This window comes from Ensifer sp. ENS11 (assembly GCF_014851895.1).
Classification (GTDB): Bacteria; Pseudomonadota; Alphaproteobacteria; order Rhizobiales; family Rhizobiaceae; genus Ensifer; species Ensifer canadensis.
Window position 1 is genome coordinate 1 of sequence record NZ_JACVAN010000024.1, and the last position, 56,240, is coordinate 56,240.

At 60.6% G+C, this 56,240-nt stretch carries 54 protein-coding genes and 3 pseudogenes (1 of these 57 running past the window's edge); 23 read left to right on the plus strand and 34 right to left on the minus strand.

Translation table 11 applies throughout. The annotated features are described in order from the left end of the window. Positions 1-321 precede the first annotated feature (321 nt). Positions 322-1,611, minus strand: coding sequence for a hypothetical protein (locus IB264_RS29320; protein ID WP_192434565.1), 1,290 nt, complete (start codon positions 1,609-1,611; stop codon positions 322-324). A 247-nt stretch (positions 1,612-1,858) separates the two neighbouring features. Between IB264_RS29320 and IB264_RS29325 the strand changes: the two genes are divergently transcribed. Beyond that, positions 1,859-3,253, plus strand: a complete 1,395-nt coding sequence (locus IB264_RS29325; protein ID WP_084814933.1) for a selenium-binding family protein — start codon at positions 1,859-1,861, stop codon at positions 3,251-3,253. Positions 3,254-3,286: 33 nt separating this feature from the next. Then, positions 3,287-3,919 (plus strand): hypothetical protein, encoded by a 633-nt coding sequence (locus IB264_RS29330; protein WP_057218861.1) that lies wholly within the window; start codon positions 3,287-3,289, stop codon positions 3,917-3,919. Positions 3,920-3,965: 46 nt separating this feature from the next. Here the strand turns inward: IB264_RS29330 and IB264_RS29335 are convergent, their stop codons facing one another. The 6 genes from IB264_RS29335 to IB264_RS29360 form a co-directional block, all read right to left on the minus strand. Further along, complete coding sequence (locus IB264_RS29335; RefSeq protein ID WP_192434567.1) at positions 3,966-4,694, minus strand: glutathione S-transferase family protein; 729 nt, start codon at positions 4,692-4,694, stop codon at positions 3,966-3,968. A gap of 28 nt (positions 4,695-4,722) precedes the next feature. Beyond that, entirely contained in the window at positions 4,723-5,304 is a 582-nt protein-coding gene (locus tag IB264_RS29340; RefSeq protein ID WP_057204634.1) for a VOC family protein, read from the minus strand. 206 nt (positions 5,305-5,510) lie between these two features. Next, complete coding sequence (scpA, locus tag IB264_RS29345) at positions 5,511-7,649, minus strand: methylmalonyl-CoA mutase (RefSeq protein WP_192434568.1); 2,139 nt, start codon at positions 7,647-7,649, stop codon at positions 5,511-5,513. A 178-nt stretch (positions 7,650-7,827) separates the two neighbouring features. Beyond that, positions 7,828-9,831, minus strand: a complete 2,004-nt coding sequence (locus IB264_RS29350) for an acetyl/propionyl/methylcrotonyl-CoA carboxylase subunit alpha (protein ID WP_192434570.1) — start codon at positions 9,829-9,831, stop codon at positions 7,828-7,830. A 30-nt stretch (positions 9,832-9,861) separates the two neighbouring features. After that, complete coding sequence (locus IB264_RS29355; RefSeq protein ID WP_025429057.1) at positions 9,862-10,152, minus strand: hypothetical protein; 291 nt, start codon at positions 10,150-10,152, stop codon at positions 9,862-9,864. Between the two features lie 11 nt (positions 10,153-10,163). After that, the gene (locus IB264_RS29360; RefSeq protein WP_192434572.1) at positions 10,164-11,696 is read right to left on the minus strand and encodes an acyl-CoA carboxylase subunit beta; all 1,533 of its coding nucleotides are present in this window, start codon (positions 11,694-11,696) and stop codon (positions 10,164-10,166) included. 141 nt (positions 11,697-11,837) lie between these two features. Between IB264_RS29360 and IB264_RS29365 the strand changes: the two genes are divergently transcribed. From IB264_RS29365 to mmsB, 4 genes are all read left to right on the plus strand, one after another. Then, the gene (locus tag IB264_RS29365) at positions 11,838-13,256 is read left to right on the plus strand and encodes a short-chain fatty acyl-CoA regulator family protein (RefSeq protein ID WP_057218849.1); all 1,419 of its coding nucleotides are present in this window, start codon (positions 11,838-11,840) and stop codon (positions 13,254-13,256) included. Between the two features lie 122 nt (positions 13,257-13,378). Next, positions 13,379-14,521 (plus strand): isobutyryl-CoA dehydrogenase, encoded by a 1,143-nt coding sequence (locus IB264_RS29370; protein WP_025429054.1) that lies wholly within the window; start codon positions 13,379-13,381, stop codon positions 14,519-14,521. Between the two features lie 12 nt (positions 14,522-14,533). After that, complete coding sequence (locus IB264_RS29375; RefSeq protein WP_192434574.1) at positions 14,534-15,598, plus strand: enoyl-CoA hydratase/isomerase family protein; 1,065 nt, start codon at positions 14,534-14,536, stop codon at positions 15,596-15,598. Between the two features lie 55 nt (positions 15,599-15,653). Further along, positions 15,654-16,550 carry a 3-hydroxyisobutyrate dehydrogenase gene (gene mmsB / locus IB264_RS29380; RefSeq protein WP_192434576.1) on the plus strand — a complete coding sequence of 299 codons (897 nt, stop codon included), beginning with the start codon at positions 15,654-15,656 and terminating at the stop codon, positions 16,548-16,550. Positions 16,551-16,621: 71 nt separating this feature from the next. Here mmsB and IB264_RS29385 read toward each other — a convergent pair whose 3' ends face one another. Then, on the minus strand, positions 16,622-17,032 hold the full coding sequence (locus IB264_RS29385; protein ID WP_192434578.1) for a 4-oxalocrotonate tautomerase family protein: 411 nt from the start codon (positions 17,030-17,032) through the stop codon (positions 16,622-16,624). A 105-nt stretch (positions 17,033-17,137) separates the two neighbouring features. Between IB264_RS29385 and IB264_RS29390 the strand changes: the two genes are divergently transcribed. Continuing rightward, positions 17,138-18,001: a LysR substrate-binding domain-containing protein gene (locus IB264_RS29390; protein ID WP_192434580.1), complete on the plus strand. Its 864-nt coding sequence runs from the start codon at positions 17,138-17,140 to the stop codon at positions 17,999-18,001. A 22-nt stretch (positions 18,002-18,023) separates the two neighbouring features. Here IB264_RS29390 and IB264_RS29395 read toward each other — a convergent pair whose 3' ends face one another. Continuing rightward, positions 18,024-18,773 carry an SDR family oxidoreductase gene (locus IB264_RS29395; protein WP_192434582.1) on the minus strand — a complete coding sequence of 250 codons (750 nt, stop codon included), beginning with the start codon at positions 18,771-18,773 and terminating at the stop codon, positions 18,024-18,026. A 940-nt stretch (positions 18,774-19,713) separates the two neighbouring features. On the opposite strand from IB264_RS29395, the gene IB264_RS29400 reads away from it, so the two are divergent. From IB264_RS29400 to IB264_RS29410, 3 genes are all read left to right on the plus strand, one after another. Beyond that, positions 19,714-20,091 (plus strand): helix-turn-helix domain-containing protein, encoded by a 378-nt coding sequence (locus IB264_RS29400; protein WP_192434584.1) that lies wholly within the window; start codon positions 19,714-19,716, stop codon positions 20,089-20,091. Then, positions 20,091-21,323: a type II toxin-antitoxin system HipA family toxin gene (locus IB264_RS29405; RefSeq protein WP_057220294.1), complete on the plus strand. Its 1,233-nt coding sequence runs from the start codon at positions 20,091-20,093 to the stop codon at positions 21,321-21,323. Before IB264_RS29400 ends, IB264_RS29405 begins: the two co-directional genes overlap by 1 nt. A 481-nt stretch (positions 21,324-21,804) precedes the next feature. Beyond that, positions 21,805-22,008, plus strand: a complete 204-nt coding sequence (locus IB264_RS29410) for a hypothetical protein (RefSeq protein WP_057220293.1) — start codon at positions 21,805-21,807, stop codon at positions 22,006-22,008. Positions 22,009-22,197: 189 nt separating this feature from the next. Here the strand turns inward: IB264_RS29410 and IB264_RS29415 are convergent, their stop codons facing one another. From IB264_RS29415 to IB264_RS29445, 7 genes are all read right to left on the minus strand, one after another. Continuing rightward, positions 22,198-23,829, minus strand: coding sequence for a glycosyltransferase (locus IB264_RS29415; protein WP_192434586.1), 1,632 nt, complete (start codon positions 23,827-23,829; stop codon positions 22,198-22,200). Between the two features lie 2 nt (positions 23,830-23,831). Continuing rightward, positions 23,832-24,947 (minus strand): DegT/DnrJ/EryC1/StrS aminotransferase family protein, encoded by a 1,116-nt coding sequence (locus IB264_RS29420; protein WP_192434588.1) that lies wholly within the window; start codon positions 24,945-24,947, stop codon positions 23,832-23,834. After that, positions 24,944-25,435 (minus strand): acyltransferase, encoded by a 492-nt coding sequence (locus IB264_RS29425; protein ID WP_192434590.1) that lies wholly within the window; start codon positions 25,433-25,435, stop codon positions 24,944-24,946. Before IB264_RS29425 ends, IB264_RS29420 begins: the two co-directional genes overlap by 4 nt. Then, the gene (locus IB264_RS29430; protein WP_192434592.1) at positions 25,435-26,583 is read right to left on the minus strand and encodes a DegT/DnrJ/EryC1/StrS aminotransferase family protein; all 1,149 of its coding nucleotides are present in this window, start codon (positions 26,581-26,583) and stop codon (positions 25,435-25,437) included. Before IB264_RS29430 ends, IB264_RS29425 begins: the two co-directional genes overlap by 1 nt. Beyond that, positions 26,580-27,593, minus strand: coding sequence for an NAD-dependent epimerase/dehydratase family protein (locus IB264_RS29435; protein WP_192434594.1), 1,014 nt, complete (start codon positions 27,591-27,593; stop codon positions 26,580-26,582). Before IB264_RS29435 ends, IB264_RS29430 begins: the two co-directional genes overlap by 4 nt. A 4-nt stretch (positions 27,594-27,597) precedes the next feature. Continuing rightward, the gene (locus IB264_RS29440; RefSeq protein WP_113569806.1) at positions 27,598-28,638 is read right to left on the minus strand and encodes a Gfo/Idh/MocA family protein; all 1,041 of its coding nucleotides are present in this window, start codon (positions 28,636-28,638) and stop codon (positions 27,598-27,600) included. Between the two features lie 216 nt (positions 28,639-28,854). Then, positions 28,855-29,559, minus strand: coding sequence for an acyltransferase (locus IB264_RS29445; protein ID WP_192434596.1), 705 nt, complete (start codon positions 29,557-29,559; stop codon positions 28,855-28,857). 257 nt (positions 29,560-29,816) lie between these two features. Here IB264_RS29445 and IB264_RS29450 point away from each other — a divergent pair, with 257 nt between their 5' ends. After that, entirely contained in the window at positions 29,817-30,347 is a 531-nt protein-coding gene (locus IB264_RS29450) for a GNAT family N-acetyltransferase (RefSeq protein WP_192434598.1), read from the plus strand. 139 nt (positions 30,348-30,486) lie between these two features. Here the strand turns inward: IB264_RS29450 and IB264_RS29455 are convergent, their stop codons facing one another. The 3 genes from IB264_RS29455 to IB264_RS29465 all read right to left on the minus strand — a co-directional run bounded on the left by IB264_RS29455 (position 30,487) and on the right by IB264_RS29465 (position 32,789). Beyond that, positions 30,487-31,263 (minus strand): ABC transporter substrate-binding protein, encoded by a 777-nt coding sequence (locus IB264_RS29455; RefSeq protein ID WP_057204595.1) that lies wholly within the window; start codon positions 31,261-31,263, stop codon positions 30,487-30,489. A 130-nt stretch (positions 31,264-31,393) separates the two neighbouring features. Continuing rightward, entirely contained in the window at positions 31,394-31,789 is a 396-nt protein-coding gene (locus IB264_RS29460; protein ID WP_057204593.1) for a VOC family protein, read from the minus strand. Between the two features lie 91 nt (positions 31,790-31,880). Then, a complete protein-coding gene (locus IB264_RS29465; protein WP_192434600.1) occupies positions 31,881-32,789 on the minus strand; it encodes a DMT family transporter in 909 nt (302 codons plus the stop codon). A gap of 449 nt (positions 32,790-33,238) precedes the next feature. Between IB264_RS29465 and IB264_RS29470 the strand changes: the two genes are divergently transcribed. Then, complete coding sequence (locus IB264_RS29470) at positions 33,239-34,342, plus strand: DUF475 domain-containing protein (protein ID WP_025429030.1); 1,104 nt, start codon at positions 33,239-33,241, stop codon at positions 34,340-34,342. A 116-nt stretch (positions 34,343-34,458) separates the two neighbouring features. Next, on the plus strand, positions 34,459-34,731 hold the full coding sequence (locus IB264_RS29475) for a hypothetical protein (protein ID WP_025429029.1): 273 nt from the start codon (positions 34,459-34,461) through the stop codon (positions 34,729-34,731). Between the two features lie 202 nt (positions 34,732-34,933). Here IB264_RS29475 and IB264_RS29480 read toward each other — a convergent pair whose 3' ends face one another. The 4 genes from IB264_RS29480 to IB264_RS29495 all read right to left on the minus strand — a co-directional run bounded on the left by IB264_RS29480 (position 34,934) and on the right by IB264_RS29495 (position 38,320). Next, a complete protein-coding gene (locus IB264_RS29480; RefSeq protein WP_107028344.1) occupies positions 34,934-35,101 on the minus strand; it encodes a hypothetical protein in 168 nt (55 codons plus the stop codon). A gap of 254 nt (positions 35,102-35,355) precedes the next feature. Next, a complete protein-coding gene (locus IB264_RS29485; RefSeq protein ID WP_025429028.1) occupies positions 35,356-36,873 on the minus strand; it encodes a tripartite tricarboxylate transporter permease in 1,518 nt (505 codons plus the stop codon). Positions 36,874-36,887: 14 nt separating this feature from the next. Then, positions 36,888-37,379 carry a tripartite tricarboxylate transporter TctB family protein gene (locus IB264_RS29490; RefSeq protein ID WP_025429027.1) on the minus strand — a complete coding sequence of 164 codons (492 nt, stop codon included), beginning with the start codon at positions 37,377-37,379 and terminating at the stop codon, positions 36,888-36,890. Beyond that, the gene (locus tag IB264_RS29495) at positions 37,376-38,320 is read right to left on the minus strand and encodes a tripartite tricarboxylate transporter substrate binding protein (RefSeq protein WP_192434602.1); all 945 of its coding nucleotides are present in this window, start codon (positions 38,318-38,320) and stop codon (positions 37,376-37,378) included. The genes IB264_RS29490 and IB264_RS29495 overlap by 4 nt, the downstream gene beginning before the upstream one ends. 482 nt (positions 38,321-38,802) lie before the next feature. Here IB264_RS29495 and IB264_RS29500 point away from each other — a divergent pair, with 482 nt between their 5' ends. Together IB264_RS29500 and IB264_RS29505 are read left to right on the plus strand one after the other, a co-directional pair. Then, positions 38,803-39,048: a type II toxin-antitoxin system VapB family antitoxin gene (locus IB264_RS29500; RefSeq protein WP_025429025.1), complete on the plus strand. Its 246-nt coding sequence runs from the start codon at positions 38,803-38,805 to the stop codon at positions 39,046-39,048. Further along, positions 39,048-39,485: a type II toxin-antitoxin system VapC family toxin gene (locus IB264_RS29505; protein ID WP_192434604.1), complete on the plus strand. Its 438-nt coding sequence runs from the start codon at positions 39,048-39,050 to the stop codon at positions 39,483-39,485. The genes IB264_RS29500 and IB264_RS29505 overlap by 1 nt, the downstream gene beginning before the upstream one ends. A gap of 254 nt (positions 39,486-39,739) precedes the next feature. Here the strand turns inward: IB264_RS29505 and IB264_RS29510 are convergent, their stop codons facing one another. Beyond that, complete coding sequence (locus tag IB264_RS29510) at positions 39,740-40,537, minus strand: NAD(P)H-dependent oxidoreductase (RefSeq protein WP_192434606.1); 798 nt, start codon at positions 40,535-40,537, stop codon at positions 39,740-39,742. 94 nt (positions 40,538-40,631) lie between these two features. Between IB264_RS29510 and IB264_RS29515 the strand changes: the two genes are divergently transcribed. After that, complete coding sequence (locus tag IB264_RS29515) at positions 40,632-41,546, plus strand: LysR family transcriptional regulator (protein ID WP_192434608.1); 915 nt, start codon at positions 40,632-40,634, stop codon at positions 41,544-41,546. Positions 41,547-41,652: 106 nt separating this feature from the next. Here the strand turns inward: IB264_RS29515 and IB264_RS29520 are convergent. Continuing rightward, a pseudogene (locus IB264_RS29520) lies at positions 41,653-41,859 on the minus strand (ABC transporter substrate-binding protein); the annotation flags it as partial. Positions 41,860-42,133: 274 nt separating this feature from the next. On the opposite strand from IB264_RS29520, the gene IB264_RS29525 reads away from it, so the two are divergent. Continuing rightward, a complete protein-coding gene (locus tag IB264_RS29525) occupies positions 42,134-42,376 on the plus strand; it encodes a type II toxin-antitoxin system Phd/YefM family antitoxin (RefSeq protein ID WP_192434667.1) in 243 nt (80 codons plus the stop codon). Positions 42,377-42,803: 427 nt separating this feature from the next. Here the strand turns inward: IB264_RS29525 and IB264_RS29530 are convergent, their stop codons facing one another. Next, a complete protein-coding gene (locus IB264_RS29530) occupies positions 42,804-43,871 on the minus strand; it encodes an ABC transporter substrate-binding protein (RefSeq protein WP_192434610.1) in 1,068 nt (355 codons plus the stop codon). 78 nt (positions 43,872-43,949) lie between these two features. On the opposite strand from IB264_RS29530, the gene IB264_RS29535 reads away from it, so the two are divergent. The 3 genes from IB264_RS29535 to IB264_RS29545 all read left to right on the plus strand — a co-directional run bounded on the left by IB264_RS29535 (position 43,950) and on the right by IB264_RS29545 (position 47,022). Beyond that, complete coding sequence (locus tag IB264_RS29535; RefSeq protein WP_025429021.1) at positions 43,950-44,627, plus strand: response regulator transcription factor; 678 nt, start codon at positions 43,950-43,952, stop codon at positions 44,625-44,627. After that, positions 44,624-46,003: a sensor histidine kinase gene (locus IB264_RS29540; protein ID WP_192434612.1), complete on the plus strand. Its 1,380-nt coding sequence runs from the start codon at positions 44,624-44,626 to the stop codon at positions 46,001-46,003. Before IB264_RS29535 ends, IB264_RS29540 begins: the two co-directional genes overlap by 4 nt. Before the next feature lie 398 nt (positions 46,004-46,401). Further along, positions 46,402-47,022: an NUDIX domain-containing protein gene (locus IB264_RS29545; protein ID WP_084814938.1), complete on the plus strand. Its 621-nt coding sequence runs from the start codon at positions 46,402-46,404 to the stop codon at positions 47,020-47,022. A 368-nt stretch (positions 47,023-47,390) separates the two neighbouring features. Here IB264_RS29545 and IB264_RS29550 read toward each other — a convergent pair whose 3' ends face one another. From IB264_RS29550 to IB264_RS29565, 4 genes are all read right to left on the minus strand, one after another. Next, positions 47,391-47,699, minus strand: coding sequence for a hypothetical protein (locus tag IB264_RS29550; protein WP_192434673.1), 309 nt, complete (start codon positions 47,697-47,699; stop codon positions 47,391-47,393). Positions 47,700-48,015: 316 nt separating this feature from the next. Then, a complete protein-coding gene (locus tag IB264_RS29555) occupies positions 48,016-48,291 on the minus strand; it encodes a type II toxin-antitoxin system RelE/ParE family toxin (protein ID WP_192434614.1) in 276 nt (91 codons plus the stop codon). After that, positions 48,291-48,551 (minus strand): CopG family ribbon-helix-helix protein, encoded by a 261-nt coding sequence (locus IB264_RS29560; RefSeq protein ID WP_057218789.1) that lies wholly within the window; start codon positions 48,549-48,551, stop codon positions 48,291-48,293. Before IB264_RS29560 ends, IB264_RS29555 begins: the two co-directional genes overlap by 1 nt. Before the next feature lie 626 nt (positions 48,552-49,177). Then, positions 49,178-49,417 (minus strand): hypothetical protein, encoded by a 240-nt coding sequence (locus IB264_RS29565; RefSeq protein WP_057218786.1) that lies wholly within the window; start codon positions 49,415-49,417, stop codon positions 49,178-49,180. A 1,101-nt stretch (positions 49,418-50,518) separates the two neighbouring features. On the opposite strand from IB264_RS29565, the gene IB264_RS34875 reads away from it, so the two are divergent. Further along, positions 50,519-50,689 (plus strand): putative metallopeptidase, encoded by a 171-nt coding sequence (locus IB264_RS34875; RefSeq protein WP_244494749.1) that lies wholly within the window; start codon positions 50,519-50,521, stop codon positions 50,687-50,689. 5 nt (positions 50,690-50,694) lie between these two features. On the opposite strand, the gene IB264_RS29575 is transcribed toward IB264_RS34875, so the two are convergent. After that, the gene (locus tag IB264_RS29575) at positions 50,695-51,048 is read right to left on the minus strand and encodes a hypothetical protein (RefSeq protein WP_057218776.1); all 354 of its coding nucleotides are present in this window, start codon (positions 51,046-51,048) and stop codon (positions 50,695-50,697) included. Positions 51,049-51,210: 162 nt separating this feature from the next. Here IB264_RS29575 and IB264_RS29580 point away from each other — a divergent pair. Next, positions 51,211-51,982: pseudogene (locus IB264_RS29580) on the plus strand (anti-CBASS protein Acb1 family protein); the annotation flags it as partial. A 416-nt stretch (positions 51,983-52,398) separates the two neighbouring features. Further along, positions 52,399-52,775: pseudogene (locus IB264_RS29585) on the plus strand (DUF2213 domain-containing protein); the annotation flags it as partial. 121 nt (positions 52,776-52,896) lie between these two features. Here IB264_RS29585 and IB264_RS29590 read toward each other — a convergent pair. The 3 genes from IB264_RS29590 to IB264_RS29600 form a co-directional block, all read right to left on the minus strand. Beyond that, entirely contained in the window at positions 52,897-53,922 is a 1,026-nt protein-coding gene (locus IB264_RS29590) for an ABC transporter permease (protein WP_057204556.1), read from the minus strand. A 35-nt stretch (positions 53,923-53,957) separates the two neighbouring features. Beyond that, positions 53,958-55,499 (minus strand): sugar ABC transporter ATP-binding protein, encoded by a 1,542-nt coding sequence (locus IB264_RS29595; RefSeq protein ID WP_025429004.1) that lies wholly within the window; start codon positions 55,497-55,499, stop codon positions 53,958-53,960. Positions 55,500-55,664: 165 nt separating this feature from the next. Further along, on the minus strand, positions 55,665-56,240 hold the 3' portion of the coding sequence (locus IB264_RS29600; RefSeq protein WP_025429003.1) for a sugar ABC transporter substrate-binding protein. It continues 354 nt past the right edge of the window; the window shows 576 of its 930 coding nt (coding positions 355-930); its start codon lies beyond the right edge, outside the window; it ends in the stop codon at positions 55,665-55,667.

A 56,240-nucleotide genomic window follows, 5' to 3' on the forward strand; every position in this document is an offset into this window, starting at 1 on the left:
AACCGTCGTTCATTGACCGTGCCTCCTGCTTTCCCCAGGACGCACTCATACGAAACACGACGTCCGAGAACATCGGGCGGGAGAATTTCTATGCCTGCGACTTGAAAAGGCGAACATGAGAGTGGATAGAATCTGACGCCTGGTATCCGGGATGACGTGATCAGGTTGGGACCTACGTTCCTGCCTAATCACGCAACGCGCCCGACGGGTTCGCGTCGACGCGTCAGGCCCGCATTGGGTCGAACTTCCCCTTTGGTCGCTAGCCGAAGTTCGGACATCAGGTGCGACGATAGGATTGCACGCCCGCAGCAATTCAAAGTGTTACAGCGACCTTTGCGCGTCTGATAAGATGCGCGGCGCTTCAGGGGCCGCCGCAGGTGTTGCCTGCGAAATGGCTCGTTCGAGCATGGCTGCCAGCAGCGAGATGCGCATGGCATCGAGCAAGATGCCGCCGTCGAGATCGCTGGGACTGCCGATGAAGACGACCAGGATGCTGGATACAAACTCCCAGGTCGCGAACTCTTCGACGCCGAGCAGGCGCGTTGTTGCAAACCAGACCCATGCGCCAAGCCAACCGATCAGGCGATAGGCGACGATGAAGGTGAGCAAGGTTGCAAGCCCCGCGCCGAGTGTCAGCTTCAGGCAGGTCCAGACCGGCCCATAACGCGAGCGATAGTCGCTGACGAAGTGTTCGAGAAAATCGATGAGCCATTTGCGCCAGCTCCGTGCACTAGTCCGTGCCGGCATGGTGCGGGGACCGGCCGCGGAAAGTTCATAGCCGTTGATGATTGCGGCCATCACCAGCCAGACCATCGGCAAGAGGGCGTAGAAGAACAGGCTCTGCGCCTGTGTCAGCCAGTCGGGCTTGCGAAACTCCACGGGTATGAAATTCTCCGCGGCATAGGCAACGCCGATCAGCTGCAAGCTGATGCCCTGGCCAAGAGAGGTCAGGAGCTTGCCGGCGCCGAGCCAGGTGATGAATTCATCCTTCCAGATCGAAAGCCCGTAGAGACCGATAAAGATCCAGCTCGCGTCGGCTGCAACGATCAGCAAGCGCCAAGTTGGCGCTTCGCTCTTTTTGCTCATGCGCTTGGCGGCCCAACGTACGAACCAGCAAATAGCGATGGACAGAAGCAGGCCGCGTGAACTGAGAATGTCAAAGAAATCGGCCTTCTCGCCGAAAGCGACCTTGTCGAGTGCCAGCCGGGAATATTCACGCACCGTGTTGCCGAGGAAGCCCCACGCCGCGTAGTAGGCGAAGAACGGCAAAATCGCTGCGGCGGTTACGGCCAGCAAGCGCCGATCGTTGCTGCCGGATTTGCCTGACGAGACCGGCACGCTCTTCGTCTGCCGGAGCGATTCCAGCGCGGGCAATCCCGGACGCAGGGCTAGAAACATCAGGACGACGATGATGAGTTTGGCAAGAACGACGAGCGACAGCACCACCATACCGCCGAGCGGGTGGCGCAAACCCACTTCGACCGCGGCGCGCAGCAGCAGGTCCCGCACGATATAGCCTGCCGCCCCGATAAGGAGCAGTTGCGGCCAAAAGCGGGCAAGCAAACGTCCCATGAGGCCAATGGGACCGAGCGCATCTGCTATCGACGTCATGACCAGAACATAAGTGCACTTTGGCCAGAGCACAACCATGGCGCCCCAAACCAAGATCCCGACAGAAGATAGGGCGACAAGCGGGGCGGTAAGCCCCAGACGATGATCGACGCAATGCCCCCACAGGAAGCCGCATCTCTCCTTTTGAGAAAATGAGGCAATGCGCCGCATTTCCGACGCGTTTTTGCCGCATCACCAATGCCTGCATCAGGATCCACGCATTGGGAATTCTCCAGGGAGAATGGAAATGGCGACGTGGCGACCCGATCCTTCTTTTTATCCTTCACCACGCATGGCGGCCAAGGCTCCCAAGGAAACCTTGGCCTATGTCGCAGCCTTCGATCCTGAGCGAGCGAGGCCGGATGCAATCGCCGTGGTCGATGTCGACCCGACGTCACCGAGCTATTCGCAAATCGTTGCACAGGTCGATATGCCGAACGTTGGCGACGAGCTCCATCATTTCGGCTGGAACGCCTGCTCCTCCTGTCTTTGCCCCAATGCGCCGCACCCGCATGTCGAGCGTCGCTATCTCGTAGTCCCGGGTTTGAGATCTTCGCGGCTCCACATCATCGACACCAAGCCGGACCCGCGCAATCCGAAGATCATCCGCGTGATCGAGCCTTCCGAAATTGCCGAAAAGGCGAACTATTCGCGGTTGCACACCATCCATTGCGGCCCCGAGGGCATCTACGTCAACGCGCTCGCCGACCGCGACGGTAATGCGCCCGGCGGCATCTTCTTGCTGGATCACGAGAGTTTCGACGTGCTCGGCCAATGGGAAATGGATCGTGGACCGCAGAAGCTCGCCTATGACTTCTGGTGGCATCTCGGTCACGACACGCTGATTACCAGCGAATGGGGCACGCCGGATACCTTCGAGAACGGGCTGGTTCCGGAAGTGTTGCTCGGTTCGAAATACGGCCGCAGGCTGCACTTCTGGGATCTGCACAAGCGCAAGCACCTGCAGGAGATCGACCTCGGCGAGGAGCACCAACTCATCTTTGAACTGCGCCCGGCCCACGATCCGACCAGGGCCTACGGTTTCGTCGGCTGTGTCATCAGCATCAAGGACCTCTCGGCATCGATCTGGACCTGGTATCGCGACGGAAACCAATGGGCGGTCAAGAAGGTGATCGAGATCCCGGCAGAGCCCGCCGATCCGGATCTCCTGCCGCCCGTGCTCAAGGGCTTCGGCGCGGTCGCACCGCTCGTCACGGACATCGACCTGTCGATGGACGATCGGTTCCTCTATGTTTCCTGTTGGGGCACCGGTGACATGATCCAATATGATGTTTCCGACCCATTCGCCCCGAAGGAGACGGGCCGAGTGCGCATCGGTGGGATCGTATCACGAGCGACCCATCCGAAGGCTGCAAACGGAGCGTTGAACGGCGGGCCGCAGATGGTGGAGATCAGCCGGGACGGCAAGCGGGTCTATTTCACCAATTCGCTCTATGGCGCAATCGACCCGCAATTCTATCCCGACGGTATCGACGGGTGGATGGTCAAGCTGGATGTCAATGAGGGCGGCGGAATCGCGTTTGACGAGAATTTCTTCGTCGATTGGCCGAAAGGCCATCGCCCGCATCAGGTTCGCCTGGAAGGCGGGGACTGCTCGTCCGATTCCTATTGTTATCCGTGAGGAGGGTGCGGGCGTGCGGCCCTACCATGGCGAATGACGACCTTCTGGCCATGGCTTTCACTTGCCGGCCTCGGCGCCTTTCACGGTCTCAATCCGGCGATGGGCTGGCTCTTCGCCGTGGCGCTGGGGCTTCACCGCCAGAGCCGGCGGACCGTCTGGTTGTCCCTTGTTCCCATTGCGATTGGCCATGCGATTTCCATCGCGACCGTGTTGGTGGTGGTCATCGCATTCGGCGCAGCCCTGGATCTGGACAGCTTCAGGCTTGCCGCCGCCTCGCTCATACTTGGCCTTGCCGCCTACGGCGCCGTTTACGGACACCGCCAACGCGTCAGAGTGGGAATGCGAACCGGCATGGCCGGCCTTGCGTTCTGGTCCTTCCTGATGGCAACGAGCCACGGGGCGGGGTTGATGCTGGTGCCCGCAATGCTCAGCATCTGTCTGGCCGATCGCTCCGGCGACCTCGCAATGCCAATGGCGAGCTCACTCCCGGTCGCGCTTGCCGCCCTTGCGGTGCATAGCGGCGTCATGCTCGCAGTCATCGCGGCGGTCGCGCTCGCCGTCTTCGAGTGGCTGGGGCTTGCGGCCCTGCGCTCAGCGTGGATCAACTTCGATCGTCTCTGGACATTGGCGCTCGGCGCGACCGGCATAGCGCTTCTTGTCCAATGAACGGCCGATGCCGTCATTGCGGTTCTTCTCCCGCATCCGCTCTCACTCATTCTATTCGATCACGTTTATTTCCTGTCAGTTCCTCTTCCCTCTGGGCTCTCACGTAGTCGATATAGCCGCGAACATCGGCGGCGGGTTCGGAGTAGGCGTTGCCGAGCGATTTCTCGATCGCCGCCATATAGGTTGCCGCCCAGGCCGGCAGGGAATAGTCGATTACCGCGAGGAATTCGAGCGTCGCTGCAAGCCTCATGTCGGCAATCGACGGTTTGGTGCCACCGATGAAGGGTTTCTCGCCCATATAGAACGTGTGGAAGACTTCGAGCGGTTCGGCCAGCGCATCCGCAGCTTGCTTGCGCGCATGCTCCTTGGTGGCGGCGTCTGCATCACTATAGCCGACTTCGCCTGGATATTGTGGGAACTTGAGCACCGGATAAGTGGCGCGCGCGAGATAGGGATAGAAGGTGCCGATCAGGTAGAACATGGCGCTGTCGATCATTGCGCGCGCCTCGGGATCCTTCGGATAAAAGTCGTTGAGCCCGTGCTTGTTGCAGAGATACTGCATGATCGCGCAGCTTTCCCACAGTGCGCCCTTGGGCAAATCCGCCGTTTCGATCATCGGCGTCAGGTGCGAAGGCGCCCTCGCCAGATACTCGGCCGAGCGCGTAAGCCCATAAACGTCATGCTCGCTGAAATCGAGACCTGCGGCGCGAACGAACACGCGGGCCGTCAGGTTGTTGACGCTGGGCTTGATGACATTGAGTTTGATTGCAGACACGAGTGTTCCTCCCTTTTCGCGGGGGTGCTCAGTACGGATTCCTGGGCACCCGATCGGTTGACAATGAAGGCCGGGTCCGCTCGACCAGGGCCTCGATGGCATCGGCGAGATGCTCCTCGGCGATGGCGTATTCGCTGCGGGCGACGCGAATCCGGTGCGCTTCCATCAGCACCTCGGCATGAGTATGGCCGGCCGGCGGTTCGAACCGATAGGACGCAAGCTCGATCAACAGGCCAAGTGGGTCCTCGAAATAGATCGAATCCATAAAGCCGCGATCCTTGACGCCGCTATGGCGGATCTCCCGCTCGTTGAGACGGTCGACCGCTTGCTGGAACGTCGCGCGCGAGACGGCGAAAGCGATGTGATGCACGCAGCCGATATCCGTCGATGTCCGATCGGGATCGGGCTTGCGGGCCTCGTCGGTGAAGACGGTGATCAGGCGGCCATCGCCCGGATCGAAATAAAGATGGCTTTCCGCCGCCCTGTCGAGGTTCGGTTGCTCGAAGATGAAGGGCATGCCGAGCACGCCCTCCCAGAAGTCGATCGACGTCTGGCGGTTCGCGCCGACGAGCGTGATGTGATGGACCCCTTGCGATTGAAGTTTGCGCATTGCCGTCCTCCCGCAGATTGAACCCCGGCGGAAAAACGGTCCTTGGACAATTGTGCGCGCCGCTCGGGTTCCAGACAGCAATGTTACACCCGTTTCGACTTCGGCTCTTGCTTGTCGAACACCGGAGCGGACTGGATGGACTGCTAGTGCGCAGTCGCGCCCGTCCTTTGAAGAAGGCACCGGTGGAATCCCGGTGCGGTCAGGCTTCAAATGTTTCGCCGCTTGCCTTCGATCAGGTCGAGCACCGCGCGGGCGGCATCAAGGACGTTCGTGCCGGGGCCGAAGACGGCGGACACGCCGTTATCCATCAGATACTCGTAATCCTGCCGCGGGATGACGCCGCCGCAGATGACGATGATATCCTCGCCGCCGCGCTTTTTCAGCGCATCGGCAAGCTGCGGCATCAGGGTCTTGTGGCCGGCGGCAAGCGATGACACGCCGATGACGTTGACCTTGCTGGCAAGCGCCATGTCGGCCGCCTCTTCGGGGGTCTGGAACAGCGGGCCGGCCAGAACGTCGAAGCCGATATCGCCAAAGGCCGAAGCGATCACCTTGGCTCCCCGGTCGTGGCCATCTTGGCCGAGCTTTGCCACCATGATCTTCGGCTTGCGGCCGAGCTTGTCCGAGACCTCGCCCAGCCGTTCGGTGAGCACGGCCAGTTCGGGCTCACCCTCATAGGCCTTGCCATAGATCTTGCTGACGACCTTGGGCGTTGCGGCATGGTCGCCGAAGGCCGCGCGCATCGCGTCAGAGATCTCGCCGACGGTTGCCCGGGCACGGGCCGCCTCGACCGCGGCGGCCAACAGATTGCCGTCGCCGGTGCGGGCAAATTCGGTAATAGTGGCCAGTGTCTTTGCCACATCCTGCGAATTGCGCCGACGCTTGGTTTCCTCGATCCGGCGGATCTGGGCGGCACGCACGGCGGTATTGTCGATCTCCAGGATGTCGATCGGCTCTTCGTTGTCGAGACGGTATTTGTTGACGCCGACGATCACTTCTTCGCCCTTGTCGACCGCCGCCTGCCGGCGGGTGGCCGCCTCTTCAATCAGCCGTTTCGGCAGTCCGGCATTGACCGCCTCGGTCATGCCGCCCATCGCCTCGATCTCTTCGATCAGCGCCCAGGCTTTTTCCGCCAGCTCGTTGGTAAGGCTCTCGACGTAATAGGAGCCCGCCAGCGGATCGACGACCTTGGTGACGCCCGTCTCATGTTGCAGGATCAGCTGGGTATTGCGGGCGATGCGCGCCGAAAACTCGGTCGGCAGCGCAATCGCCTCGTCGAAGGAATTGGTGTGCAGCGACTGGGTGCCGCCAAGGGCTGCCGACATCGCCTCGAAGGCGGTGCGGATGATGTTGTTGTACGGATCCTGCTCCTGCAGCGAGACGCCCGATGTCTGGCAATGGGTGCGCAGCATCAGTGAAGACGGCTTCTTCGGCTCGAACTCCGTCATGATCCGCGTCCACAGCAGCCGTGCTGCGCGAAGCTTGGCGGCCTCCATGAAGAAGTTCATGCCGATGGCGAAGAAGAAGGAGAGGCGACCGGCGAACTCGTCGACGTTCAGACCCTTGGCAAGGGCGGCGCGCACATATTCGCGGCCATCGGCGAGCGTGAAGGCGAGCTCCTGCACCAGCGTCGCGCCGGCCTCCTGCATGTGATAGCCGGAGATCGAGATCGAGTTGAACTTCGGCATCTCCTTTGCCGTGTACTCGATGATATCGGCAACGATGCGCATCGAGGGTTCCGGAGGGTAGATATAGGTGTTGCGGACCATGAACTCCTTGAGGATGTCGTTCTGGATGGTCCCCGACAGCTTGCCGCGCGAAACGCCCTGTTCCTCGCCGGCGACGATGAAGGAGGCGAGGATCGGGATGACAGCACCGTTCATGGTCATCGATACCGACATTTCCTCCAGCGGAATGCCATCGAACAGGATCTTCATGTCCTCGACGCTGTCGATCGCCACACCCGCCTTGCCGACATCGCCCTCGACGCGCGGGTGATCGCTGTCGTAACCGCGGTGGGTGGCAAGGTCGAAGGCGACAGAAAGGCCCTTCTGGCCGGCAGCGAGGTTCTTGCGATAAAAGGCGTTCGAGGCTTCTGCCGTCGAGAATCCCGCATATTGCCGGATCGTCCAGGGCCGGCCGGCATACATCGTCGCGCGCGGGCCGCGCAGGAATGGCGCGAAGCCAGGCAATGAGCCGAGATGGCCGATGCCATCGAGATCGTCAGCGGTATAGAGCGGCTTGACCGCGATGCCTTCCGGCGTCTGCCAGGTAAGATTTTCCGGCGCCGTCTTGAGTTCGCGCTCGGCGAGGTTTTCCCAATCTTTCACGGTCTTATCGCTCATCGGTAACTCCTTGGCCCAAAGGGCACCTTTCGGACCTCATCCCAGTGCCTGTCACAGGGATCCAGTCACGCGAAGTTCTTCGCGTGAACAAATGATCTCGTGCACCGCGCACGCGGCGCTGCTGGATTCCTGCGACAAGCACAGGAATGAGGGTGAAGACGTAATTGCACAGCAACCATCATTCGAATTCCATGATCAATTCGTCGACCGCGAGGCTTGCGCCGGCGATAACGGCCACGCGCTTGACGGTGGCGCGCTTCTCGGCGCGCAAGATGTTCTCCATCTTCATCGCTTCAACAATCGCCAGCGACTGGCCCGCTTCCACGGTATCGCCGGCCTTGACCGAGACCGAGGTGATGACGCCGGGCATCGGGCAGAGCAGCATCCTGGAGGTGTCCGGCGGCAGCTTCTTCGGCATCAGTTTGGCGAGCTCGGCGACACGCGGGCTCCTGACCCGGGCAATCACGTCGATGCCGCGCCAGCGCAGCCTGATCGCCGTACCCGTCAGTTCCACCTTTACGCTCATCGGCTGATTGTCGATGTTGAAGGTGGCGAGCGTGCGGCCCGGCGTCCAGTCGCCGGCAATCGATGCGGACGTGCCGTCTTCAAAGCGGACATAGGCGCCGTCGGCCGAAGCGCCTGACGTCAACGCAAAGTCCATGTCGGCAAGATTGACCACCCAATCGTAGCCGACGATGCGACGATGATTGCCGATGGTGCCGGAAATCTGGCTGGCACGTTCCTGCAGGGTCTGGTTGATCGAGACGGCGATCGCCGCCAGCTTGCGCGCCGACGCTTCATCCGGCGTCACGCCATGGAAACCGTCGGCGAATTCCTCGGCGATATAGGCGGTCGTCAGGCGGCCGTCGCGAAAGCGCTGCTGCTGCATCACGGCGGAGAGGAACGGCAGGTTGTGACCGATGCCTTCGACCTCGAACTGGTCGAGTGCTTCCGCCATGGCCTCGACGGCCGTCAGGCGGTCCGGTCCCCAGGTGCAGAGCTTGGCGATCATCGGATCATAATACATCGAGATTTCGCCGCCCTCGAAGACGCCGGTGTCGTTGCGGATCACTGTGCCGTCGTCGTTTGCACCTTCCACAGGCGGGCGGTAGCGCGTCAGCCGGCCGATCGAGGGCAGGAAGTTGCGATAGGGATCTTCGGCGTAGAGACGGCTTTCGATCGCCCAGCCGTTGAGCTTCACGTCCGCCTGGCCGAAGGTGAGCTTTTCGCCGGCCGCAACGCGGATCATCTGCTCGACAAGATCAAGGCCGGTCACGAGTTCGGTGACTGGGTGTTCCACCTGCAGGCGGGTGTTCATCTCGAGGAAATAGAAGTTGCGATTGCCATCGACGATGAACTCGACCGTGCCGGCCGAGTGATAGCCGACGGCCTTTGACAGTGCCACCGCCTGTTCGCCCATGGCCTTGCGGGTGGCGGCATCCAGGAACGGCGAGGGGGCTTCCTCGATGACCTTCTGGTTGCGGCGCTGGATCGAGCATTCGCGCTCGCCGAGATAGAGCGTGTTGCCCTGCTTGTCGCCGAGAACCTGGATTTCGATATGGCGCGGTTCGGTCACGAATTTTTCGATGAAGATCCGGTCGTCGCCGAACGAGTTTTTCGCCTCGTTCTTGGAGGACTGGAAGCCTTCACGGGCTTCCTGGTCGTTCCAGGCGATGCGCATGCCCTTGCCACCGCCGCCGGCCGACGCCTTGATCATCACAGGATAACCGATCGATCCGGAAATTTTCACGGCCTCGTCGGCATCCGCAATCAGGCCCATGTGGCCGGGCACGGTGGAGACACCGGCCTCGGCCGCAAGCTTCTTCGAGGTGATCTTGTCGCCCATCGCCTGGATTGCGCCAACCGGCGGGCCGATGAAGGCAACGCCTTCCTTTTCGAGCGCTTCGGCAAACGCAGCATTTTCCGACAGGAAGCCGTAGCCGGGATGAACCGCATCGGCGCCGGTCTTGCGGATCGCCTCGATGATCTTGTCGATGACGATATAGGACTGCGCCGAAGGCGAGGGGCCGATATGCACGGCCTCATCGGCCATGCGCACATGCATGGCATCGCGATCGGCGTCGGAATAGACGGCGACGGTGGCGATGCCGAGTTTCTTCGCGGTTCTGATGACGCGGCAGGCGATTTCGCCACGGTTGGCGATGAGGATCTTCTTGAACATGCGTTTCTCTTTCAAATCCTTGGTGTCGCGTCAGCGTTTGAATTTGCGCCGATAGGGCAGGAGCGCGATCGATGATGCCGCAACGGCGCCGCCGAAAAGCAGCGCAAACGGCACGACGACCATGGCCGTGGCGAGGATGGGGCTGGTGGAGCGGGCGATATGGGTGCCGACCGCGCCGATATTGAGCCAGATCAGCACGCCGGCGACGGTCGCGCCGGTCGCAAGGCCATAGAGCGCGTTGACCGCCAGGTAACGCAGCATCTCGCGATGGTCGCGTCGGGCCTCTTCCGGTGTCATGATGCGTTCGCGTTCCGGCTCCATGATTGCCTCCATCACAACGGGATCGTGTCGTGCTTGCGCCAGCGGATATCGACCTGCTTGTTGCGAAGCGAGGCAAAGGCGCGGGCAATGCGGCGGCGCGAAGAGTGCGGCATGATCACTTCATCGATGAAACCACGTTCTGCGGCGACGAACGGATTGGCGAAGCGCTCTTCGTATTCCTTCGTACGCGCCGCGATCTTCTCGGCGTCGCCGAGTTCGGAGCGGTAGAGGATTTCGGTCGCGCCCTTGGCGCCCATCACCGCGATCTCGGCGGTCGGCCAGGCATAGTTGACGTCGGCGCCGATATGCTTGGAGGCCATGACGTCATAGGCGCCGCCATAGGCCTTGCGCGTGATCAGCGTCACCATCGGTACGGTTGCCTGACTGTAGGCGAAAAGCAGCTTGGCGCCATGCTTGATGACGCCGCCATATTCCTGGGCGGTGCCCGGCAGGAAGCCCGGCACGTCGACGAGGGTCAGGATCGGGATCGAGAAGGCGTCACAGAAACGGACGAACCGGGCCGCCTTGCGCGAACTATCGATATCGAGGCAGCCGGCAAGGACCATCGGCTGGTTTGCGACGACGCCGACGGTCTGGCCTTCCATGCGAATGAAGCCGGTGATGATATTGCGCGCGAAACTCTGCTGCAACTCGAAGAAATCGCCCTCGTCGGCAAGCGCAAGGATGAGTTCCTTCATATCGTAGGGTTTTGCCGCGCTGTCGGGGATGAGACTGTCCAGCCTGCGTTCCAGCCGCGACGGGTCGTCATGAAACGGCCGGACCGGCGGCTTCTCGCGATTGTTGAGCGGCAGGAAATCGAAGAGCAGGCGTACATGTTCAAGCGTCTCGATGTCGTTTTCGTAGGCCGCGTCGGCGACGGAGGATTTTTTCGTGTGCGTGCCGGCGCCGCCAAGCTCTTCGGCGGTGACGATTTCGTTGGTGACGGTCTTCACCACGTCGGGGCCGGTGACGAACATGTAGGATGAGTCACGCACCATGAAGATGAAGTCGGTCATTGCCGGCGAATAGACGGCGCCGCCAGCGCAAGGGCCCATGATCACCGAGATCTGCGGAATGACGCCCGATGCCTCGGCATTGCGGCGAAAGACCTCGGCATAACCTGCAAGTGAGGCGACGCCTTCCTGGATGCGCGCACCGCCTGAATCGTTGAGGCCGATGACCGGCGCGCCGTTCCTGACTGCCATATCCATGATCTTGCAGATCTTCTGCGCGTGGGTTTCCGACAGCGAGCCGCCGAGCACCGTGAAGTCCTGGGAGAACACATAGACCTGCCGGCCGTTGATCGTGCCCCAGCCGGTGACGACACCGTCGCCGGCCACCTTCTGGCTGTCCATGCCGAAGTCGACGCAGCGATGCGTGACATACATGTCGTATTCTTCAAAGGAATCTTCATCGAGCAGAACCTCGATGCGCTCGCGTGCCGTCAGCTTGCCTTTGCCGTGCTGGGCGTCGATACGCCGCTGGCCGCCGCCGGCTCTTGCCTCCGCCCGGCGAGCTTCGACCTGTTCAAGTATGGCGCGCATAATTCCCTCCCGGTTTTTCCGTGATTGTGCAGAGGCGTTTGTCGCTTCGCAATAGCCTCGAAGGAAGGATGGTAAAACGCCCGTTCATGTGCAAATGTGAAATAGAGAATATTGCGAAATGTAAATTGCAAAGTTGCGAACATGGCGATCGGCAAACTCTATATCGGCCGCAAGGTCAGGGAGCTTCGGGATGCAAACCGGGCGACGCAGGGGCAGTTCGCCGAGCGCATCGGCATCTCCACCAGCTACCTCAATCAGATCGAGAACAACCAGCGGCCCGTATCGGCTTCCGTTCTTCTGGCACTTGCCGAAAAGTTTCAGATCGATATCGCCGAACTTTCGACCGGGGAGGGCGACAGGCTGCTGTCTGCCCTGTCGGAAGCCTTGAGCGATCCGCTGTTCGAGACCTATTCGCCGAGCCTGCAGGAATTGAAGCTGATCACCCAGAATGCGCCGGGGCTAGCGCATGCGCTGATCAGTTGTCACCAGGCCTATCGCCGCAACAGCGAGCAACTGGCCAGCATCGACGATACCATCGGCCGCGGCGGGTCTTCGGTGGAGACGACGCCCTATGAAGAAGTTCGCGACTTCTTCCACTTCGTCGACAACTATATCCACGACATCGACGTTCTCGCCGAGCGACTTGCAGGCGAACTCGGGCTCGGTGAGGGCGACAACCATGCAGCATTGGCCGCCTATCTCGAGCAGCGCCACGGCGTGCGTGTCTTGCGGGGTGCGGCCGGCGACGAGGCGATCCGGCGCTACGATCCGCGTGCCCGTCTGTTGACGCTGAACCCCTATGCCCCGGCCGCGACACGCGATTTCCAGATTGCACTGCAGATCGCTCAGTTGCACGCCCGAGAAGAGATCGACCGGGTGGCCGGCGGCGCCGGTTTCCGCACGGAGGAAGCCTACGAGATCTGTCGAATTGGGCTGCAAAACTATTTCGCCGGTGCGCTGATCCTGCCTTACCAGGCCTTTCACAAGGCGGCGCGCGAACTCCGGCACGACGTCGAGCTGCTGGCGGCGCGTTTCGGTGCGTCGCTCGAGCAGGTCTGTCATCGGCTGTCGACGCTGCAGCGTCCGGGCCAGAAGGGCGTGCCGATCTTCTTTGCCCGCATCGATCGGGCCGGCAACATCACCAAGCGCCATAGTGCGGCCAAGCTGCAGTTTGCCCGTTTCGGTGCAGCATGTCCGCTCTGGAACGTGCATCAGGCGTTTGAGACGCCCGGCCGCATCATTCGTCAGCTCGCTGAGACGCCTGATGGTGTGCGCTACCTTTGCCTTGCAACGCAGATCACCAAGGGCGGTGGCGGCTTTCGCGCCGCACAGCCGCGTTACGCCTTGGCACTCGGTTGCGAGATCTCCTACGCCGACGCCTTCGTCTACGCCGACGACCTCGATCTCGGCAACCGCGCGGCGTTCGATCCTATTGGCATATCCTGCCGCATCTGCGAGCGCACGAAATGCGCCAGCCGCGCCGTGCCACCATTGAAGCGAAGACTGATCGTCGACCATGACTTGCGCGGCGCTCTGCCGTATCGTCTGAGTGAAAGCTAATGGACTTTTGCAGGGATCTGTTCGTTTTTGAACAGAACCTGTGAGAAGTTGCACCTGTGCCTGTACGGAATTTGGTGTAACTAGCCCCAATCGTTCAATATGCGGTCAGGGAGGACATGCATATGGATTTTCACCTGTCAGAGGAACAGGAAGCCATCCGCCAGATGGCACTCGACTTCGCTCGCGACGAATTGGCGCCTCACGCCATTGAGTGGGACCAGGAAAAGCATTTCCCGGTCGATAAGCTGCAGGCCGCAGCCGCCCTCGGCATGGCAGGCATCTATATCAGCGACGATGTCGGCGGCACCGGCCTGACACGGCTCGACGCCGCCATCATCATTGAGGCACTGGCAACCGGCTGCCCGGCGGTTGCCTCCTTCGTTTCCATTCACAACATGTGCGCCGGCATGATCGACCGCTATGGCACCGACGAGCAGCGCCATCGGTTGCTGCCGAAGTTGCTGACGATGGAGACGCTGGCGAGCTACTGCCTGACCGAGCCGGGATCCGGTTCGGATGCGGCAGCACTCAAGACCAAGGCTGTCAAGGACGGTGACAGCTACGTGCTGACCGGCCAGAAGCAGTTCATCTCCGGTGCCGGTGTGTCCGGCCTCTATGTGATCATGGCGAGAACCGGCGAGGACGGTCCGAAGGGCATCTCCACCTTCGTGGTGGAAAAGGATGCGGCCGGCCTCACCTTCGGCGCGAACGAGAAGAAGATGGGTTGGCATGTGCAGCCCACCCGCGCCGTGATGCTCGACGGGGTCCGGATCCCCGCTGAAAACCGCCTCGGTGCCGAGGGCGACGGCTTCAAGATCGCTATGGGCGGGCTTGACGGCGGCCGGCTGAACATTGCCGCAGCCTCGCTCGGCGGTGCGCAGGCCGCCTTCGACCGGGCACTCGCCTATGTCCAGGAACGTCGCGCCTTCGGCAAGGCGATCGGCGAGTTCCAGGCACTGCAGTTTCGCCTCGCCGATATGGCAACCGATCTCGAAATCGCCCGTACCTTCCTCTGGCGCGCGGCCTCGGCACTTGATGCTGGTGACCCCGAGGCGACGAAACTTTGCGCCATGGCCAAACGCTTCGTCACCGATCGCTGCTTTGCCGTCGCCAACGACGCGCTGCAGCTCCATGGCGGCTATGGTTATCTCGCCGACTACGGCGTCGAGAAGATTGTCAGGGACCTGAGAGTGCACCAGATACTCGAGGGTACCAACGAGATCATGCGGCTCATCGTGGCGCGCTCGATCTTCGGCCGGAAATAGGAAGGGCTTTTCATGGAAATGCAGGCGCCAGCACCTGAGGTCATCGTCGAACGCCAGGGCGCAATCGGCCGCATCCGGCTCAATCGCATGAAGGCGTTGAACAGCCTCAACGTTCCGATGATCCGGTTGATCGCCGAAGCGCTGACCGAGTTCGAGAGCGATCCTTCTGTCGCGGCCGTAATGGTGACGGGTGAAGGCGAGCGCGGGCTTTGCGCCGGCGGTGACATCCGCATGATCTATGAGAGCGGGCGCGAGCGGCCGGCCGAAGGCGCACAGTTCTGGCGCGAGGAGTTCATCGTCAACAGCCGGATTTCCGCTTACCCGAAGCCCTACGTTGCCATCATGGACGGCATCGTCATGGGCGGCGGTGTCGGCATCTCGGCACATGGCAGCCACCGTGTCGTCACCGAGCGCACCCGGCTTGCCATGCCGGAAACTGGCATCGGCTATTTCCCGGATGTCGGCGCCACCTGGCTGCTGCCGCACGCGCCCGGCGAATTCGGCACCTATCTCGGGCTTACCGGCCGCGACATCGGCGCCACTGATGCAATCCATGCGCGCCTTGCCGACCATTATGTGCCGACCGCCAAGCTCGACGAGCTGTTCTCGACCCTTGCCGCGCTGCCGTCTTCAGCCAGGGCCGCGGATGTCGATGCCGCAATTCAAGGGGTGGCCGAGCAGGTTCCGCCATCGCCGCTCGCGGCGCATCTCAAGGCAATCGACCGGTGTTTCGCCTTCGATACGGTCGAGGAGATCCTTGCCGCGCTCGAGGCGGAAGACAGTGACTTCGGCAGGGAAACGCTGGCGCTGCTTCGCTCGCGTTCGGCGCTGAGCATGGCACTAACGCTCGATCTCCTGCGTGCCGGACGCAAGAGCGCCTCGCTCAATGAATGTCTCGAGCGGGAATACTCGGCCACGCTCGGCATGCTCTCCAATCCCGATTTCTATGAGGGCGTACGTGCCGCCGTCATCGACAAGGACCGCAACCCGAGATGGTCGCTGGGCCTTTCCGATGTGACGGAAGAGAAGCGCGCGCAATTTACGAACCGAGATCACCTGCCATTGTTTGTCGCCTGAGGGAGCTAGTCGCTCCGGTTGGCGTCGGTCGAATTGCAATTCAGGAGGAGTGAAGATGACGAAGATCGCCTTTATCGGGCTTGGCAACATGGGCGGCCCAATGGCCGCCAATCTGGTGAAGGCCGGCCACGCGGTGACCGGCTTCGATCTGTCGGAGGCATCGCGCAACGCTGCGGCAAAGACGGGTGTTTCGGTTGCAGGTTCGATCACGCATGCGGTGCGCGAGGCGGAATGCGTCATCACCATGCTGCCGGCTGGCGCGCATGTGCTCTATGTCTGGGATGAACTGCTCGGCTTCGTCGACCCCGGCACTTTGCTGATCGATAGTTCGACCATCGACGTCGACAGCGCCCGCAAGGCGCATGCGCTTGCCGACAAGGCCGGATGCCTGTCGCTGGACGCGCCCGTTTCGGGTGGCACCGGCGGGGCCGCCGCCGGCACGCTCACCTTCATGGTCGGCGGTACGGATGATGCCTTTTCCCGCGGCAAGCCGCTGCTCGACGCCATGGGCAAGAAGATCGTTCATTGCGGTGACGTCGGTGCGGGCCAGGCGGCAAAGATCTGCAACAACATGATCCTCGGCATTTCCATGGCCGGCGTCTGCGAGGCCTTTGTGCTCGCCGAGCGCCTCGGTCTGTCGCATCAGGCATTGTTCGATGTTGCGTCGACTTCGTCCGGTCAATGCTGGTCGCTGACGACCTATTGCCCGGTACCAGGGCCGGTGCCGACATCACCTGCCAACAACGACTATAAGCCCGGTTTTGCAGCAAGCCTGATGCTGAAGGATCTGAAGCTGTCGCAGCAGGCGGCAAGCACAAGCGGCGCCTCGACGCCGATGGGCGCCCAGGCAGCGCAGCTTTATTCCATGTTCGAGAAACTCGGCCATGGTGGCGAAGACTTTTCCGCGCTCATTCATCTGCTGCGCGGCAATGAGGAAGCAAAGCCCAGCTGACCGGGTGTAACCGGTATACGGCGTCGATGCGAGCCGACGCCGTATACTTTTGGCCATCCCAGACGTGGCGGCTAAACTGCCGCTTTGAGCTGGTTGCTGATGTAGCGAAACTCCTGCGTCTTGCCTTCGAAACCATAGGCGGCAGCCGAGACTTCGTGCACGAGGATATAGCTTTCCGGATGCACGTTGCCGATCAACTGCTGAAAACCGGCGAAGACCGCTTGAAGGTAGCTTGCCATCTCCTGCTTGGTGTTGGTGCCGTCCACAACCTTGATATCAAGCCAGAAGCTGTTGGTGCCCTGTTCTGCAAGCGAGCGGCCGCCGGCGAACCAGTGAAGCGGATCGGCATAGTTGACGACGATGGCCGTAATCGTCGGATCCTTGCGCAAATGCGTGGCCGTCAACTCGCTGACGAGGGTGGCGATGCGCTGGGACAGGGCAGGGTCGGCCTTGCCGGTGACGGTGACATTGATGATAGGCATGATTGGCTCTTTCAAGTGTCGGTTGGTGTTGAAGCCAATCTCGCATTTCCATTGGTGTAATTAAATCGAATTGTTTTTGACTAATAGTTCGATTATTGTGAAGTTATGCACACGCTTGATCCTGACCTGTTGCGTACATTCTTGGCCTTTGCCGAAAGCGGCTCGCTGGCGCATGCCGCAACGGTCGTCGGTCGAACCCCTTCGGCGGTCACCGCTCAGATGCAGCGGCTGGAGGCTCTGATCGGCGAGGCGTTGCTGGCACCATCCGGGCGCGGCCGGGTGCTGACGCCAGCCGGTGAAGATGTCGTGGTCCACGCCCGCAAGATCCTCGACGCTCACCGTGACGCGTGGCTCAGCCTCAAGGGGGCACGTACCGACGGGCGCGTGTCGCTCGGCTGCACCCAGGATTTTGCCGACAGCACGTTGCCGACGCTGCTGCAACAGTTTGCGCGCGCGCATCCGCGGGTACAGCTGGATCTGCGGGTCGGCCGTTCGAAAGAGCTCGTGGCCCAATATGATCAGGGCGCTGTGGACGTGATGATCGTCATGCGGCAAAGCGCGGCGAGCGACGAAGTCGCAGTGTTGCGCGAACCGATGGTCTGGCTATCAGTGTCGCCGGACGTCCTGCCTGTCGACGAGCAATTGCCGCTTGCCGTGCTCGATCCGCCCTGCGGTTTCCGCTCAGCCGCCGTCGATGCGCTTGAGGGAAGTGGCCGGCCCTACCGGATAGCAGCGACAAGCCCGAGCCTCTCCGGGCTTCGCGCCGCGGTCCGCGGCGGCATCGCGCTGACGGCGCGAACCGAACGCTTCGTCGGCGAGGGTGTGGCGATTGCGCCCGAAAGGTTGGCGCTGCCGGCCTTGCCCGATGCCGAGTTCAGCCTGCGTCTCAAAGCCGGCGCCGAAAAGCCCGCGACCACGCTTGCGAGCCTTCTTGCCGACGGACTTTCAAAAGCGGTTTCTGCGCGCTGACAGTTGCTTCGAGTGCCGCGGCTTACATTTGAATCGTCATGCCGCCATCGACCGTCAAGGTGATACCGTTGACGAAGCTCGCGGCTGGTGACGCGAGGAACACGGCGGCAGGTGCGATTTCTTCCGGCCGGCCCCAGCGCTTCAATGGGATGCGGACATCGACGAATTGCAGCAACACGGGGTCGGCGGCAAGCGCGGCATTGGTTTCCGTTGCAAACCAGCCGGGCGCGATGGCGTTAACGGTCAGGCTGTCAGAGCCGAGCTCGACTGCAAGCGATCGCGTCAATGCGCCAAGTCCGCCCTTCGCCGCGGTATAGGCAGGGTCGCCGGCGCGGGCTGCAAAGGCGGCGATCGAGGTGACGAAGATCAGCCGTCCGGCGTCCGATTGCCGGAGATAGGGTAGCGCTGCCTTCGCCATCCCGTATGCGGCAGTGAGATCAGTGTTGATGAGGGCCGCAAAGCCGGCAGCATCCATCTCGGCCGTACCGCGCCGGTCGCGCTCACCGACGGCGTGGATCAGAATATCCAGCCTTCCGGTGCTGCTTGTCGCCGCGCCCAGTATCTCGTCTACATCTGCCGCCACGTCGCCGGGCGCGGTCTCAAGCGTGATGCCTTCACTCGCGGCCCGATCGCGTGCCGCCTCCAAAGCCGAGCGATTGCGGCCATTGATCGCCACCCACGCGCCCGCCTTGGCAAGTGCCTTTGCCATCTCAAAGCCAAGTCCACGGCCACCGCCGGTGACGAGAGCTGATTTGCCGTTGAGATCGAACATATATACCTCGTGACTTGTCATCGCGGTCGAAACAACGCCAAGTCTCGACATCCAACGTTTAGCGCGTGTTGCCGTGTCAGCCAACCTGGAGGTTTGACGGCGACGAGGTGCGTCGCCGGTCAGTGCCCGATCGAGCGGTGCGGGCGTTGGCCGGTCGTGGCGCGGTTCGGTCTTCCGGCGGCCGTCGCTGCCATTGTCGAAGCAAGCCTGCTCACCCGGTCCGACAAGATGCCGGCTCTTGCGAGCTACACGCTCGGCGATCGACCTATGAAATCACTGTCGTCAAGGCCGTCATCGGGCGCTGATCGTCGTATCCGCATTCTGGAACTTTGGCCGCGTCTCCACACACTGGCTTTCCCGTCGCACCGGCTGCCACTTGGAGGCGTGCTGTCGGGGTTTTTCGGCGGTCTCTCCGGCAATCAAGAGGCACTACGTTCCGCTTTCTGCTGAAAGCCGACCTGACGAAGGAGGCGTTCGTCGCCACGGGCGTTGTCTCGGCGGTCATCGTCGATGCAGTCAGGTTGATCACCTACGGGACGGGCGTCCTATCCGAGCACCTTATTCAGTAGCAGGAACTGCTTGCGCCGGTTGCAGTAGGTACGGTTTGCGCGTTCGCCGGATCGTTCGTGGGCAAGCTTGTCCTGCAAAACATCACGTTGCGAACCGTGCAGATCATCGTCGCCGTGGCGATGCTGCTTATTGTGGCCGGCGACTGGCCTCGGGTCTTATTTGGCCCTGACTGGTCCCAGGCGGGACGTGCATGCTTGCCTGATGTCTAAGCCAGTCAATCATAGCGCCTCGCCTCCGCCTCATCGACGTGGAAGGGGTCAGCACGTCGCCTAGTCGGCCGCCAAACCCAGCCACGGCACCTTGTTGAATTCAGTAATTGGTCATATATGATGTGATACAGCTCTTTTATCATCGTATCTGGATCGTTGCTATGGGATCGCCGAAATCAAAGTCCGCCCTCGAAAGGCTTGGACACGACGTGCGGGGCGCTCGTTTGCGGCGCGGCATCGCCGTTGCCGATCTGGCGGTGCGTGCGGGCACGTCACCGAGCACCGTCTCGCGCCTCGAGAAGGGGGATCCTGGTGTCGGAATCGGCACGCTCGCCGATATCCTGGTTGTGCTTGGTCTTGTTGACCGGCTGGCCGACCTGGTCGACATCCGCAAGGATGATCTGGGTCTAGCGTTGACCGCCGAACGCCAGCCGCGTCGCGGACGGTCTTTTGCGACCGCACTGCGCAGACAGAAGGCCAAGGGTAAAACGGCACAGGATGATCCGGATGCCGTCGATCCGGACGGCGCGTCATTCTGATGCCCGACTTCAACGCCCATGTCGTTCTTGGCGAGAGCCTGACACCCGTTGGTCAGCTGCGTTTCACGCAGGCCGGGCCGCGGCAGTTCTCGACTTTTGCCTATGATCCAGCCTGGATCGACAATCCCCGCGCCTTTGCCGTGCAGCCAACCTTTCCGCTTGAAGCTGGGCCATTTCACACATCTGGTCAGCCCGGAAACATGCGCGACGCATTGGCGGGCGTCTTCGCCGACGCCGCGCCGGATAGTTGGGGCCGCAGGCTTCTCGAACGCACCTATGGCAACGGCCTTTCCGAATTCGGGTATTTGACGCTCTCCGATGATGTCTGCCGACAAGGCGCGCTGCGGTTTGTGGACGATAGGGGAGAAATCCTCCGGGGGGGCGCGGCCGACACAGTGCCGCGCCTTGTCGATCTGGAGGCTATCACCGCCATCGCTCGGGCCTATGAGCAGGGCAAGGAGATATCCACCGAGGACATGCAGGCGCTCGCCGGTGCGGGCGGTTCGGGCGGCGCGCGGCCCAAGGCCAATGTCCGGGATGGCGAGACGCTCTGGCTCGCCAAGTTCACCTCGGTTCATGACCAACAGCCGATCGAGTGCGTCGAGGTCGCCACCCTCCGCCTCGCCCGGGCCTGCGGCATCCGCACTCCGGAAGTCAGGCTGGAACTCGCCGACACGCCATTCCCGGTCGCTCTGATCCGGCGGTTCGACAGGCGCGGGACAGGACGTATTCCCTACATCTCGGCCCGCACCGCTTTGGGGAAGACCGGGACAGAGCTCGGTTCCTATTCGGAGATCATCGACTTCATGCGGGCAAATGCCGCTGATCCGCAGGCCGATTTCCGCGAACTCTTTCTGCGCCTGATCTTCACCATCCTCGTATCGAACAAGGATGACCATCTGAAGAATCACGGCTTCCTCTATGTGGGGGCCGGCCGCTGGCGATTGTCTCCGGTTTTCGATGTGAACCCCGCGCCTGACCGCAATCCGCATCTCGAAACGGCGATACTGGAAGGTGGCGTGCACGATCGGTCGATCCGTCTGGCGTTGGAAGCCTGCGAGTTCTTCGAGATCGCCGAAGAGGACGCCCACCAAATGATCCGCGAGACAGCGCGGCGTATTTCCGATGAATGGCGTGAGGCACTTCGACAGGTGGGCGTATCCGGGGCTTTGGCGCGGCAATATGAGCCGGCCTTCATGAACGACCAGACTGAGATAGCGCTCGCTATTTAAGCTTCATATATGCGCGATATCTTCCGATAACTTGTCATATATGACATATTTCGTCTGTGAACCGTGAGAATATGATCTGTATTAGTTCTGATTATCACGCATCTCACATGCGTAATAATTCGCCTATCCGCCTGATCTTTCTCAACCAGCAACCCTGCGGCGTAAGCCCATTCCAGTGGCGCGCACGCTGTGGCCAACTCCATTTCGTTATCGATCGACCAAAGATGAAGGTCGGTGGGAGGCGAAGAACCAAAGTAGCCACTGCCGCTATCGGTTTCCGTTTCAGGGTCGGGCACAGCGAAATTAACCTTGGATGATCTCGCTGAAATATCAAGGAGTTGGGGTCTGACCAGGGCGTCAATCTGCTTCAGGCGCTGCCGGATCCACGTCGCCATTGCGCTTACTCTCGCCGCATCCTCGGACGTCGTACTTTCGAGATGAGTCAGCGCCGCGGTCAACTTGTCCCGATGGGTCGGTGCTCATGAACCGCATCCACAAACTCCATGCGGCGTTTCTCGCGACTATTGAACGCCTCCTCACGTCGGCGCCGGGCTTCGGCGTCTCGATGGCGGCGCTCTCGCTCCTCGTCTTCTCTTCTGCGTTCGTTGATGAACGCTGCGTGCCGGACCAATATGTCCGGCAGCATGCGTTCCACGCAGATGGTGCAGAGAATCGCCGCCACTGAACCCGCAAGCGAATGCGCATCGACGGCGGCGACTACCGCCGCGATCCCCTGCGCGCCTTCGCCCAGCGCGTCGAGGTTGCCGAACGCGAAGTGTTCATCAAGGGATCGAAAGACAAGCGGAGGCCAGCCTCGATCGGGGCCGTGATCGCGATGAGTCCGTTGCTATCAATGGCCGCCCTTCGCCTCAATTTAACTTGTCCCGAGCATGATCTTGGACCGGCCGTCAAGAACAGCACCGTAGCGAATGCGATCTGCCCTGCCATTGGCAGCCAGCACGCGCTCGGCAAGGGCAATCCAAGTTGTGAGATCTTCCTGGCCGAGCCAGTGGATCGACAGGCAGTCGCCGGGCTCGAACCCGTCCACACCTGTCGTTTCGCCGTCCTGTTGATCTGGATCGTCACGCCATAGCCATTGCATGCGTCGGATGCTGAGGTGGGGAGCGTCAAGCGCGCGCTCCAGCATCAGGTCGCGAAGGCCCTCGTCTTCGAGCAGTTCGGCAAGCATCAGCAACCAGGCGATTTCGACCGGATCGAGGCGGCCGAGTTCCGGGTCCGATTGGCCCTGGGCATTGCCTCTGCGACTGAGCCAAAGGGCCGCCTGGTTCAGGTCCCCCTCAAGAAGCGAGATGACACCCAGCAGGAGCCAGGGCTCAGCAACATGGCCGATCCAGTTGGTCAGATCGTTGAGAGCTGCCTTGGTTGATGCAAGGTCTTCTCCCGAGAGGATCGTGTCGCGCGCCGACCGCAGCACGGCGGACATCGGACTGTCGAAGATGACAGCGTCGGCAATCCACGGCGCGCCGGAAGCCGCTTTGACATTTTCGAACGATCCGAATTTGCCCTGCTGCTGCACGATTTCGCCGGGCTGCAGCCGGATGCGGCATTCGAACCAGTCAAGCATGTGCGTCCAGTGTTGCCGGGTGTAGCGGCTATGGACGAGGTCGTGCCCTTGCTTGCAGATGTAGGAATAGAGGTCGGGGCTGCGGGAGATAGCATTGATCTTGATATAAAGTTCGCGGCCGGAGCCGAGCACGCAATTCTCAAGATCGACGAAGCCATATTCCTTCAAGGGCTCCGATTCCGGCGCGACGAGAATGGCGCCGGATGCGGGAATCTCCAGATGCTTGCGAACGACGTAGTCCATCCGTGTCGTGTCGGCGATGGAGAAATAGCTCTGCGAAATCAGCTGAGAGTATTTCTCGTCACGAACCTCGAAGGGGGCCTGATGGTTCTTGTCGTAGCCGGGATGCGTATACACCAAGGTTGGGAAGAGGCGTTGGATCTCTTCCGTCACCTGCGCCCGCCAAGGATAGAAACTCGGGAAAAGATGCCCGCTGAAGACCGTGACGGGGATTATCTTGTCGAGTTTGTAGTCCTGGAAGACGGTTGGATCTATGAATTTTGGCAGTATGAAAGAGGCGATCCGCAGCAGTTCCGGCATGTGCTGGATTTGTTCGTTGCCGGTGCAGAAAACCGTGTCGATGCCGTAGTTGTCGAGCATCTGTAGAATCAGCGGCCGCATCGGGTCGTGCGGGTCGCAGTTGAGATAGAGCGCACGCGGCACATGCGGGTGTGCTTGTGCGTTGGCGATATTCAGCCGGTGCGGTCGGCCCCAATGCACGGAATCGAAGATCAGGAAATCGGGTTTCAGCTGTTCGTAGACCTCGGCAAAATCGAAGTCCTGTTCGATGACGCTGACATCGCAATGCAACGCAAGCGTATGCACCCATTCATCGACGACATTTGCGAGCATCGGCGCGGTGTTCGGGTTCGGTCGCGGTCGTACGCAGAGAACCTTGCGACGCGGTTCTGTCTCGGCCATGGCTATTCTCCGTCGAAAAATGCAAGGACGGCGTCAATGACGCGCTGCTGCTGGTCGACGCGCATACCGGCAAACATCGGTAGCGACAGACCCTGGGATGCGAATTCTTCCGCGACAGGGAAGTTCGATTGCCCCACAGCGATTTCGAGCAGGCACGGCTGCCGATGCAGCGGGATGGGGTAGTGCAGACCCGTCTGGATGCCGTGCCCATCGAGATAAGCCTTCAACGCGTCGCGACGTTCGGTGCGCACCACGTAGAGGTGATAGACGTGATCGCCATGCACGATCTCCGGCAGCATCAACGGTGTTGCCGCAAGAGTGTCCTTGTAACGCGCTGCGATTGCGCGCCGTTGATCCGTCCAGGCGTCGAGGTGACCGAGCTTGTGGCCAAGAACAAGCGCCTGGAGGCCGTCCATGCGGTAGTTGTAGCCAATCCGTTCATGCAGATACCGCTGCGATTGACCATGGTCTCTGAGCGCCCGCAGCGCCTTGGCATGCTCGTCGTCATTGGTGACGATGAGACCACCTTCACCGGCGCCGCCGAGGTTCTTGCCGGGATAGAAGCTGAAGCAACCGAGATCGCCGATCGTCCCGAGGCTGCGGCCGCCATGGCGCGCACCGATCGCCTGGGCGACATCCTCGATGACGGTCAGATTGTGCCGGCGAGCAAACGCCATCGTCGCCGTCATGTCGGCAGGCTGCCCGTAGAGATGCACCGGGATGATGGCTTTGACGCCGTCGTCGAGCCGGCGTTCGGCATCGGCAAGATCAATGGTGCCGGTGGCCGCTTCCACGTCGCAGAAGATCGGGATAGCACCTTCATAAAGAAGGCCCCATACTGTGCCGATGAACGTATGGGCAGGCACGAGCACCTTGTCGCCACGGCGAATTCCGGCGGCGATGACCGCCAGGTGCAGAGCGGCGCTGCCACTGCTGACGGCCACGGCATGTCGCGCACCCAGATAGTCGGCGATGCTTTTTTCGAACTCGGTGGCCCATGGCCCCAGACAAAAGGCGTTTGCCTCAAACAGCCGTTCGACGTCGGGCATGACGTCGGCACGGATCTGGTTCCACTGGATCGACAGATCGACGAAAGGTACTGAGGCGTGCGCGTTCATGCGGGTGTCCGTTGCGAAGGGGAAGTTGAGCCGACGATGCGGGCGGGGTTGCCGGCGACGATTGCGTGGTCCGGAACGCTACGGGTGACGACGGCACCCGCAGCCACCAAGGCGTATTGACCTATGACCAGGTCCGGCAGGATCGTTGCGTTGCTGCCGATCGAGGCGCCTTTGGAAACGCGCGTCGGCAGGCAGGTCCAATCGGCTGCCGATTGCAGGCTGCCGTCGTCATTGATTGCTCGCGGGTAGCGGTCGTTGGTGAACATCACGCCGTGCCCGATGAAGACGCCGTCTTCGATGGTGACACCTGAGCAGATGAAGCAATGCGACTGGATCTTGCAGTTTGCACCGATCTCGACGTCGGATTGAATCTCGACGAAAGTGCCGACACGTGTGCCATCTCCGATCTTGCAGCCATAGAGATTGGCGAGATCCGGATGGTAGATGACGACGTCTTCACCCAGGACAACAGTGTCGGCGACCGGCATCAATTCAATCCTTGCGCGGAGAGCGACGTCTTTAGACCGTCGACCACGATGTCTTGCTCGGTTTCCGTCATGCCGTTGAACAACGGAAGGATCAGATGGGTGCGGCTCACCTTCTCCGATCGTTCCAACCCGCCGTGGCGAGCGTTTTGCCAAGGCTTTTCGAGATGGCTCGACATGATCGCGCGGCGGGTTGCTATGCCCTTGTCCAGCATGGATTGCATGACGCCGTCGCGATCCGCCGTCTCAGGCAGGCCAACACAGTAGCTCTGCCAGTTCGAGCGCGCCCAACCGGGTTCGGCCGGTACAGTGACGTCGCCGATTTCACTGAATTGCTCCGCATAGCGTCGCGCCAAGGCACGGCGCTCGGCAACGATACTGTCCAGCCGCTTCAATTGTTCGCGCCCGACGGCCGCCTGCATGTCGGTCATGCGGTAGTTGAAGCCGGATTCGTCGTAGGTTTCGGTCACGACGCGGTTGGACTTATGACGGGCAAGATCCGAAACGCTCATGCCGTGCTGGCGAAGCAGGCGGCAGCGTGCGTCGATTTCGGGATCGTTCGTCGTTATCATTCCGCCTTCCCCCGTGGTCAGGATCTTGCGGGGATGGAACGAGAAGCAGGCGACATCGGAGAACGTGCCGCCGAGCTTGGTCCAGGTACCGTTGGCCTGGATTTCCGCTCCGCTCGCACAGGCAGCGTCCTCAACCACCCGCAGGCCATGGGCGCGGGCAACTTCACATATCGCGGGCAGATCGCAGGGCATGCCGATCTGGTCGACGCACAGCACTGCCTTCGTGCGCGGCGTGATGAGGGCTGCGATTGCGTTCGGATCGATGTTGAAACCATCAGGACCGATATCGGCAAACACCGGCGTTGCGCCGCACATGTGAATGGAGTTGGCCGTGGCGATGAAGCTATGGCTAACGGTGATGACTTCGTCGCCCGGACCGACGCCAACGGCCAGCAGCGCCAGATGCAGGGCAGTCGTGCAGTTCGATACCGCGCAGGCATGTGCAGCGCCTGTCATGGCTGCAAACTCGTTTTCGAAAGCAAGAACCTGCGGGCCCTGCGTCAGCCAGCCGGAGGCAATGACCGCGGCAACAGCGTCAGCTTCAGACTGGCCGACAAGAGGACGCATCAGTGGGATCATTGCGCTGCCTCCATCGAGAGTGCGCGTTCCTGCTGCCACCACTCGACAAGATCGGAAAGCCCCTGTTCGAGGCTGATTGTCGCTTCGAAGCTGAGCTGTTCCTTAGCCTTGCTCGGATCGGCGAGCCGCCGCTCGACCGGATTGACGCTTCGAGCCGGCATGTATTCGATCGAAAGGTCTGGCCGTCCCATCGTCTTCAGCAGCGCATCGGCGAGTTGCTTGAGCGACACTTCTTCGCCCGAGGCAACGTTATAGACCTGGTCGGACGCCGGGGAGAGCGCCGCTGCGATATTGGCACGTGCGACGTCCCGGACATCGATGAAGTCCATCGTCTGCAGGCCGTCGCCGAAGATGATCGGTGCCTGTCCGGCGGCGATGCGCTCCATCCAGCGGATAAGCACTTCGGTATAGCGACCGTGGATATCCATGCGCGTGCCATAGACGTTGAAGTAACGCAGGGCGCAGTAATTGAGACCGAACATGTCGTTGAACGAACGAAGCAGGCTTTCGTTGAGAAGCTTAAGTCCGCCATAGAGCGTCCGGTCGGCATAGGGCGCTGCGGCTTCGGTCGTCGGGAATTCTGGCGCAAGCCCGTAGATCGACGCGGAAGAGGCGGCGATGAGCTTTTCGACGCGGTGCTTCACGCAGGACTCGATCAGATCGAATGTCGATTGCCCCATCACTTCGAAAGCGTGACGCGGTTCGGCAGCACAATGGGTGATGCGAAGTGCTGCCTGATGGAAGACGACGTCGCTGTTGCCGATCAGGCCGTCGAGCAGGTCACGATCGCGAATATCCGCGTTGATGACTTCGAGGCGATCGGGGTGGGCGACCGCTGCCAAATTGGCGAGCCTGCCGCGCACCATGTTGTCGATGACGACGACCTTTGCGACATCTTGCTGCATCAGCTGATCGACGATGTGCGAGCCGACGAAGCCGGCTCCTCCCGTTACCAGGATGCGCTTGCCTTTGAGCGCGTTGACGGTCTCGGACGATGATGTGTTCTGCATTGGTTTATTCCGCGGCTACTGCGTTGATGGAGACGGGCATGAACCCACGGACGCGCCGAAGGCTGAGATCAAGTGCGGCTTGGGCGCGCTCCAGGGTGCGCACGACGCGCAGGCCAAGGCGCCCGTCTGTCTTGCAGGTGACTTGCTTGGTGATGGATTGCCGGAAGTGTTCGATGACATCGACGAGCGGTTCGGATGCGGCTAGCCGCGGTGAAGACACGGAACCAATCCGGTAGTTCGGCAGGATGAGATCCCGTTCCTGCTTCGAATGGAACGTGATGCCGGAATCGTAGATCTTCAGCGGTTCGTCGCGGTTGAGATCGTCCCAGACGACCATCTGCTCGCTGCCACCGATCGCTACGCGGCGAAGCTTTACCGGCGACATCCAGCTCAGATTGAGATGGGCAACCATCGAATTGGGATAGTGCAGTGTCAGGTAGCTGATGTCAGGTGAACCCTGATTGACGTGGCAGTAACCTGTTGCCTCGACGTCAACCGGCTCGATGCCGAAGAGGAAGTCGAGGATCGACAGATCGTGCGGCGCAAGGTCCCAGAGGACGTTCACATCGGGCTGGAAGAGCCCGAGATTGATGCGCTGGGAATCGAAATAGGAAACGTGGCCGAGCGCGCCTGAGTGCACGAGGTCCGCCAGTTTAAGGACCGCCGGATGGAAGAGGAAGGTGTGGTCGACCATCAGGGTCAGCCCGTAAGCCTCGGCGCGTGCGACAAGGTCGCTCGCTTCGGCGCTGGACGCGCACATCGGCTTTTCGACCATGACGTGCTTGCGGGCCTCAAGGGCCGCGCGCGCCAGATCGTAGTGCGACGACACCGGCGTCGCGATGACGACGGCATCGATCGTTGGATCTGCCATGACGGTGCTGGCATCGGCGTGAACGACGATCTGCGGGTGCGACTGGCGAAGCTTGTCTGCGAGTTCCGGTTTCGGATCGACGACGGCGGCGAGTTCAATGCCAGGGTTGCTCGATAGCACCCGAAAAAGATTCCGCCCCCAATACCCCATCCCGCAAAGTGCGACCCTGATCATGCTGATTCCTCTCAAGCAACCGCGTAGGTTCATATTGCGAGGAAAGCTTGCTTGGGCCTGACGTGGGTAGGGCCGACGCGATGCCTTGCCATGCTGGCGGGCAAGGGGGCAACGTGCCAATGCACAGGATCCGAGCGTAGTTTTGGACGTGCTGCACTCGCGCAGAGGGGGCAAGACCAGCGCTTAGGCCTGGAGCGGGTATCGCCTGTCGGGCGCTTAGCTCTTTTGGCCTGCCAGCTGTGCCTCCAACGCAGCGACGCGTTCTTCAAGTTTTTTTAGCGACCGCGGGCCACTCAGAACTTCATCATCGGCGACATCTCGGTCAACGAAGGTGAGGGGGGAAATAATCACCCTGTCTCCTATCGTTACGCCCGGTGCTATGACGGAGGGCCCTGCGATGAAGCAGTTGCTGCCGATGCTCGTACGCCGATAGGCAATCTTGTCGCGGGAGGATCCCGTTTCACCGCTGGTGGCCTGTCGATGACTGGTATGGCTCCAGACCATGACGCCGAGTCCGATTTGGGTATTGTCACCTATCTCCAGACCGCCTTGAGCATCGAGTACAGCGCCTTCCCCGATCCAGACATTTTCCCCGCATTCGAGTTTTTCAGGAGCCAGGATTTTCGCACGTTCGCGGATCCTGCAACCATTGGGCAATCCGAGAAACTGCGCGCGTTCGCGATCCGTCATCAGTTCCGTCGCGTGGTAAGTCAGAATCTGCGCGCGAAGTCGCGCGTCGTCGCTGCTGAAGACATCCACACCGGAAGGACCTGGTGGTTTTGACGGCGTCGCCATGAGTGGCAGCAGTTGTTCGAGCAGAGCGCGGGAGGCATCGTCTCCCAATTGTGGGATTGAGCGGAGAAGATCGTCCACTGGCCTGTTGAGCAAGGCGGCAAGGTCGTCGAGAACTTGGTTCGGCATCGTGGCTTTCGCGGCATTTCTTATTGGAGTCGGCAGACAGCATTGATATCGCATGTCAGCGCTCTGCCAAATGATTTGACGGGACATCTCACGAAAACTTCTCGGGTATTAACGGTGTCGGCGCATCGACGCCAACTGGTCGACGGCGGTTGGGATTGTGAAGCCGAGTGGCTCGAGGGGTATTTGGGCCCTGGAAGCGCTCGCGCGGATCCGGATTTCCTGGCCATCGTCGAACGCCAGCTGCACGCTACGGCCGAGTGACGACAGGGCCGGCCGCGCTCCAGCAGGCGCTCGGCCGGTATCAAACCGGAAAAAGGAGCAGCAGCAGAATGACAGATGAACCGGCGCCGGAGATCATCTTTCGGCGGTTCGCGCGTGCGGACCTCGGAACCTATCGCTCCTGGTTCGCGGACGCTGAGATCAGCCGTTTCCTCTCCTACCCGACCGATGACTGGTTCGCGCATGTAAAAGAGAGCGACAACGCGCACTGCTGGGTTGCGGCCGAGCCTGGAGGAGAAATGCTTGCCGAAATCCAGGTGGACCGCGATGAGGATGGCGTCGGCCACATCGAGTTGGCCGTGCGGCCGGATTTAAGAGGGAAGGGCTACGGTAAACGCAGCCTGCTTGCGTTCTTGAGTGGATCAGCGCGCGCTTTCGCCGAGCTTCATGCCCACATCGAGATCGACAATGCGGCAAGCCTAGCCTGTTTCCAACGATGCGACTTCGTCGAGGCCGCGCAGCAGGATGACGACGAGTTTTGCCTGTTGGTCTGGTGTCCCGAAGCCTAAAGCCCGTCGCGATATTTCAGAATTGCTTACAGTGCCTTAAGCTCTTGTTTTTGCGCATGTCGTTGTCGCAAAACCACGGCTCGCTTTTGCGCAGCTAGCACCGACCGCCTTGGCGGCGGCCGGTGAAATCACGTTTGGCCTACTTCATCGTATAGACATCGATGGTGAAGTACTTGTCGTTGATCTTCTTGTAGGTGCCGTCGGCGCGGATTTCGTCGAGTGCCTTGTTGAGCTTCTCGCGCAGGTCGTTGTCGTCCTGGCGCACGGCTATGCCAACGCCGTCGCCGACGAACTTCTTGTCGGTGATCGGTTCGCCGATGATTTCGCAGCAAGCCTTGCCGTCGTCGTTCTTCGTCACCCAATCCAGGAGCGGCAGCATGTCACCGACCTGCAGATCAAGGCGGCCGTTGACCATGTCGAGATTGGCTTCATCCTGGGTCGGATAGAGCTTGATCTCGGCGTCGGGATAGGTGGCGGCGATAAAATCGGCCTGCGTGGTGCCCGACTGGGCGCCGATCACCTTGCCCTTGAGGGCCTCATTGGTAAACGTGGTGATGCCAGCGCCCTTCGGCGCCACATGCGTCATAGCCGCAAGATAGTAGGGATTGGTGAAGGCGACCTGCTTCTTGCGTTCCTCGGTGATGAACATCGACGCGATGATGAGGTCGTATTTCTTGGCTAGTAGACCGGGGATAATGCCGTCCCAATCCTGCGCGACAACCTCGCAGTCGGCCTTCATGCGCTCGCAAAGCGCCAGCCCGATATCGACATCGAAGCCGCCGATCTTGCCGGCGGAATCGACGAAGTTGAAGGGCGGATAGGCGCCTTCGGTGCCGATCTTGATCTTGTCAGCGGCTGTCGCCGCCGTTGCCGTCGCCATGACAGCCAGCATCATTGCTGCAATCTGTTTCTTCATCCGTGTTCCCCTTGTTAGCGCATCATTCTTGATGCTTCCGGGAGAACACTAAGTCCGGTCCGCCTATAAGCGAAATAGATAGGCGCGATAATCGGTATTGTTTCGATTGATCATGACCGCCATCGGACGATCACTTGTACCGGCCGTGGCGCTGCAGGACCTCGATCTTGTAGCCATCCGGATCGATGATGAAGAAGAACCGCGCCAGAAGTGCGCCGTCTCGATTGAACTCGACGATCTTGTTCGGACCAAGCCCCGCATCGGTCAATCGCTTGTGCTCGCTGTCGAGATCGCTCACCGACAAAGCGAGGTGACCGTAGCCATCGCCGAGCGCATAGGGCTCGGTTCGATCCTTGTTGATTGTCAGCTCGAGCTCGAACTCGCTCTCTTCATTGCTGAGATAAACAAGCGTGAAGGTTTCGAAATCGAGCCGCTCGGCTACGGAAAGCCCGAATGCCACTCTGTAGAAATCCAGGGACTTCTGCTCGTCGAGCACCCGGATCATCGAATGGATTGCTTTGGCCAAGTGAGCCTCCTTCAGCTTTGAGACGCGTGCGAGGTAGCAGAGGACGAAGAAGGATGGAACCCTTCGTCCAGAAGTTCCGATCGTCCAATGGCTAGATGGTTCGGCCACGCTTCTTCAACTGCTGTTCGCGGAAGAAGATGAAGAGCCCCGAGGCGACGATCAGCCCGGCGCCGATGATGACGGTCGGACGTGGCGTGTCGCCGAAGAACCACCAGCCGAAGACGACGGCCCAAAGCAGCAGCGTGTATTGCAGTGGCACCACCGTTGCCGCATCCGCGAGTTTCAGCGCACGGTTGACCAGAATGTGCGCGAGCATCGCCACGATGCCCAGCATGCCGAGCTGAAGGATCGCCTCGCCATCGACGGGCGCCCAACCGGCTGGGTTGGCGGCAACGCCGACCAGGGAAAAGACCAGCGCGCCGATCACCTGCCAGAAGACCAGTGTCGTATCCGGGGTCGAGCGCAGCGTTCGGCCGAGCATCAGCGCGAAGGCGAAGGCGGCGCTGCCGACAAGGGCGATCAGCGCCGGCAGACTGAAGGTGTCTTTTGACGGTTCGAGCGCGATTACGACGCCGGCAAAGCCGACGAGGATCGCTGTCCATCGCCTCCAGCCGACCTTCTCGCCGAGCAGGAACGGCGAGGCCGCGGCAACATAGATTGGCGCTGCCAGCCAATAGGTCATGGTGTCGGCGAGCGGCATGTAGGCGACGGCGAAATAGAAGGCCGATGCGTCGACGGCAAAAAGCAGCGAGCGCAGCGCCTGGAGCCACGGCCGCTCGACCTTCAACATCGAACGCAGCCCGCGTTTCAGGATGAACGGCGAAAGCACGAGCAGGGCTGCAATGCTGCGAATGACCATCAACTGGCTGACGGAATAGGTCGCCACCAGCCATTTGCCCATGACGTCGCTGAGCGAGAACATCAACATGCCGAGAAGCATGATGATGACACCGGTCCGAGCGGCATTCGGCGCAGTTGCGGAGGCGGCTATTATAGTCATGGGAGCGGCTTTCAAACGTGTTCGCGTGCCTTTGACACATTCCGGCACGCCGATCCATCGTGCTGTTCGAATGGGACGATAAGTTTTACGAATGATTCCGGCCGGACCGGCCGTCAATCTGCTTGGGATGATTTCAATCCTGGAACACCAGTTCACTCTGTGAGAGATGGCGTTGCCCCTTGACGTAACGCGCGGCGCTGCTACTTAAGGGGTGATCCTGCCGTCCAGACATCGGACCGCGGGATGAACACTGGTGCCGGGCCCCTCTGGCGAGAGTTTTTACGGCGCTCTCGTGATGTCGGTACCGCCAGCAAATAAGCCGGCGGATTAGCTACCATGAAAACTGATCTCATGCCTAACGCATGTGCCCTTTCGGCCGTGCGTGTTTTCGTTTCCAAACCCCACTTCTTCTCCGAACCGGGTGTCGTGCGCGCGAAGGAGGTCCGTCGATGACGCAGCCTCAAACGCACACGAGCACCATTGGCTATTTCAAGTGGGCATTCATCGTCACCGCGATCGGCCTGGTGCTCGGTGCCTGGCTCGGCTGGCAGTCGACCGGCACGATCGGCGGCATGGCCGCGGTATTCTTCATCTGCACCGTGTTGGCCGTTCTCGAAATCTCGCTGTCTTTCGACAACGCGATCGTCAATGCCAACAAGCTGAAGGACATGACCCCGGAATGGCAGCACCGCTTCCTGACCTGGGGTATCATCATCGCCGTCTTCGGCATGCGTATCGTCTTTCCGCTGCTCATCGTCGTCATCGCGGCGGGCATCGGCCCGATCGATGCGATCGTTCTGGCGGCAAGCAAGCCGGAAGAGTATGCCCGCATCATGAATGATGCGCATCTGCCGATCGCAGCCTTCGGCGGAACCTTCCTGATGATGGTGGGCCTCACCTACTTCTTCGATCATGAGAAGGATGTGCATTGGATCTCCTGGGTCGAAAGCAAGATGGCGCGTTTCGCCACGATCAAGGGCATCGAAATTGCCTTCGTGCTGGCGCTGATCCTTGGTTTCTCGACCCTGCTCGATCCGGCAGAGGCGCATACTTTCGTCTATTCGGGCATCTACGGCCTCTTGACCTTCCTCGTCGTCGAGGTCGTCGGCGGTCTGCTCGACGCATCGCAGCAGACGATGAGTGCGGCGGCAAAGGGCGGCTTCGGTGCCTTCCTTTACCTCGAAGTGCTTGATGCGAGCTTCTCGTTCGACGGCGTTATCGGCGCCTTCGCCTTGACGCAGAACCTCTTCGTCATCGCCATCGGCCTTGGCATCGGCGCGATGTATGTGCGCTCGATGACGATCATGCTGGTGGAGAAGGGTACGCTCAACGAGTACCGCTATCTGGAGCATGGCGCGTTCTACGCGATCCTGATCCTGTCGGTGGTCATGTACTTCCAGACGCTGGTGCACATCCCTGAAGTGATCACCGGCCTCGGCGGCGCTGCCCTGATCGGTATCTCGCTCTGGTCCTCTATCCGTTACAACAAGCGGGAGCGTGAGGCAGAGCTGGGTGGTGAAGCAAGCCACGGCCATGCTCGCGTCGAGGCATAAACGCCTTCGACCATAGGCGCTCTTAAAATGGCCCCGGTGCACGCGCACCGGGGCCATTTGCATGGAAGGGCCGGGCCGGCATTGCCAAACGGCCATCATCCCTGGATAACCGGTTGATGATTTCAGGCGATCTGAAGCGGGTCTTGGAAGAGGTTTACCGGGCGGGCGCCCATCGGGTGCCGGCCGACGATATCGATTGGCCGCAGGAGCTTCATGCCGCCGTCTTTCGCGCCTTGAACATGCAATACATCACCAGACGCGAGATCGACGGTAGCGTCCGCTTTTCGCTGACGCAGGCGGGATACCGGGCAATCGATGCGGAGGTGCCATGGGGCCGCATCCTGCGGCAGCGCATGCGTGATCTGATGCGCATGGCGACGTGGCGTTAGGACGCTCAGCCTTATGCGCAGTCACAGAAACGCTCTTCTCATTTTGCAGATGTTTCCTGACGAAAAACCGCCAGGCACTTCGGCCTGGAAATGCGCTGCGAGCGAGCGGCAAAAAAATAACGGCCCGCCATCTCTCGATGTCGAGCCGTTTCATCCTTGGGAGGATAAGGCGCGCCGTCGCAACGGGCGCTGGAAATCTCTGTTAGCTGCGGCGTGCGTCCGGGAAATTGGCCGGATCGATGCCGAGCGTGCGCAGGTCGCTCGCCTTCGGACGGCGGTGGCCTTCGACAGCAGCGGCAGCGGCGCTAGCGGCGCCGAGAACTGCGAATGCGCGGCCGATGAAACCGTTGCGGTAAGTTGTGGTAGCCATCTCTTTGCTCGCTTTCGTTTTCTCTCTGATGAGCAAAAGATGGGGTCTGCCAGGTCTTTTTGCAATGCACAATTGGACACTCCAGCCATGCAACGGAAGCAGGCCCGGTCGACTGTCCATCGACCGGGCCTGTTGATTGAGCCTTGGGAGGCTCCTGCATAATTCGCCAAATCGGAGACGATTTGAGGAAGATTATGCCGAAGGTCTAAGCATTGCTGCACTGCACCCGAATGGGTGCGACGCGGCAGGGCTATTTAGTCTTCGTTGGCGGCGAGCTGTGCCAGCACCTCGCCACGTCCGCGGGCCCTGAGGACCAGCGGGATGATCAGTGCCGCAGCGGCAATGACCAAGAGCACGGCGGCGATCGGCGATGTGAAGAGGACGCTGACGTCGCCCTGGCTGATTGCCAGCGCCCGGCGGAGCTGCTGCTCTGCGAGCGGTCCGAGGATCAGGCCGACGACGACAGGGGCAATCGGATAGCCGAACACCCGCATGGCATAGCCGAGCAGACCAAAGGCGAGCAGCATGCCCAGTTCGTAGACCGACGGGTTGGCGCCGATGGTGCCGAGCGTCGCAAACAGCAGGATGCCTGCGTAAAGCCACGGCTTTGGAATGGTCAGCAGCTTAACCCAAAGGCCGATCAGCGGCAGGTTCAGGACCAGCAGCATGAAGTTGGCAATCAGGAGGCTGGCGATCAGACCCCAGACGAGCTGCGGGTTGGTGGCAAACAACAGCGGACCGGGCTGCAGCCCATACTGCTGGAAGCCGGCAAGCATGATCGCCGCTGTCGCCGTCGTCGGCAGGCCGAGGGTCAGGAGCGGCACGAGCGTACCGGCAGCGGATGCATTGTTGGCAGCTTCCGGACCCGCGACGCCTTCAATGGCGCCGTTACCGAACTCTTCGGGATGTTTCGCCAGACGCTTTTCTGCCGCATAGGACAGGAAGGTGCCGATCTCGGCGCCACCGGCCGGCATTGCGCCGATCGGGAAGCCAATGACCGTGCCGCGAAGCCAGGGCTTCCACGAGCGCGCCCAGTCGGCCTTGCTCATCCAGATCGAACCACGGACGGCCTCGACCTTATCCGGGCCTTTCTCGCCCTGTGCGGCAATGAACAGCGTTTCGCCGATCGCGAACATCGCCACTGCAAGCGTCGTGACCTCGATACCGTCAAGCAACTCGGGAACACCGAAGGAAAGGCGCGCCTGTCCGGTCAACTGGTCGATGCCGACGACCGAAAGCGCCAGGCCGACAAAGAGCGCCGTCAGGCCGCGAAGCGTGGAATCGCCGAACGCAGATGAAACGGTCACGAAGGCGAGCACCATCAGCGCGAAATATTCACGCGGACCGAAGACCAGGGCGAGCTTGACGATATAGGGCGCGATGAAGGCAAGGCCGAGCGTCGCGATCAGGCCGGCAACGAACGAGCCGATGGCGGCAGTCGCAAGCGCAGGTCCGCCCCTTCCGGCACGCGCCATCTTGTTGCCTTCGAGCGCGGTGACGATCGAGGCGCTTTCGCCCGGTGTGTTGAGGAGGATCGAGGTGGTCGAGCCGCCATACATGCCGCCGTAATAGATGCCGGCGAACATGATCAGCGAGCCGGCCGGATCGAGCTGGTAGGTGACAGGCAGCAGAAGCGCGACGGTCAGGGCCGGGCCGATGCCGGGGAGAACGCCGACGGCGGTTCCCAGCGTGACGCCGATCAATGCGTAAAACAGGTTCATCGGTTGGGCAGCAACCCATAGTCCCTGCAACAGGAATTCAAAAGTAGCCATGGTCGACGGCCCTCTTAGAAGAACAGATGTTCAAGCGGCCCTGCGGGCAGCGACAACTGCAGGAGCTTGGCGAAAATCACCCAGACGGCAAAACAGAGCGCAATACCAACTGGCAGAGAGAACCAGAGCTTGCGCTTGCCAAAGCCGCGCGCGGTGAGCGCAAAGAGAATGCCGGTGGCGATCGAAAAGCCTGCGACGTTCAAGAGCAGCATCTGCGCTGCAAGTCCGGCGACGATCCAGATGACCGGTGAGATTTCCTGGTGCTCACGCTCGGGAAAATCGTGGCGGAATGCGGCAAAGACAGTCCAGATGGCGAGGGCCGCAAGACAGCAGGCGATCGCATAGGGGACCGTCGTCGGTCCGACCTGGGAGTAACCGGCAGCGCCTGCCAGGCGCGACACGTCCCAGAAAATGAGGCCAGCGATGGCGGCCAGCACGGCCGCGATGAAGAGCGCCGCCCGATCCGGGCGACGCGTTGTGGTCGAAGGGTTGAGCCCCTTGGTCATTTCACCAGTCCAATGTCCTTGAGGACGGTCTCGGTGGCCGAAACGTCCTTGTCGAGCTGGGCGGCGAAAGCGTCACCTGCGAGGTAGCTATCCTGCCAACCCTTGGTCTTGAGGACTTCCCGCCAACCGGCCGACTTGGCGAGCTTTTCAACGTCGGCCGAAACGGCTGCCTTCTGCTCGTCGGTCAAGCCCGGAGCGGCTGCAACCATGCGCCAGTTTTCAACGACGACATCGAGGCCGGATTCCTTCAGCGTCGGCGCGTCGATGCCGGGGAGGCGCTCGCCGCTCGATACTGCGATCAGGCGCAGCGTGCCGGCCTTGACTTGGGCTTCGAACTCGCCGTAGCCGGAAATGCCGGCCGTAACCTGGCTGCCGAGGATGGCTGCAAGGGCTTCGCCGCCGCCGGAATAGGCGATGTAGTTGATCTTGGTCGGGTCGACACCGGCTGCCTTGGCAATCAGGCCAACGGCGATGTGGTCGGTACCGCCGGCAGAGCCGCCAGCCCAGGAAACGGCGCCCGGATCCTTCTTGAGGGCTTCGACGAGGTCAGCCATCGTCTTGATCTCGGAAGCGGCTGGAACGACGATTGCTTCATATTCGCCGGTGAGGCGTGCGATCGGGGTGACGTCCTTGAGGGTAACCGGCGACTTGTTGGTCAGGATTGCGCCGACCATGACGTAACCGCCGACGATCAGGGCGTTCGGGTTGCCCTTCTGCTGGCTTGCGAACTGAGCGAGACCAATGGTGCCGCCGGCGCCCGGTACGTTCTGAACCTGTACATTGCCGGAGATGCCTTCCTGCTGCAGGACGGTCTGGAGCGAGCGAGCCGTCTGGTCCCAGCCGCCGCCCGGATTTGCCGGAGCGATGATGGTGTAGTCAGCCGCATAGGCCGGCAGCGCCATTGCGCCGGCGAGAATGGATGCCAGGAAAAAGTGTTTCAAGGTCAGTCCTCCATGAGGCGCGATTTTCCACGCGCACGTTGTTTCTGCGTGCGAACGGGAAGACGCGACGGTGCCCAAAGGACCCTTGTCGCTGACCGGATTGGTGACTTCCTCCCAGTGCGCAACCGGCGAGCCCGCCTCCACGGGGCGCCAGCGACTGCTAAGCCATCATAGAAAGCTGACATTAAGCTGACATCAAGTCCTCATTGCGAAAATGAGGCGTAGTGTTTACGGAATCTTAGGCTGTTGCTTGCCGCTTGCGGCGCGAAAGGGCTCGCCGTGGGGCAGGCGCCCTGCCGTTTCCGGTTGTTGCGCGAATCGCAAACGTTCGCGGGCCATTTGGCAACTAAGAAGATGTGGGGCGAGAAGGCTAATTCTCTTCGTTTCATGGGGCATTGCAAGCTAACTGTTCTGTCTTGTGTCGCATGAATATTCGGAATAGAATATTCGAATATTCCCTGCTGCATATTCAGGAGAAAGCCATGGCGCTCTATATTCGTGACGATACAGTCGACGATCTCGCTTCCGAGCTCCAGAAGCTGTCCAAGGCTCCTAACAAGACAGAGGCCGTTCGGCGTGCCTTGCAGCACGAACTCGATCGCATCCGGGAAGAAGTGCCGTTACGCGAGCGCGTCGCGAAAATTCAAGACAAGTTCAGAGCGCGTATGGGCTCGAACAAGCCCAACTTTGACATGAAGCGCTTCACCGACGAGATGTGGGAACTCTGATGTTTCTGGACGCCTCTGTGATCGTGGCGGTTTTGGCCGGCGAGGAAGATGCCGGATATCATCTCGCCAAAATCGAGATGTCAAAGACACCAATCTTCTATTCGTCACTTGCTGTGTTCGAAGCGGTGATCAGCCTGGCACGTATCATTGCCATCTCGCACAACGGCAACCAGGCTCCAACGCCACCGGATATCATCGAACTGGCGCAGGAGAGTGTTGCGCAATTCCTTGAAGCAATCGATGGGCAAGAAATGCCTATCAGCGGATCCCTGCACCGCGCAGCGATGGAGGCGGCACGCAACTATGGTCGCTTTGTCGGCCATCCGGCTCGGCTGAATTTCGGCGATTGTTTCGCTTATGCTTGTGCGAAGTCCCAGCATGTGCCGCTTCTGTTCAAAGGCGATGATTTTTCCAGGACAGATATCGATGTTGCCTGAGATCGCCATCCGCGACGATCCCAGGCCGTAGACAGCTCGCCAATACCTTGTCCAGAGTAGCAGCCAGCGTCCTGACCCCGGCACCATCGCCGGAATGCAACGCGGCGTGTGGTCGTTCGGCGCCACAAGGCTGAAGCCGGAGTTCCGTCGGCCATCCGTTTTCCGATCAGACCCGGAAACGGATGGCGACGGTCCGCAAGAGCTGGTGGAGCCGCTTCTGCAAATTTCATCTGCAATGCTGCAACGCTGCACGGCTACTCGGCTGCATCTTGCTGCTCTATGTGGAGGGCGAAGCCGCGATCACTCGGATTGGCGAGGGCTGGACGCAATTCGAGGCTCGGGATGAGATAGTCGCCGCCGTTCTGACGCCGGTAGGGGATAGGCGGCGTGGTCGAAAGCGTCCTCATCCGCCCGCGCAGGCGCTCGGAAAGATCTTCGAAGCCGGCTTCGTCGATGCGATCGACCCGGTAGGCCACGAACGGTGGCAGCACATCATATCCGGGATAGTAAAGGATGCCGTGGTTGATGGGAAACAAGAGGTCGTCGATCGGTCCGTTGACCCCCCGGGCGGAGTAGTGTTCCTGCCAGCCGCCGGTGGTGACGATCAGCATCGCGCGCTTGCCCTTGAACGTGCCCTCGCCAAACCGGTCGCCCCAATAGGTGTCGTTGTGTTCGCCGACACCATAGGCAAATCCGTAGGCATAGACCCGATCCACCCAGCCTTTCAGGATGGCTGGCATTGTGTACCACCAGAGCGGAAACTGCAGGATGAGTGTATCCGCCCATAAGAGCTTCTCGTGTTCCGCCTTCACATCCTGCGTCAGGGTATCGGTCGTGAAGGCGGCTTTCGAGGCGCGGCTCGGCTTGAACTGCGTGTCTGTTGAAAGCGAAGGGAAGTCGCTCCGATCGACCTCGGATTTCCATTTGTCGGCATAGAGGTCAGATACACGGACTTCGTGGCCCTGAGCCTCGAGTTCGCGGATGGCGACGTCGCGGAGCGCGCCGTTGAGCGAACGCGGTTCTGGATGGGCGAAAACAAGCAAAACTTTCATGGTCAGCATTCCTGTGATGAGAAACCGACCCCTGATGTAGACGACACCAAAGTGTTTCACTATAACTTGGGAATGCATATGATTGTGCCGAAAAATGGATAAATCCGACATCACGCTCGAACGCATGCGGACATTCGCGCGCGTTGCCGAGCGTGGCAGCCTGTCAGCCGTTGCGCGTGAACTCGGGCTCGGGCAGTCGACGGTCACGCGGCATTTGCGCGAACTGGAGGAGGCGCTGGGCGTGCCTCTCATCAGCCGCACGACCCGGCGCGTGACGGTGACCGACGAGGGCAGCCGGTACTATGCCAACAGCGTCCAGATCCTGCGCCTCGTGGAGCAGGCCGGCGACGAGGCACGCGGCACCCGTGGTGCCTCGGCCGGCACGATCCGGGTCTCCTGCACCGCGGCTTTCGGCGTTCTGCACGCCACGCGACTGATCTTTGCCTTTCAGGAGAAATACCCGGATATCGGTGTTGATCTCAGCCTGACGGACGAGCGCATCGATCTTGTGCGGGAGGGCATCGACATCGCGCTCCGCCTGGGGCCGCTCAACGACAGTTCGCTGAAACTGCGGGCACTGGGCCAAAGCCAGCGTCTGCTGGTCGCCGCGCCGGGCTATCTCGCCAGGCGAGGGACACCGGTCGTTCCCCGGGATCTATCGGACCATGAGGGCATTCGCATGTCGAATGTGGCGGGCAGCGATATGCTGGAACTTCACGGGAACACCGGTGAGCAGCATATGGTGCCCTTTCACGGGCGTCTCCAGGTTGACCATGGATTGGCGGCCCGCGAGGCGCTCGTCGCCGGCCGCGGCATCGCCCCCGCGCACCGTTGGTTGGTCGACGATCTGCTTGCTGATGGCCGGCTGATGCCCATCCTTCCGGACTATGTTCTGCCGGCCGTGCCCTTGAGCATGCTGATCGTGCCGGAGCGGGCAGGCATTGCCCGTGTGCGGTTGCTTGTTGACTATCTCGCGGAACGGATCAGCGACATTCCGGGTCTGGAGTAACCGGGGTTGCGCTGACACACGACCGTCCATGGACGCAGACACGTTTGAGCGATCCCATATTGATCGAGGCCAACGAAACAGATTTCACCGGGTTGAACCGTTGGAGCTAGTGGAGCCGCAGAACCTCGTTCCAGCGGGCGATCAGCCGGGACCGCTTGACCTGATCGAGATAGACCATCAGCCCGGGGCTGACGGGCACCGGCCGCAATTGGGCACCGAGCATTTCCTGCATGGTGTTGGCGGTGTTTTCGCTGGCGACATCCGGGCTGACGGCGGGGATCTGCAATTGCCGCGCCATGATCGTCTGGCCTTCCGGCAGACGCAGCGCACCGTCGCGGGGCCCGTTCCGATCTATGATCCGCGCGAGGAAAGGGGGCGACGGCAATTGGACGAGCATGCCGCCCACTTGTGAAGTGAAAATTGCTACCGAGCCGCGCGCTTTGGCCTCAAATCTGCAGAGAAAGCACTCATCGGCATTGTATGGTGGCATGGTGCTGTTCAAACATAGGACGTCTAAGTCCTTTGGCTCTTGCTCGGGAGGGTCGATGCGGCAGTATGACTACTGTGGTCATTATTTGGAGGCCGACATGAAAGAGATCCGGCTCAAAGATGCCAAGGCAACGCTCTCTGCTGTTGTCGATCAGGCGGTTCACGGCAATCCTGCGATCATCACCCGACATGGCAGAAAGGAAGCAGTAGTGCTTTCGTTCGAGGAGTATGAAAAGCTGAAACACGTTCCGAGTTTCGGACGGTTCCTAGCTTCCTATCCAGGTGATGACGACGATATCCCACCGCGCGGTAACAAGCCGAGCCGGATGGTTGATCTCTGATGCAATGCGCGCAAGCAGCCGGGCAGATTCTGGATGGTGCTCGTGCCCATAGCTGCCACAGCCCAAGTGCATGGCCTGACTGCTTTGACACGCAATCTGCGTCATTTTGGACCGTCAGGCGTTCGAGCACTCGATCCCTTCGAGGCGCTGCCGGAGTTATAGGGTAGAGCCCTGCGGCTTCCGTGAATTGACGCAGAAGCGCTCTCTCCGACGCTGAATACGACGGGGCATTTCAGGCCGAAGCCGCGCCGAAAGTCCAAGGTGCCGCCGTCGGCTGCTAGGCACCCATCCTCTCCCGGTGGCCGCGATCCGCCTGTTCGAGCGGTTGCATGCCAACGCACCACCGTCCATTGTCGAGGGGGTGTTTGAGCGACCCGAGGGCGGACGGAACAACGAAACAGATCGCCCCACGGCAAAAACGCTGGTGCTAGTGGAGCCGCAGAACCTCGTTCCAGCGGGCAATCAGCCGGGACCGCTTGACCTGGTCGAGATAGACCATCAGCCCAGGGCTGACGGGCACCGGACGCAACTGGGCACCGAGCATTTCCTGCATGGTGTTGGCAGTGTTTTCGCCGGCGACATCCGGGCTGACGGCGGGGATCTGCAACTGCCGCGCCATGATCGTCTGGCCTTCCTTGGACATGAAGAATTCCAGATAGCGGCGGCCGAGGTCGGGCGAGGCGGATGCTTGTGGCACGAGGCCGATGCGCGACATCACCACGGTATAGTCCTTCGGCAACACGATGCCGACATCCGGGTGGCGGGCTGCCCAATCGGCGGCGTAGGAGCCGAGGATGTTGTAGCCGAGCACGAACCGCCCGTCGGCGACCCGCTCTAGAATGGCCTGGCTGGTGGAATAGAGTTTGACGCCGGCAGCGCCCATCGCCTGGATGACATCCCAGATGTCGCCGAACTGCTCCTGGTCGCGCGACATGAAGAGAAAGCCGACGCCGGAGCGCTCGATGTCATAGGTGCCGATCCGGCCGAAGACATCGGCCCCCTGACGCTTGAGATAGGCGACGAATTCGGCGCGGGTCGAAGGCGGCGCTTCCTTGGTAAAGCTCGGCTTGTGATAGACGAAGACCGCCGGCTCGAAAGTCAGCGCATAGGCGGTATTGCGCCAATTGGCCCAGGTCGGCCAGCGGCCGCTCATCGGCAGGTCGCTGCGCTGGGCATAGCCGTCGTTGCTCAGCTTGACTTGCAGGTCCATCGCAGACGAGAAGGCGAAGTCCGCGGTCTTCAGCCCCGCATCGGTTTCCTTGACGATCCGGTCGTAGATCTCCCCCGTCAGCATATCCTCATAGCGCACCGCGACATCCGGATTGGCTTTTTGAAAGCCGAAGATCATGGGTTTGGCGAGCGGCTCGTCGAGCGAGGAGTAGACGACCAGCGTCCTGGCGTCCGAGGCACCTGAAAGCGCCGGGAAAATGACCGGTGCGGCCAGAAGGAGCCGGGGACAAAGAAGCAAAAAGAGAAAAGAAATCAAGTACCGCATAAATCCACAATGCCTCAGCACGCCACCGTTCACAAGCAAGGCAACGGCGGATAGAGTGAAGCGGGGGAGTGAAGACAATTGCGCATATTGCTTGTTGAAGACAATCAGGTCCTTGCAGAGGGCCTGTCGGCCATCCTGCGTGGTAGCGGCTATGCCGTCGACGTCGTCAGCGACGGCGCGTCGGCCCACGCGGTTGCCGCCGCCGAGACGTTCGATCTGGTGATCCTCGACCTGAACCTGCCGGAGATGGACGGGCTCGATGTGCTCAGGGCGATGCGTGCCCGACAGAACAGTGCGGCGGTATTGATCCTGACGGCGCGGGGCACGCCGGAGGAGCGGGTGAAGGGGCTCGATCTCGGCGCCGACGATTACATGATCAAGCCGTTCGATATCGGCGAGTTTGAAGCGCGCGTACGCGTGCTGCTTCGCCGGCAGGCGGGATTGCGCGCGTCGACCGTCAGCTACGGCAATGTGTCGCTCGACCTCAATGCACGTAGCTTTTCGTCCGGTGGAGTGCCGATCGAAATCCCGGCCCGAGAGCTGGGGCTGCTCGAACTCCTGTTCATGCGCGCCGGCAAGGTCGTCGCCAAGGAGGCGATCATGCAATCGCTGACCGGCTTTGACGACGATCTGAGCCCGAATGCGATCGAACAATATGTCAGCCGCCTCAGGAAACGGCTTGCGCCACACGGCCTGACCGTCAGAACGGCGCGCGGTATCGGCTACTATCTCGACAAAGCGGCCGGGCCGGAATGAGGGCGGCGGTCTATTCCCTTCGCCGCAGGCTGCTCGGCTGGCTGTTGATCTCAACTGCCGTTATCGGCGTCGCCGCGCTCACCGATACCTACCGCGAAGCGGTGACGACAGCCAATGTCGTGTCGGACCGCGTTCTCGCCGGTTCGGCGCTCGCCATCGCCGAGCGCGTGGTTGTGGCGGAGGATGGTTCGCTCGAGGTGGACATCCCCTATGTGGCGCTCGAGATGTTGACCTCGGCGGCGCAGGATCGTGTCTTCTACCGTGTCGATGGACCGCCAGGACAATTCATCACCGGCTACCAGACCCTGCCGTCTCTGGACGAAGTTCCCGGTAGCTCCACGACCTTTGCCGACTCCTCGTTCCGCGGCGAGCCCATCCGGATCGCGGCACTGCGCCGGTCGGCTTCGACGGGCATCAATTCCGTACCCTTCGTTGTAACCGTTGCCGAAACGACGATCGCGCGCCGGCAGCTGGCGCAGACGATTCTCGTACGTTCCGCCTTGCGCCTCGGCCTGATGATCGCCGGTGCCGCGGTCATCGTCTGGATTGCCGTTACCTTCTCGCTCAGGCCGCTCTATCGATTAGGCGATGCGATCGCCGAGCGCAGTCCCGACGATCTGCATCCGATCGGCGAGCGTGTGCCCAATGAAGTCCAGGGCCTCGTCGATACGGTCAATTCGTTCATGGGCCGCCTTCAGTCGGCACTCGATGCGCTACGCAATTTTACCGGAAACGCCAGCCATCAGCTGCGCACGCCGCTCGCAATCATCCGAACGCAACTGGCCTTGGCACTGCGCGCAGGCTCGATCGAGGACACCAAGAAGGCGGTGAAAAAGGCCGACGAGGCCGTTGCGAACGCCGAGCGCATTCTGGCGCAGCTTTTGCTGATGGCGAAGATCGATGCCGCCGGCAAGGATGAGGCGCGCAAACTCGAGCGGATCGATCTGGTCGAGTTGGCGCGCGGTATCACCGCCGAACATGTGCCAGCCGCCGGAGACGCCGGCATCGATCTGGGTTTCGACGGCGAGGGCGAAGCCTTCGTTCGTGCAGAACCCTTGCTGGTCGGCGAGATGCTGAAGAACCTGATCGGCAACGCGTTGCTCTATGCCGGGCGAGGGGCGGAAGTCACGACGCGGGTGAGCGAAAAGGAAGGTTTCGTATCCCTGGAGGTCGAAGACAGCGGACCCGGAATCAGGCCGGAACTGCGCGAGAGCGTGCTCAGGCGGTTTCAGCGCGGTGCGAGCGAAGCGCCTGGAACGGGGCTCGGTCTGCCGATCGTCGAGGAAATTGCTGCCCTCTACGGAGCGCGAACCAGCCTGACCGATGGAGCAGGTGGACGCGGGCTTAGGGTTGCCATCCTGTTTCCGGCCGGCTGAACAGGGCGGGCCGCTCAGTCCCCATCCGGCGCGCGCAAACAGAGTTGTTCCACCGTTGTAGGCCACCGATCCATAGTTCGGTCCTCGATCCGGCAAACGGACGTATCCATCCCAGGATCTACATCTGCACATCATTCGAGAGCCCCTCCGAGGCTGCGAAGCTAGCTGGCGTTGCGCCATGATCCCCGCCACGAACAAAGGAGGAGTTACTCAAAGCGGTTGGGAGCGCGCGACCTCAAGTTTTTCGGCGCAACGGGCGGTGCTTGGGGAGGCGCGCTGCGGCGGCCTTATTTTCGGCGTGCACGAAATTGCTTGACATTGCACGAAAATGCACGAAATTTGCCGTCAAACAAGGAATGGCGACTTCTGCTGACCTTGCCACAATGAAGGAGGTCACGATGAGCATTGCACACCGCGTTCGCGTAGAGGATGTCACCATCCTCTCGGACGACTGGTACGTCCTAAAGAAAACGACTTTTTCCTTCCTGCGCGCCGACGGGAACTGGCAGCGACAGTCGCGAGAGACCTACGACCGGGGAAACGGTGCGACGATCCTTCTCTACGATCCGAAACGCCGCACGGTGATACTCACCCGTCAGTTTCGCTATCCAGCCTTCGTCAATGGTCATGACGACCTTCTCATCGAAGCGCCGGCCGGATTGCTCGACAATGCCGAGCCGGAAGCACGCATCCGTGCAGAAACGGAAGAGGAGACAGGCTTTCGTGTGCGCGACGTACGCCTGGCGTTCGACGCATTCATGAGCCCTGGCTCCGTAACGGAGCGGCTGCATTTCTTCGTTGGCGAGTACCAGCCAGGCGACCAGGCTTCGGCGGGAGGTGGCAACGAGGCCGAAGGGGAGGATATTGCCGTCCTGGAAATTGGTATCGACGAGGCGCTTGCGATGGTCGGCTCGGGGGCAATTCGGGATGGAAAAACGATTATGCTGCTGCAGTACGCCGCCTTGAACCTCTTCTCCAATCGCGCGCCAATCGACGTTGGTGCAGCAAGCCCTTCCTGAGACGGCAGCAGTCACCGGCCGTCGCGGCAGCTTTGAGCAATTGCGATAAAAGTACGACGCAGTCTTCCGTCCGGATTTGCGTCCGACCTGGAGCATCAGCCAGTGGCTGCACCTTAATTTGCGGGGCGCACCAAACCGCAAACTTGGCCAACACCCCGCGCCGGTATTCGGCCTTAGGCTGCTGCAAAAGGGTCCGACGCCGAGGATCTCCTTTTCCGGAAGGTCGAGCTGCAAAAGCTGGCCATGAGCGTCGATGACGCCGCCGTCTTTGAAGAGCGCGACACGCTCATGCGCTGGAACTACGTCGCCTGAACGGCCCCAGCATGCCGCTTGCAATAGAGCAAGCGGACAAGGTTTGGAGGTGCGCTTTAGCGGCTGCGCTGGCCGAAGAGGGAAGCTGTTTCGCGGGTCTGGACCCGAAGCATCGCGTTCCAAAGCTGAAGAACGAAACGCGGCTGGAACTGGCTCGCAAGCTTGCGCTGCGACAACATGATAAATCTCCGATAGTTTTGGATGGTTTTGATATAGTCGATCGCGGATGCAGTTACCAGAGCGGTAGCGCCGTGGCAGCCTTGCGCGGCAAACATATGTCGAAACACGGCCGGCACAGTTAAATTACGTCGGTGCCGACAATAAAACGCCGGGATGATTTTCATCAACCCGGCCAGTTGGCTCACTGGGAGAACAGGTCTTCTTTGGAGGATCAGGCTTTCTTGCGGTTTTTCTGTCGATAGACGTCGATCACGACGGCAGCAACGGCAAACAAGTTGTTGGCGATTTCCTGACAGCAGGCTTCGACCCGCAGGAAGTGAAGCGGGCGTTCATGACATCGAGGATGAGGGGCCGGTGATGCGGTCGGCAAAACTGATCAACACCATGCGCTGATGATGTGTCGAAACGCGGATATGTAACAGGATTGGTTACGAGCCGGGTCGGAATTTCTGTTCGATCGCGCCGTCTACCGTGCAAGTGCGTCTTGGGCTGGGCCTTTATTCAACGGTCCTCGCGAGTATGCCACACGCGCAGAACATAGATAATCGACTGTTGAATCTCGTAGCGGATCTCATAATGCCCGACGAGGATTCGGCGGACTTCGCGAGGCGCAAATTCTTCCAGCTTCTCTCCAAGTCGAGGCTGTTCAATCAGGCGTGTCGGTGCAGTCGTCAACGATTGAACCGTGCGTGCAGCGGCTCGCTGATTAACAGGAGCTAGAAATTCGAAAAGGCGCGCGAGATCACCAATGGCCTTGCTTGTCCATTTAACCTGCATCAGAGCGGAACAGAGAGCGGCTTGTCGTTGTCCAGACTATCGGCCCAGGCTTGCACGGCCTGATGGTCAATGACTTGACCGGCGTCCACGTCCGCGAGCGCCTCAAGTGTGAGCAGGCGTCGTTCATCCTCTTGATCTACCCAGGCAGTGAGTGCCTGCTTGATGATCCAGCCGCGCGAACGTTCCAGCCGGATAGCCAACTGATCTACCCTCTCCGCAAGCGGCAGCGGAACATGCGCTGTCAGTACTTTGGTTTCCATCGAACGCTTCCTGTGTAATCGACCTTAATCATAGTGATTAGATTTGATTAAGTCGAGAGGCTGTGAGTGTCGAATGCACCAACCGACCTCGGACAACTAAATCCGGACAATCCATTGTGATGCACATATTTGGCAATTGCATTGTCGCTCACCTTTCATCAAGGGCCGAGAGCACGGTGCCTGCCGTCCTCCTGATCGCGCCGGTAGCATCATAAATACAAAGACCAACGAGCATCGCCGCAGCCGACTACGATATCTTCTTCAAGGAAGTCGACGAGAGGGGGGCGTTTGGACCATACGTGACGACGCGGGCTTCCCACTTCGACAAACCAGTTCAACGAAGCCGCCATGCCTTTCTAGTCGTCAGAAACGCGGGCTCGGCGCATTCTTGAGACTGTTCCATCCTATCGCGACTTCATGCTACACCCGCTGACCTTCGAGGTTTTTCGCGATCGTCGGTTGGTAAGGTTGGAAAAGGATGCTGTCAGGGTTGGCATAAACTCGAGCGGTGAGCGTGCGACTGGCTTCGATGTCGCGCCTGCCGACGTTCGCAGAAGGCTTACATCCGGCTCGTAGAAGAAATGCATCCAAAAATCAGGCGGCCGAAGCCGCCCTTTCTCGTTTGATTATTTGGCGAACATTGTCTTTCCACCAGTCTGCGCGCCGCCCTTGGCCGAGCTCTTCTTGCCAGGGTCGGTGTTCACGTTCTTGGTTGATGCGGCAAGGCCGCGCGACGATCCGAAGGCCAATTCAATCTGGCCGGCGATTTTGACGGTGGACTGCTTTTCAGCTGGCGTCGACGGGACGGCAGCAATGGCGGAAGTCGCAAAAGCGAGCGACGCCAGGGCGGCGATAACTATCTTCATTGGTAGTCTCCTAGGTTCGAACCTCCCGCCAAGGATTGCGGGAGATTTGGCCTAGGACTATTGCCGAGACGGCGACATACGGCAGGTGTCGTATTTCGACCGTTCCGCGATCCGCGACCCCTCGAAATGGGTACCGACTTGTTTCGGACACATTGGGCTCCCATATACCTCGTCGTTGGCATTGCTATGAGCGCTGAATGATTCGCCGCTCGCAAATGCCTCGTCGCTTTAGACTTTTGACCACGGATGTACTGGCACTGGTTGGTAAGCGATGATGAGGAAGGTCGGTGCGGTTTCGCCCCGGCCTTTTTTCATGGGAATTGATCTCAATTTGTTCCTACTGCGGACGAGCTAATCCAGCTTAGACATGCGCGGTATGTCCTGTGGATGTTCGCTGCTCGTTCTCGCGTTTTACGTGTAGCTTGAAATTGGGCGCGACCAATGACCGCCGCCTATGCGGTAGGGTGGTGGCCTTCAGTTGAGTGTTTCAACCATTTCTCGGGCATCAGAGGCCCAAAGTATTCGGTACCTGGCGTAGGTGATACTGCCAAACGCGATGCCCTCGATAATTCTGGCGCAGGTTTGCTTAATGTAGGGGCGAAACTCTGCCTGCTCGATGGAAGTGCGCCGGTACGGCTCTCTGTGCAGCGCTCGATCTGGGCCTCACGTGCCTTCGCCGAAGTGCGTAGCTCGGCAGCAATCGCAGCAAATGCAGGCTCCGCCAATGGCGGCCCTTGCTCAGCGGACGCTGGTAGAGGCACCGCGATAAACAAAACGATAGCGAGCGCCAAACCGGTTCTCATGCAGCCTCCAAGTCATTGCCTTCTACCCGTAAAGGTTGGGCAAATACAACTCCAGGAAATTTGTCGGTAGAGCAGCCCGGTAGCTCGCCAGCCTCATAGGTTGGAGATCGCAGGTTCATTCTTTCCAGTGCAGGCGGCGCGCGCCACATGATTTTCGCCTGACGTTCAATTTCATCGGGGGAGCGGTGCGGGTACTTTGCGGCAAGGGCTAGCGCGAGAGCCCGGAGCTTTGCGAGAATGTCTAGGTGCTCGTCGGCTGCTTGCGCCTGGGCGTTTCAGCCGATCGACCGGCCGCCCCGTGTTCGTCATTCGTGGGCACGATGTCGAAGAGTTTGTCGGCATCGTTCGTCGTTATGGGGCAGATGCTGCCGGCGTTCGCGCCATGGTCGATGCAGCCAACCAGAAACCCGAGATCGCCAGAATGCAGATCGCACATGCATGCGGCACCTGCCAGCTTAGGGTCGCGTAGTTCCGTTAGCTGCTGTCAGGCGGGGCAAAGAAGCAGTTCACGTTGTCTTCCGTCGGATGCAGGCAGATATGATATCGCCCATCGCCCGAGGGAATCTCATCGCCATACGGGATGAAGAACATGTGTGGCCTTGTCGCGAGGTGGTGGTCGCCCGCATGCAAGAAGACAGAAAAACCACGAGCTCCTCGCATTATGTCCGGAGCGGGAATGGCTTCACAATCTCCACCTACCTCATGAGCCTTGCAGCACGCCGGAGGATAGGTCCAGCCCGTCATCGTCTGGTGAGCGTCGGTCCGAACTACGCCGACTGAGATTGCTGCAAGTGTCATCAGGGGTACGGTTGATGTGGCGAATGTCATTGTGCACCTCCTTGGAGGCAGCCCTTCGAAAACGCCGAGAGGTTGCTTGCTGGTTGGCAAGAACGATTTGTCTGGCCGATGCTTAGATGCGTTCAGCGGCCCGGACACCGCCCGTTGCCAGCATACTCCTCGCTCCTTGGCGTGGAACCTGAATTATGCCTGGGCGACAGCGTGCTCTTGTCTGTCGTCGAGGCCATCAAGCAGGCCGATGGTACCGCGGCGAACATCGCCAGCTTGGTGTTCGAAGCTAAGGTCAACATCATCCGGCTGCCGGATTTCATGCAGAACATTGGCAACGCCGAGTACCGCGCGAAGATCCTTGAGCGCTACACGCTCGCCGCCACGGCCAAGGGCATCAACGGCGACCTGTTGCTCGACAAGGAAGAGGAGTTCGAGCAGAAGACGGCCAGTTTTGCCACTCTACCGGAAGTCCTCATGGCGTTCCTGCAGATCGTTTCGGGCGCAGCCGACATCCCGGCGACCCGGCTTCTCGGCCAGCCACCGGCTGGCATGAACGCCACCGGCGAAAGCGACCTGTGCAACTATTACGATCGCCTGCAGGCCATGCAGGAAGTCGAGATGACCCCGGCCATGATGCAGCTCGACGAGTGTATCATCCGCAGCGGTACCGGCTCACGCGACGCCGACATCTACTATGAGTGGGCGCCCCTCTGGGGAATGTCTGAGAAGGAAAAGGCCGACGTCGTTCAAAACGAAAGCCGACGCTGCGCGCCAGTTGGTGGGTACTTCGCCGGGTCAGGAAATTATTCCCCGCGAAGCTGTGTCCGACGCTCTGGTCAACGCGCTCGTCGAGGATGGCTCGCTGCCCGGACTCGATGCGGCGATCGAGGAATATGGCAAGCTGAGCGAGCAGGAGCCCTCCGAAGACGAGCATGCGGCCGCAGCAGCCGCACAGTCAAGTCAGGAGCGATGAACCCGAGCGGCTCATCAAGAGGCCGAGAATATCACCATAAAAAGTGCGGCCCAGAGTAAGGCCGACAACTCGGCCGCCAACAGAAACCCAAACGTGGTGTCGCTCATGCAATCCTCCGTAGGCAACCTCCATTGCCGGGAGGAACTATAGGGGAGGGACGGCGATCCCGCTACTCATTAAGACGCAAGCAGCGAGTAAATCAGAACGCCGACAGAACCCCAGAAGCCAACCATTACCAGCGCCATCGCGGCAACCAGAACCTTTGTCACTACAAAACTCCACGACTGTTGTACGGGTCCAAAACCTAGCCCAGCGCTGAAATTTTTGTATCGGACCATGGTCTGATCTCGCTGCTTTCGTTGACGGTGTGTCGAACCGCCATCGCCGCAGGTGGCTTTTCTTTTGAGGCACTAGTCATGAAATTCACAGACACAGAACCGATCGCGGGCATGCGACGGACCGCCGACGGCTACCTTGTCGCCGAGGTCCGCACTGCTCGCACTGGCATCCAGGACTACGCCGGCCATGAGGTCGGCAAACCCGATATGCCGGTCGTGAAGGTCTATCGGTCCGCAGACCAGGTTATCGCATGCGACGGCCTTGGCTCCTATGCCCGCAAGCCGGTGACGAACATTCACCTTGACGAAGCGGTCAGCGCCGCCAACTGGAAGGACTGGCCGTCGGCCAGATCTGTGACGAGGCCGCCCGCGACGGCGAGTTCGTTCGCATACCGCTGATCGTGATGGATGCCGCGGCAATCAAGGCCGTCGACGAGGGAAAGCGCCAAACGAGCGATTGCCGGTGTCCCGGTCCGGCGCACAGTTTGCGCTCAGCTGCTTGAATAAAAGAAGCCGGGATGATTTTCATCACCCCGGCCAGTTGGCTCACTGGGAGAACAGGTCTTCTTTGGAGGATCAGGCTTTCTTGCGGTTCTTCTGTCGATAGACGTCGATGACGACGGCGGCGACGATGATCAGGCCCTTGACGATTTCCTGATAGTAGGCGTCGACCCTGAGGAAGGTGAAGCCGGAGGTCATGACGCCGAGAATGATGGTGCCGATCACGGTACCGGTGATGCGTCCGACGCCACCGGTCAGCGATGTGCCGCCGATGACGGTCGCGGCGATCGCGTCGAGTTCGTACATCACTCCCATGCCGGCCTGCGCCGTCTGAGCGCGGGCTGCGGTGACGACGCCAGCAAGGCCTGCCAGCATGCCGGCAATGGCATAGACCTTGATCAGATGCGCCTCGACATTGATACCCGAGACGCGGGCTGCCTGAACATTGGCGCCGATCGCGTAGGTGAACTTGCCGTAGCGGGTGTAGCGAAGGGCAATGTGGAAGATGATCGCAACGACCAGGAAGACGATGACGGGCCAGATGCCGGTGCCGATGAAATTGAACTGCTCGGTGAGGCCCGAAACCGGCTGACCCTTCGTGTACCACTTGGAGATCCCGCGTGCCGAGACCATCATGCCGAGCGTGGCGATGAAGGGCGGGATCTTCGTTCTTGCGATCAGCTGACCGTTGATGACACCAGCAAGCAGGCCGACGCCGATGCCGAGCCCGATCGGCACGATGGCCGGCAGGTCTGTCAAGGACGGATAGAGCGCACGCGGCCAGGTGGAGGCCTGCGCGACACTTGCCGAGAACATCGCGGTCATGCCGACAACGGAGCCGGAGGACAGATCAATGCCGCCGGTAATGATCACCTGGGTCACGCCGACGGCGATGATGCCGATAACGGCAACCTGCAGGATCATGATCGTCAGGCGCTGCGGGTTCATGAGGAAGCTCTGCCCGACGAAGATCCAGCCAAGGATTTCGTAGACAAGCGCGATCCCGATCAGCACCAGGAAGATGCTGAATTCGGGGGGCATCCGACGCTTCGCACCCGGAAGGGCCGAGCCGGTGCCTTGTGCTGCGACATTGGTTTCCATTGTTCGTTCCTCCCTGTGGTCCGCTCGGTTCGCGCTTAGCTGGCGGCGAGTTCCATGACCTTGATCTGGGTTGCTTCGGCGCGGTCGAGGATGCCTGTGACGCGACCCTCATGCATGACCATGATGCGATCGCTCATGCCCAGCACCTCCGGCATTTCCGAAGAAATCATGATGACGGCAACGCCGTTGCGGGCGAGTTCGGTGACGAGGCGATGGATCTCTGCCTTCGCGCCAACATCGATGCCGCGCGTCGGCTCGTCGAGGATCAGGATGCGCGGGTTGGTGAGCAGCCAACGGCCGATCAGCACCTTCTGCTGATTGCCGCCGGACAGGTTCTCGATCCGCTCCTGCAGATTGGGCGTCTTGACCCGAAGCTTGCGGCTCATCTCCTCGCAAGCCGCGGTGATGTCCTTTTCCGAGACAAAGCCGGCCCTGACGAAACGGTCCTGCAGTACGGCGATCTGCATGTTTTCAAGCACGTCAAGGATCAGCAGACAGCCGGTGTCCTTGCGATCTTCCGTCAGGAATGCCATCCGGTTGCGGATGGCGGTGTTGGGGCTATCGATCGAAACGGTCTTGCCGTCGATGGCGATGGTGCCGGAGCTTGCCGGGGTGACGCCAAAGAGCGTCTCGGCGACATTCGAGCGGCCGGAGCCGACCAGCCCGGCGATCCCCAGGATTTCGCCGGCACGCACGTCGAATGAGACGTCGTGGAACACGCCGTCAAGCGTCAGATTGTTGACCGAAAGCATGACGTCGCCGATCGGCACCTCTTCCTTCGGGAACATCTGGGTGATCTCGCGACCGACCATCATGCGAATGATGTCATCGCGGGTGACTTCGCTTGAAGCATGCGTGCCGATATATTTGCCGTCACGGAAGACCGAGAACTCGTCGGCAATCTCAAAGAGCTCGTTCATCTTGTGGGTGATGTAGACGATGCCGATGCCCTGTGAACGCAGATCGCGGATGATCTCGAACAGGTGCGCGACCTCGCGCTCCGTCAAGGCCGAGGTAGGCTCATCCATGATCAGCACGTCGGATTCGTAGGAGACCGCCTTGGCGATCTCGACCATCTGGCGGTTGGCAACCGAGAGGTGGCGGACCTCGATTTCGGGGTCGAGCTTGATCTTCAGGCGATCGAACAGCCGGGCGGTAATGCGGCGCATCTCGCCATGATCGACAAAGCCGAAGCGGTTTTTCGGTTCGCGCCGGATCCAGATGTTTTCGGCGACGGTCATGAACGGCATCAGGTTCAGTTCCTGATGGATCATGGCGATACCGTTTTCGAGCGCGTCGAGCGGCGACTTCAGCCTGATGTCGGCGCCCTTCAATCGCACCTCACCCTTATCGGGCGTATAGATCCCGGCCAGGATCTTCATCAACGTCGATTTGCCGGCGCCATTCTCGCCCATCAGCGCATGGACGGTGCCGCGCCTCAGGCGGAAGGACACGTCGTCGAGCGCGACGACGCCGGGAAATTCCTTGCGAATGCCTTCAACGTTGAGAAGGTATTCGGCGTTGGGTACGGCGCCGCTGGCGCGCACGGCGGCCATCGTTGTCGGACTGAGCGTCATTGTCATTGCCTCCCCGTCAATTCCGGCTTTCGCGGAAAAGTCCTCGCAGCTGGTGGGTCAACCAGCCATTCTCCTCGCAGGCGCCAATCTACAGGATCAGCGCACCTGCCGCGCGGGACTGTTTTGGTTGGGAGCGCGAGATATCCCGCGCTCCCAATGCAAGCATCAGTTCTTCGCCTGATAGCTGGCCATGTTTTCCTTCGTGACAAGTTCGAAGGGGATGTAGACCTTCTTCTCGACCGGCTCGCCCTTGGCGAGTTTGAGGGCTGCATCGACAGAGCCCTTGCCCTGGCCGGCGGCGTTCTGGAACACTGTCACGTCGAGGTCACCTGCGGCCAGGGCTGCAAGCGCATCCTGTGTCGCATCGATGCCGCCGATGACGACGCTGTCCATCGGACGGCCAGCAGCTTTCAGCGCCTGGATCGCGCCGATCGCCATTTCGTCATTGTTGGAAATCACGGCGTCAAACTCAAGGCCGGCAGAAAGCCAGTTGGTGAGCAGGTCCGACCCTTGCGTGCGCGACCAGTTGGCGGTCTGCTCCTCGACAATCTCGATACCCTTGCAGGCTTCCGTCGCGAGAACGTCATGGATGTCCTTGGTACGCATGCGGGCAGCCTGGTTGGAAAGCTCACCCATCATCACAACGGCCTTGCCCTTGCCGCCGAGCATCTTGCAGATTTCCTGGGTCTGCAGCGTGCCGGATTCCTGTTCGTTGGAAGCGACGAAGGCCTGCTTTTCCGG

Coding starts and splice junctions, on each gene's coding strand:
- scpA (WP_192434568.1), bottom strand. CDS start 7,649: ATGAGCGATAAGACCGTGAAAGATTGGGAAAACCTCGCCGAGCGCGAA.
- IB264_RS29515 (WP_192434608.1), top strand. CDS start 40,632: ATGGATAAATCCGACATCACGCTCGAACGCATGCGGACATTCGCGCGC.
- IB264_RS29470 (WP_025429030.1), top strand. CDS start 33,239: ATGACGCAGCCTCAAACGCACACGAGCACCATTGGCTATTTCAAGTGG.
- IB264_RS29540 (WP_192434612.1), top strand. CDS start 44,624: ATGAGGGCGGCGGTCTATTCCCTTCGCCGCAGGCTGCTCGGCTGGCTG.
- IB264_RS29525 (WP_192434667.1), top strand. CDS start 42,134: ATGAAAGAGATCCGGCTCAAAGATGCCAAGGCAACGCTCTCTGCTGTT.
- IB264_RS29500 (WP_025429025.1), top strand. CDS start 38,803: ATGGCGCTCTATATTCGTGACGATACAGTCGACGATCTCGCTTCCGAG.
- IB264_RS29425 (WP_192434590.1), bottom strand. CDS start 25,435: ATGCCGGTCGCCGACACTGTTGTCCTGGGTGAAGACGTCGTCATCTAC.
- IB264_RS29545 (WP_084814938.1), top strand. CDS start 46,402: ATGAGCATTGCACACCGCGTTCGCGTAGAGGATGTCACCATCCTCTCG.
- IB264_RS29330 (WP_057218861.1), top strand. CDS start 3,287: ATGACGACCTTCTGGCCATGGCTTTCACTTGCCGGCCTCGGCGCCTTT.
- IB264_RS29410 (WP_057220293.1), top strand. CDS start 21,805: ATGAACCGCATCCACAAACTCCATGCGGCGTTTCTCGCGACTATTGAA.
- IB264_RS29555 (WP_192434614.1), bottom strand. CDS start 48,291: ATGCAGGTTAAATGGACAAGCAAGGCCATTGGTGATCTCGCGCGCCTT.
- IB264_RS29325 (WP_084814933.1), top strand. CDS start 1,859: ATGGCGACGTGGCGACCCGATCCTTCTTTTTATCCTTCACCACGCATG.
- IB264_RS29475 (WP_025429029.1), top strand. CDS start 34,459: ATGATTTCAGGCGATCTGAAGCGGGTCTTGGAAGAGGTTTACCGGGCG.
- IB264_RS29445 (WP_192434596.1), bottom strand. CDS start 29,559: ATGCCGAACCAAGTTCTCGACGACCTTGCCGCCTTGCTCAACAGGCCA.
- IB264_RS29395 (WP_192434582.1), bottom strand. CDS start 18,773: ATGTTCGATCTCAACGGCAAATCAGCTCTCGTCACCGGCGGTGGCCGT.
- IB264_RS29590 (WP_057204556.1), bottom strand. CDS start 53,922: ATGGAAACCAATGTCGCAGCACAAGGCACCGGCTCGGCCCTTCCGGGT.
- IB264_RS29370 (WP_025429054.1), top strand. CDS start 13,379: ATGGATTTTCACCTGTCAGAGGAACAGGAAGCCATCCGCCAGATGGCA.
- IB264_RS29485 (WP_025429028.1), bottom strand. CDS start 36,873: ATGGCTACTTTTGAATTCCTGTTGCAGGGACTATGGGTTGCTGCCCAA.
- IB264_RS29360 (WP_192434572.1), bottom strand. CDS start 11,696: ATGCGCGCCATACTTGAACAGGTCGAAGCTCGCCGGGCGGAGGCAAGA.
- IB264_RS29350 (WP_192434570.1), bottom strand. CDS start 9,831: ATGTTCAAGAAGATCCTCATCGCCAACCGTGGCGAAATCGCCTGCCGC.
- IB264_RS29420 (WP_192434588.1), bottom strand. CDS start 24,947: ATGAACGCGCACGCCTCAGTACCTTTCGTCGATCTGTCGATCCAGTGG.
- IB264_RS29365 (WP_057218849.1), top strand. CDS start 11,838: ATGGCGATCGGCAAACTCTATATCGGCCGCAAGGTCAGGGAGCTTCGG.
- IB264_RS29560 (WP_057218789.1), bottom strand. CDS start 48,551: ATGGAAACCAAAGTACTGACAGCGCATGTTCCGCTGCCGCTTGCGGAG.
- IB264_RS29385 (WP_192434578.1), bottom strand. CDS start 17,032: ATGCCTATCATCAATGTCACCGTCACCGGCAAGGCCGACCCTGCCCTG.
- IB264_RS29320 (WP_192434565.1), bottom strand. CDS start 1,611: ATGACGTCGATAGCAGATGCGCTCGGTCCCATTGGCCTCATGGGACGT.
- IB264_RS29375 (WP_192434574.1), top strand. CDS start 14,534: ATGGAAATGCAGGCGCCAGCACCTGAGGTCATCGTCGAACGCCAGGGC.
- IB264_RS29440 (WP_113569806.1), bottom strand. CDS start 28,638: ATGATCAGGGTCGCACTTTGCGGGATGGGGTATTGGGGGCGGAATCTT.
- IB264_RS29565 (WP_057218786.1), bottom strand. CDS start 49,417: ATGAAGATAGTTATCGCCGCCCTGGCGTCGCTCGCTTTTGCGACTTCC.
- IB264_RS29430 (WP_192434592.1), bottom strand. CDS start 26,583: ATGATCCCACTGATGCGTCCTCTTGTCGGCCAGTCTGAAGCTGACGCT.
- IB264_RS29530 (WP_192434610.1), bottom strand. CDS start 43,871: ATGCGGTACTTGATTTCTTTTCTCTTTTTGCTTCTTTGTCCCCGGCTC.
- IB264_RS29575 (WP_057218776.1), bottom strand. CDS start 51,048: ATGACATTCGCCACATCAACCGTACCCCTGATGACACTTGCAGCAATC.
- IB264_RS29390 (WP_192434580.1), top strand. CDS start 17,138: ATGCACACGCTTGATCCTGACCTGTTGCGTACATTCTTGGCCTTTGCC.
- IB264_RS29415 (WP_192434586.1), bottom strand. CDS start 23,829: ATGGCCGAGACAGAACCGCGTCGCAAGGTTCTCTGCGTACGACCGCGA.
- IB264_RS29435 (WP_192434594.1), bottom strand. CDS start 27,593: ATGCAGAACACATCATCGTCCGAGACCGTCAACGCGCTCAAAGGCAAG.
- IB264_RS29355 (WP_025429057.1), bottom strand. CDS start 10,152: ATGGAGCCGGAACGCGAACGCATCATGACACCGGAAGAGGCCCGACGC.
- IB264_RS29510 (WP_192434606.1), bottom strand. CDS start 40,537: ATGAAAGTTTTGCTTGTTTTCGCCCATCCAGAACCGCGTTCGCTCAAC.
- IB264_RS29455 (WP_057204595.1), bottom strand. CDS start 31,263: ATGAAGAAACAGATTGCAGCAATGATGCTGGCTGTCATGGCGACGGCA.
- mmsB (WP_192434576.1), top strand. CDS start 15,654: ATGACGAAGATCGCCTTTATCGGGCTTGGCAACATGGGCGGCCCAATG.
- IB264_RS29505 (WP_192434604.1), top strand. CDS start 39,048: ATGTTTCTGGACGCCTCTGTGATCGTGGCGGTTTTGGCCGGCGAGGAA.
- IB264_RS29480 (WP_107028344.1), bottom strand. CDS start 35,101: ATGGCTACCACAACTTACCGCAACGGTTTCATCGGCCGCGCATTCGCA.
- IB264_RS29490 (WP_025429027.1), bottom strand. CDS start 37,379: ATGACCAAGGGGCTCAACCCTTCGACCACAACGCGTCGCCCGGATCGG.
- IB264_RS29595 (WP_025429004.1), bottom strand. CDS start 55,499: ATGACGCTCAGTCCGACAACGATGGCCGCCGTGCGCGCCAGCGGCGCC.
- IB264_RS29400 (WP_192434584.1), top strand. CDS start 19,714: ATGGGATCGCCGAAATCAAAGTCCGCCCTCGAAAGGCTTGGACACGAC.
- IB264_RS29405 (WP_057220294.1), top strand. CDS start 20,091: ATGCCCGACTTCAACGCCCATGTCGTTCTTGGCGAGAGCCTGACACCC.
- IB264_RS29465 (WP_192434600.1), bottom strand. CDS start 32,789: ATGACTATAATAGCCGCCTCCGCAACTGCGCCGAATGCCGCTCGGACC.
- IB264_RS29340 (WP_057204634.1), bottom strand. CDS start 5,304: ATGCGCAAACTTCAATCGCAAGGGGTCCATCACATCACGCTCGTCGGC.